At 48.8% G+C, this 57,671-nt stretch carries 52 protein-coding genes; 30 read left to right on the plus strand and 22 right to left on the minus strand.

Translation table 11 applies throughout. The annotated features are described in order from the left end of the window. Nucleotides 1–145 precede the first annotated feature (145 nt). Nucleotides 146–787, plus strand: a complete 642-nt coding sequence (locus CHI14_RS22590; protein WP_170948239.1) for a short chain dehydrogenase — start codon at nucleotides 146–148, stop codon at nucleotides 785–787. A gap of 206 nt (nucleotides 788–993) precedes the next feature. Here the strand turns inward: CHI14_RS22590 and CHI14_RS22595 are convergent, their stop codons facing one another. Together CHI14_RS22595 and CHI14_RS22600 are read right to left on the minus strand one after the other, a co-directional pair. After that, nucleotides 994–1,851 (minus strand): CYTH domain-containing protein, encoded by an 858-nt coding sequence (locus CHI14_RS22595; RefSeq protein WP_095291518.1) that lies wholly within the window; start codon nucleotides 1,849–1,851, stop codon nucleotides 994–996. A gap of 128 nt (nucleotides 1,852–1,979) precedes the next feature. Continuing rightward, nucleotides 1,980–2,897: a LysR family transcriptional regulator gene (locus tag CHI14_RS22600; protein WP_095291519.1), complete on the minus strand. Its 918-nt coding sequence runs from the start codon at nucleotides 2,895–2,897 to the stop codon at nucleotides 1,980–1,982. 398 nt (nucleotides 2,898–3,295) lie between these two features. Here CHI14_RS22600 and CHI14_RS22605 point away from each other — a divergent pair, with 398 nt between their 5' ends. The 4 genes from CHI14_RS22605 (at nucleotide 3,296) to CHI14_RS22620 (ending at nucleotide 8,714) form a co-directional block, all read left to right on the plus strand. Further along, nucleotides 3,296–4,309 carry an ABC transporter ATP-binding protein gene (locus CHI14_RS22605; RefSeq protein WP_095291670.1) on the plus strand — a complete coding sequence of 338 codons (1,014 nt, stop codon included), beginning with the start codon at nucleotides 3,296–3,298 and terminating at the stop codon, nucleotides 4,307–4,309. A 71-nt stretch (nucleotides 4,310–4,380) separates the two neighbouring features. Continuing rightward, nucleotides 4,381–5,448 (plus strand): ABC transporter substrate-binding protein, encoded by a 1,068-nt coding sequence (locus CHI14_RS22610; RefSeq protein WP_095291521.1) that lies wholly within the window; start codon nucleotides 4,381–4,383, stop codon nucleotides 5,446–5,448. A gap of 78 nt (nucleotides 5,449–5,526) precedes the next feature. Next, nucleotides 5,527–7,212, plus strand: coding sequence for an ABC transporter permease (locus CHI14_RS22615; protein ID WP_095291672.1), 1,686 nt, complete (start codon nucleotides 5,527–5,529; stop codon nucleotides 7,210–7,212). Continuing rightward, nucleotides 7,209–8,714, plus strand: coding sequence for an MBL fold metallo-hydrolase (locus CHI14_RS22620; RefSeq protein WP_095291523.1), 1,506 nt, complete (start codon nucleotides 7,209–7,211; stop codon nucleotides 8,712–8,714). The genes CHI14_RS22615 and CHI14_RS22620 overlap by 4 nt, the downstream gene beginning before the upstream one ends. A 95-nt stretch (nucleotides 8,715–8,809) precedes the next feature. Here the strand turns inward: CHI14_RS22620 and CHI14_RS22625 are convergent, their stop codons facing one another. Together CHI14_RS22625 and CHI14_RS22630 are read right to left on the minus strand one after the other, a co-directional pair. Then, the gene (locus CHI14_RS22625) at nucleotides 8,810–9,370 is read right to left on the minus strand and encodes a GerMN domain-containing protein (protein WP_095291525.1); all 561 of its coding nucleotides are present in this window, start codon (nucleotides 9,368–9,370) and stop codon (nucleotides 8,810–8,812) included. 32 nt (nucleotides 9,371–9,402) lie between these two features. Continuing rightward, nucleotides 9,403–10,818 carry an N-acetylmuramoyl-L-alanine amidase family protein gene (locus tag CHI14_RS22630; RefSeq protein WP_095291527.1) on the minus strand — a complete coding sequence of 472 codons (1,416 nt, stop codon included), beginning with the start codon at nucleotides 10,816–10,818 and terminating at the stop codon, nucleotides 9,403–9,405. Between the two features lie 324 nt (nucleotides 10,819–11,142). Here CHI14_RS22630 and CHI14_RS22635 point away from each other — a divergent pair, with 324 nt between their 5' ends. Then, nucleotides 11,143–12,369, plus strand: a complete 1,227-nt coding sequence (locus tag CHI14_RS22635) for an anhydro-N-acetylmuramic acid kinase (RefSeq protein ID WP_095291530.1) — start codon at nucleotides 11,143–11,145, stop codon at nucleotides 12,367–12,369. Nucleotides 12,370–12,492: 123 nt separating this feature from the next. Beyond that, entirely contained in the window at nucleotides 12,493–13,332 is an 840-nt protein-coding gene (locus tag CHI14_RS22640; RefSeq protein WP_095291673.1) for a MurR/RpiR family transcriptional regulator, read from the plus strand. A 155-nt stretch (nucleotides 13,333–13,487) separates the two neighbouring features. Here the strand turns inward: CHI14_RS22640 and murQ are convergent, their stop codons facing one another. Together murQ and CHI14_RS22650 are read right to left on the minus strand one after the other, a co-directional pair. Then, on the minus strand, nucleotides 13,488–14,393 hold the full coding sequence (gene murQ, locus CHI14_RS22645; protein WP_095291533.1) for an N-acetylmuramic acid 6-phosphate etherase: 906 nt from the start codon (nucleotides 14,391–14,393) through the stop codon (nucleotides 13,488–13,490). Nucleotides 14,394–14,415: 22 nt separating this feature from the next. Next, nucleotides 14,416–15,378: an N-acetylglucosamine kinase gene (locus tag CHI14_RS22650; RefSeq protein ID WP_095291535.1), complete on the minus strand. Its 963-nt coding sequence runs from the start codon at nucleotides 15,376–15,378 to the stop codon at nucleotides 14,416–14,418. Nucleotides 15,379–15,731: 353 nt separating this feature from the next. Here CHI14_RS22650 and CHI14_RS22655 point away from each other — a divergent pair, with 353 nt between their 5' ends. The 7 genes from CHI14_RS22655 to nagZ are packed head-to-tail and all read left to right on the plus strand — an operon-like array spanning nucleotide 15,732 to nucleotide 23,778. Then, nucleotides 15,732–17,084 (plus strand): ABC transporter substrate-binding protein, encoded by a 1,353-nt coding sequence (locus CHI14_RS22655; RefSeq protein ID WP_095291538.1) that lies wholly within the window; start codon nucleotides 15,732–15,734, stop codon nucleotides 17,082–17,084. A 55-nt stretch (nucleotides 17,085–17,139) separates the two neighbouring features. Beyond that, complete coding sequence (locus CHI14_RS22660) at nucleotides 17,140–18,063, plus strand: carbohydrate ABC transporter permease (RefSeq protein ID WP_095291540.1); 924 nt, start codon at nucleotides 17,140–17,142, stop codon at nucleotides 18,061–18,063. 44 nt (nucleotides 18,064–18,107) lie between these two features. Next, complete coding sequence (locus CHI14_RS22665) at nucleotides 18,108–18,941, plus strand: carbohydrate ABC transporter permease (RefSeq protein WP_095291542.1); 834 nt, start codon at nucleotides 18,108–18,110, stop codon at nucleotides 18,939–18,941. Nucleotides 18,942–18,987: 46 nt separating this feature from the next. Further along, a complete protein-coding gene (locus tag CHI14_RS22670) occupies nucleotides 18,988–20,097 on the plus strand; it encodes an ABC transporter ATP-binding protein (protein WP_095291544.1) in 1,110 nt (369 codons plus the stop codon). A gap of 47 nt (nucleotides 20,098–20,144) precedes the next feature. Then, complete coding sequence (locus CHI14_RS22675) at nucleotides 20,145–20,858, plus strand: hypothetical protein (RefSeq protein WP_095291546.1); 714 nt, start codon at nucleotides 20,145–20,147, stop codon at nucleotides 20,856–20,858. After that, nucleotides 20,855–22,036: an exo-beta-N-acetylmuramidase NamZ family protein gene (locus tag CHI14_RS22680; protein ID WP_095291548.1), complete on the plus strand. Its 1,182-nt coding sequence runs from the start codon at nucleotides 20,855–20,857 to the stop codon at nucleotides 22,034–22,036. The genes CHI14_RS22675 and CHI14_RS22680 overlap by 4 nt, the downstream gene beginning before the upstream one ends. A 56-nt stretch (nucleotides 22,037–22,092) precedes the next feature. Then, on the plus strand, nucleotides 22,093–23,778 hold the full coding sequence (gene nagZ / locus CHI14_RS22685; RefSeq protein WP_095291549.1) for a beta-N-acetylhexosaminidase: 1,686 nt from the start codon (nucleotides 22,093–22,095) through the stop codon (nucleotides 23,776–23,778). 142 nt (nucleotides 23,779–23,920) lie between these two features. Here the strand turns inward: nagZ and CHI14_RS22690 are convergent, their stop codons facing one another. Continuing rightward, nucleotides 23,921–25,354, minus strand: coding sequence for a serine hydrolase domain-containing protein (locus CHI14_RS22690; protein WP_095291551.1), 1,434 nt, complete (start codon nucleotides 25,352–25,354; stop codon nucleotides 23,921–23,923). A gap of 234 nt (nucleotides 25,355–25,588) precedes the next feature. On the opposite strand from CHI14_RS22690, the gene CHI14_RS22695 reads away from it, so the two are divergent. The 7 genes from CHI14_RS22695 (at nucleotide 25,589) to CHI14_RS22725 (ending at nucleotide 32,551) form a co-directional block, all read left to right on the plus strand. Then, nucleotides 25,589–27,562 (plus strand): methyl-accepting chemotaxis protein, encoded by a 1,974-nt coding sequence (locus tag CHI14_RS22695; protein WP_095291554.1) that lies wholly within the window; start codon nucleotides 25,589–25,591, stop codon nucleotides 27,560–27,562. 312 nt (nucleotides 27,563–27,874) lie between these two features. Beyond that, nucleotides 27,875–29,083 (plus strand): DUF2087 domain-containing protein, encoded by a 1,209-nt coding sequence (locus tag CHI14_RS22700; protein ID WP_095291556.1) that lies wholly within the window; start codon nucleotides 27,875–27,877, stop codon nucleotides 29,081–29,083. 221 nt (nucleotides 29,084–29,304) lie between these two features. After that, nucleotides 29,305–30,030 (plus strand): AzlC family ABC transporter permease, encoded by a 726-nt coding sequence (locus CHI14_RS22705; RefSeq protein WP_249281214.1) that lies wholly within the window; start codon nucleotides 29,305–29,307, stop codon nucleotides 30,028–30,030. After that, nucleotides 30,021–30,350: an AzlD domain-containing protein gene (locus CHI14_RS22710; RefSeq protein ID WP_095291558.1), complete on the plus strand. Its 330-nt coding sequence runs from the start codon at nucleotides 30,021–30,023 to the stop codon at nucleotides 30,348–30,350. Before CHI14_RS22705 ends, CHI14_RS22710 begins: the two co-directional genes overlap by 10 nt. Nucleotides 30,351–30,459: 109 nt before the next feature. Beyond that, nucleotides 30,460–31,266, plus strand: a complete 807-nt coding sequence (locus CHI14_RS22715) for an NAD-dependent epimerase/dehydratase family protein (protein WP_095291560.1) — start codon at nucleotides 30,460–30,462, stop codon at nucleotides 31,264–31,266. Between the two features lie 105 nt (nucleotides 31,267–31,371). Further along, the gene (locus tag CHI14_RS22720; RefSeq protein WP_095291562.1) at nucleotides 31,372–32,028 is read left to right on the plus strand and encodes an SGNH/GDSL hydrolase family protein; all 657 of its coding nucleotides are present in this window, start codon (nucleotides 31,372–31,374) and stop codon (nucleotides 32,026–32,028) included. Nucleotides 32,029–32,203: 175 nt separating this feature from the next. Then, on the plus strand, nucleotides 32,204–32,551 hold the full coding sequence (locus CHI14_RS22725; protein ID WP_095291564.1) for a KGG domain-containing protein: 348 nt from the start codon (nucleotides 32,204–32,206) through the stop codon (nucleotides 32,549–32,551). A gap of 122 nt (nucleotides 32,552–32,673) precedes the next feature. On the opposite strand, the gene CHI14_RS22730 is transcribed toward CHI14_RS22725, so the two are convergent. Then, nucleotides 32,674–33,060, minus strand: coding sequence for a hypothetical protein (locus CHI14_RS22730; protein WP_249281210.1), 387 nt, complete (start codon nucleotides 33,058–33,060; stop codon nucleotides 32,674–32,676). Nucleotides 33,061–33,324: 264 nt separating this feature from the next. On the opposite strand from CHI14_RS22730, the gene CHI14_RS22735 reads away from it, so the two are divergent. Continuing rightward, nucleotides 33,325–35,256, plus strand: coding sequence for a heparinase II/III family protein (locus CHI14_RS22735; RefSeq protein WP_095291567.1), 1,932 nt, complete (start codon nucleotides 33,325–33,327; stop codon nucleotides 35,254–35,256). 146 nt (nucleotides 35,257–35,402) lie between these two features. Next, nucleotides 35,403–36,539 carry a glycoside hydrolase family protein gene (locus tag CHI14_RS22740; RefSeq protein ID WP_095291568.1) on the plus strand — a complete coding sequence of 379 codons (1,137 nt, stop codon included), beginning with the start codon at nucleotides 35,403–35,405 and terminating at the stop codon, nucleotides 36,537–36,539. Between the two features lie 106 nt (nucleotides 36,540–36,645). Here the strand turns inward: CHI14_RS22740 and CHI14_RS22745 are convergent, their stop codons facing one another. Then, on the minus strand, nucleotides 36,646–37,260 hold the full coding sequence (locus CHI14_RS22745; protein ID WP_095291569.1) for a class I SAM-dependent methyltransferase: 615 nt from the start codon (nucleotides 37,258–37,260) through the stop codon (nucleotides 36,646–36,648). Between the two features lie 223 nt (nucleotides 37,261–37,483). Here CHI14_RS22745 and CHI14_RS22750 point away from each other — a divergent pair, with 223 nt between their 5' ends. Then, nucleotides 37,484–39,856: an Ig-like domain-containing protein gene (locus tag CHI14_RS22750; protein ID WP_095291570.1), complete on the plus strand. Its 2,373-nt coding sequence runs from the start codon at nucleotides 37,484–37,486 to the stop codon at nucleotides 39,854–39,856. A 107-nt stretch (nucleotides 39,857–39,963) separates the two neighbouring features. On the opposite strand, the gene chrA is transcribed toward CHI14_RS22750, so the two are convergent. The 6 genes from chrA to CHI14_RS22780 all read right to left on the minus strand — a co-directional run bounded on the left by chrA (nucleotide 39,964) and on the right by CHI14_RS22780 (nucleotide 44,174). Next, on the minus strand, nucleotides 39,964–40,509 hold the full coding sequence (gene chrA / locus CHI14_RS22755; protein ID WP_095291571.1) for a chromate efflux transporter ChrA: 546 nt from the start codon (nucleotides 40,507–40,509) through the stop codon (nucleotides 39,964–39,966). 3 nt (nucleotides 40,510–40,512) lie between these two features. Then, nucleotides 40,513–41,100 (minus strand): chromate efflux transporter ChrB, encoded by a 588-nt coding sequence (gene chrB / locus CHI14_RS22760; RefSeq protein WP_095291572.1) that lies wholly within the window; start codon nucleotides 41,098–41,100, stop codon nucleotides 40,513–40,515. Nucleotides 41,101–41,112: 12 nt separating this feature from the next. After that, nucleotides 41,113–41,607 (minus strand): chromate efflux transcriptional regulator ChrS, encoded by a 495-nt coding sequence (gene chrS / locus CHI14_RS22765; RefSeq protein WP_095291574.1) that lies wholly within the window; start codon nucleotides 41,605–41,607, stop codon nucleotides 41,113–41,115. Between the two features lie 272 nt (nucleotides 41,608–41,879). Beyond that, nucleotides 41,880–42,989: a PAS domain-containing sensor histidine kinase gene (locus CHI14_RS22770; protein WP_095291575.1), complete on the minus strand. Its 1,110-nt coding sequence runs from the start codon at nucleotides 42,987–42,989 to the stop codon at nucleotides 41,880–41,882. Next, nucleotides 42,982–43,632 (minus strand): response regulator, encoded by a 651-nt coding sequence (locus CHI14_RS22775; protein WP_095291576.1) that lies wholly within the window; start codon nucleotides 43,630–43,632, stop codon nucleotides 42,982–42,984. Before CHI14_RS22775 ends, CHI14_RS22770 begins: the two co-directional genes overlap by 8 nt. Nucleotides 43,633–43,697: 65 nt before the next feature. Beyond that, nucleotides 43,698–44,174: a GAF domain-containing protein gene (locus CHI14_RS22780; protein WP_095291577.1), complete on the minus strand. Its 477-nt coding sequence runs from the start codon at nucleotides 44,172–44,174 to the stop codon at nucleotides 43,698–43,700. Nucleotides 44,175–44,550: 376 nt separating this feature from the next. Here CHI14_RS22780 and CHI14_RS22785 point away from each other — a divergent pair, with 376 nt between their 5' ends. After that, nucleotides 44,551–45,324: a Crp/Fnr family transcriptional regulator gene (locus CHI14_RS22785; RefSeq protein ID WP_249281211.1), complete on the plus strand. Its 774-nt coding sequence runs from the start codon at nucleotides 44,551–44,553 to the stop codon at nucleotides 45,322–45,324. Between the two features lie 80 nt (nucleotides 45,325–45,404). On the opposite strand, the gene CHI14_RS22790 is transcribed toward CHI14_RS22785, so the two are convergent. From CHI14_RS22790 to CHI14_RS22795, 3 genes are all read right to left on the minus strand, one after another. Then, entirely contained in the window at nucleotides 45,405–45,953 is a 549-nt protein-coding gene (locus CHI14_RS22790) for a GNAT family N-acetyltransferase (protein WP_095291579.1), read from the minus strand. A gap of 123 nt (nucleotides 45,954–46,076) precedes the next feature. Further along, the gene (locus CHI14_RS30200) at nucleotides 46,077–46,232 is read right to left on the minus strand and encodes a hypothetical protein (protein WP_170948240.1); all 156 of its coding nucleotides are present in this window, start codon (nucleotides 46,230–46,232) and stop codon (nucleotides 46,077–46,079) included. Nucleotides 46,233–46,379: 147 nt separating this feature from the next. Continuing rightward, nucleotides 46,380–46,676 carry a hypothetical protein gene (locus CHI14_RS22795; protein WP_095291581.1) on the minus strand — a complete coding sequence of 99 codons (297 nt, stop codon included), beginning with the start codon at nucleotides 46,674–46,676 and terminating at the stop codon, nucleotides 46,380–46,382. Nucleotides 46,677–46,843: 167 nt separating this feature from the next. On the opposite strand from CHI14_RS22795, the gene CHI14_RS22800 reads away from it, so the two are divergent. The 3 genes from CHI14_RS22800 (at nucleotide 46,844) to CHI14_RS22810 (ending at nucleotide 50,481) form a co-directional block, all read left to right on the plus strand. Next, a complete protein-coding gene (locus tag CHI14_RS22800) occupies nucleotides 46,844–48,415 on the plus strand; it encodes a DUF6359 domain-containing protein (RefSeq protein ID WP_095291582.1) in 1,572 nt (523 codons plus the stop codon). Nucleotides 48,416–48,594: 179 nt separating this feature from the next. After that, nucleotides 48,595–49,221 (plus strand): sporulation-specific diadenylate cyclase CdaS, encoded by a 627-nt coding sequence (gene cdaS / locus CHI14_RS22805; protein ID WP_095291584.1) that lies wholly within the window; start codon nucleotides 48,595–48,597, stop codon nucleotides 49,219–49,221. Between the two features lie 153 nt (nucleotides 49,222–49,374). Next, a complete protein-coding gene (locus CHI14_RS22810) occupies nucleotides 49,375–50,481 on the plus strand; it encodes a Glu/Leu/Phe/Val family dehydrogenase (protein WP_095291585.1) in 1,107 nt (368 codons plus the stop codon). 124 nt (nucleotides 50,482–50,605) lie between these two features. Here the strand turns inward: CHI14_RS22810 and CHI14_RS22815 are convergent, their stop codons facing one another. Together CHI14_RS22815 and CHI14_RS22820 are read right to left on the minus strand one after the other, a co-directional pair. After that, nucleotides 50,606–52,027 carry an erythromycin esterase family protein gene (locus CHI14_RS22815; RefSeq protein ID WP_249281212.1) on the minus strand — a complete coding sequence of 474 codons (1,422 nt, stop codon included), beginning with the start codon at nucleotides 52,025–52,027 and terminating at the stop codon, nucleotides 50,606–50,608. Nucleotides 52,028–52,110: 83 nt separating this feature from the next. Next, nucleotides 52,111–52,974 (minus strand): LysR family transcriptional regulator, encoded by an 864-nt coding sequence (locus CHI14_RS22820; RefSeq protein WP_170948241.1) that lies wholly within the window; start codon nucleotides 52,972–52,974, stop codon nucleotides 52,111–52,113. A gap of 163 nt (nucleotides 52,975–53,137) precedes the next feature. On the opposite strand from CHI14_RS22820, the gene CHI14_RS22825 reads away from it, so the two are divergent. After that, a complete protein-coding gene (locus CHI14_RS22825; RefSeq protein WP_095291587.1) occupies nucleotides 53,138–54,190 on the plus strand; it encodes an oxidoreductase in 1,053 nt (350 codons plus the stop codon). Between the two features lie 62 nt (nucleotides 54,191–54,252). On the opposite strand, the gene CHI14_RS22830 is transcribed toward CHI14_RS22825, so the two are convergent. Further along, nucleotides 54,253–55,461 (minus strand): MFS transporter, encoded by a 1,209-nt coding sequence (locus CHI14_RS22830; RefSeq protein ID WP_481856444.1) that lies wholly within the window; start codon nucleotides 55,459–55,461, stop codon nucleotides 54,253–54,255. A gap of 275 nt (nucleotides 55,462–55,736) precedes the next feature. Between CHI14_RS22830 and CHI14_RS22835 the strand changes: the two genes are divergently transcribed. Continuing rightward, on the plus strand, nucleotides 55,737–56,315 hold the full coding sequence (locus CHI14_RS22835) for a TetR/AcrR family transcriptional regulator (RefSeq protein WP_095291589.1): 579 nt from the start codon (nucleotides 55,737–55,739) through the stop codon (nucleotides 56,313–56,315). 84 nt (nucleotides 56,316–56,399) lie between these two features. On the opposite strand, the gene CHI14_RS22840 is transcribed toward CHI14_RS22835, so the two are convergent. Continuing rightward, nucleotides 56,400–57,524: an LLM class flavin-dependent oxidoreductase gene (locus CHI14_RS22840; protein ID WP_095291590.1), complete on the minus strand. Its 1,125-nt coding sequence runs from the start codon at nucleotides 57,522–57,524 to the stop codon at nucleotides 56,400–56,402. Nucleotides 57,525–57,671 lie beyond the last annotated feature (147 nt).

The following is a 57,671-nucleotide window of genomic DNA, read 5'->3' on the forward strand; positions in this document are numbered from 1 at the left end:
CAGTAAACCTCTTGCCTTGTGCAAGAGGTTTTTTTATTTTAATAGAATTTCATATTTACTTTATCTTTTATGAATAGGTCAGACTTTAGTAATTTGCTCTCGCCGAATGAATTTGTTTAAATGGATAGATAAAGGAATATCCTGGATGGATAATGATTCAGATCTAAAGAGGAGGAATTGTGTGAAAAGAGCTCTTGTTATTGGAGGACATGGAACGTTAGGAAAGGCGATTGTTGCCAAGTTGAATGAGCTGTCTGTAGAAGTGGTTACAGCGGACAGAAGCTCAGGTGATTATCAGGTCGATATGACTTCAACGGACAGCATTAAGGCTCTTTTTGAAACTGTGCAAAGCATTGATTACGTCATTGTCGCTGCTGGGCAGACACATTATGCCAAACTGGAAGAGCTGACCCCTGAGAACAACATGATTAGTGTACAGAGCAAATTGTTGGGCCAGGTCAATATCGTGTTGATCGGTCAACATTATGTCAATGACAAGGGGAGTTTCACGCTGGTTAGTGGCATTATCAAGGATCATCCTATTGCACAAGGCGCTTCAAGTGCGATGGCCAACGGGGCTATCGATGCGTTTGCCAAAGCGGCAGCCTATGAATTGCCCAGAGGTATTCGTTTGAATTCAGTTAGCCCTAATTTGTTTGAAGAGTCGGCTGAGAAATATAGAGACTTTTTTATTGGTTTTAACCCGGTACCTGTGGATCGAGTGGCTAATACGTTTATTCAAAGTGCATTGGGCATCGAAACAGCACAAACCTTTAAAGTTTATTAAGTATTCAGAGTAGGCTGATCAATTCATCGTTGAAGCCTCAGAAAGTTTACTGCGGGCAGCATGTAGTTGATCTTCATATAGCGAAGCTTGTTTAAATAGGACGATATCACTTAGTGTAAGCCCAAAATAAGAATAATAAAGGACATTAACAGGATGAACCTGCTAATGTCCTTTTGATTATATTTATGCTTTGCAATTCCAGGCGATTAGTATCTTTCCAAAATCGTTTGAGTCTTCAAGCCATCGGCAGGTATAAGCCAGTTGTTGCTTTCCAACACTTGCAGCAGCTCGGTACGCAGACCGGATACGGCTGCAGCATCTTCGGTTTTGAAAGAAACCTCTACAAGATTCTCGAAACCTGTCCCATCTGCGTTACGAATAGGCCATACTTCAAGCGTCAGCTCCTGTCCATTCCATGTGCCTTCATAGCGTTGGAACGTTACAGGGCCATGAGCACGGGATTGCGAGAGCGTTTGTTTACCCCAGTTGGAAGAGGACCAGTTTTTCAGTTTGCCTGGCAGCTTGTCCAGCAGCATATCGAGTGCGTCCTTCTCGGAAGGAAGCTGCACGCCTGTAGCTTTGGTATCCACTTTTTTGGTATTGGAGAAGCTCAGCGTTTGTTTGCCATACCCCCAATCGATCTCAGCCTCATAGTTATCATCTGATGCATCAAATCCCTCTTGATTAGCCAAGGTCAATGCAGCGTTAATGTCACCGTTAATTACGGGATAGCGCTTTTTGTAGGTCAATTCATAGTTGTTTTTGTCATCCTTCTTCCGGAAACGGACATCCCATCCCGCTTGGTTCAGATTCAGAGCATTGGTGTCAAAGTACTCAGCGCTGATGTTTCTCGGTGTAGAATCCAGGGACAACGTCTGAATAACTTCACTGCGAGGCGTTCCATCCGGGTTCAATACCAGCTCCGGTTTAGCCAGAAACTTCACTTCGTAGGCAGGTACGGCATTGGCCGCCGCTGAAGCTTGTGGTGCCTGGAACGCTAGACTGCTCCCCAAGGTGACGATACTCAGCATCAATGAGGTTGTTACCTTTTTCCACTTTTTCAAAACCAATCACTCCCTAGGCTGGATTAATGTACAGACCCACTTTAGCGCCCAAGTATATGAAAGTGATTAACGTTGGACGAGCATTGCGTTAACCCTGCATAGATTTGATGAATGGCGAACGAGAGATTTTATGGGGCCAAGCCAAGAAATGAAGGGGAGCTTGTGACTCCTTCCTGAAGAACTTCCTTGAACCGATTCATCTGAACAGAAGGATGTCGATCCTTATTATGTACCGTGTATATATGCCTAGGGGCCTGTTCCCCGGGAATGGGCAGAACCTGAATCAAGCCATGCTGCTCCTCCCACTGTACGGCCATGCGTGACATGAATGAAATATGACCTCCGAGCAGAACCAGCTGCTTGATTGCCTCCAGTGAGTCCATCTCTACCGTACTTCGGAGCCGCACGGCATGCTGTTCCAGCCATTGGTTGGTCAAACGGCGAGTGCTTGATTCGTTCCCATGCAGGGCGAAAGGAATCTGAGAGATATGGTCAGGCTCCAGCACTTCTCTACCAGCCAGAGCATGCTGTGGAGCACAGATTAATACCAGATCATCTGCGCATAGCGGATCAGCTTGAAGGCTCGGACCAACAAACGGTTCGGAAGAGATGACTCCCAGATCAATCTGGTGCCGCATTAACATCTCGCGAATGACAGGCGATGGTTTGACCGATAACACAATACGAATACCGGGAAACTCCTGTGAGAATGTATTAAGCATCGGAGGCAGCAGATAGGTTGCAGGTACATAACTCGCCCCAATGTGAAGCGTACCCCGGTAGAGGCTGTCGTATTCTTTGACTACCCGGCGGGCCTCCTGGGTTAGGGCATTAATCTTCACGGAATAATGAAGCAGAGCCTGTCCAGCCTCCGTTAGGAACGTCTTCCCGCTGCGCGATTCGAATAATCGCACCCCCATTTCTTCCTCCAGTGACTTCATATGAAACGTAACCGTGGGCTGCTTAATGCCCAGAATCTCTGCGACGCTGGTCATGTGATGATGCTTGTCAATCAGCTCTACAATTTGCAGTTTAATGAGGTTCAACGAACTCACACTCCTCTCCCTTATACAGGGCCTCCATAATATAAGATGATTTAATGCTTGTTTTCATAAAGACGGAGAGTACAGGACCAATCTGTAGAAGCGAAGCTAAAAGCTTTCTGAAAGAAAGCTACTTCGGAAGCATACGCTTCTCCTTGATCCCCTGATGTCTCTTTTTGAAAAGGGAACCTAGGAAATTAGGGAATACAGCGATTGGAAGATGGTGCTGTAATCGAAGTGACCAAATGAAAAATGGATATGAATCACCATATATAGATTTAATCTATGAACATCAACAGAATTCATCTAATAAGTTAATTTCATTTTTACATTCCTAACATACAACTCGCGAGAGCGGGAGTTAGACTGAGTACAGTACAAGAAGACAGGCAGGGATGCTTATGAAAATGGAGATTTCAGGAGTTCAAAAATCATTCAATCGCACGCCTGCACTATTACCCACAGATCTAACGCTTCAGCATGGTCAGTTTACAACGCTGCTTGGTCCATCAGGCTGTGGCAAAACCACTTTGCTGCGGATGCTTGCCGGACTGGAACAGCCGGATGCGGGAGAGATTGTTGCGGGTGATCAGTGCATCTTCTCAGCTGCCAAGCGGATTGATGTACCCACCCATAAGCGTAATCTGGGCATGGTGTTTCAGGATTTTGCATTATGGCCGCATATGACGGTATATGAAAATGTGGCATTTGGCTTGAGGGCCGGAAAGCAGAAAGAAAATTTACGGCAGAAGGTAACCGAAGCACTTGGCATGGTTCGCCTGCAAGGCATGGAAGATCGTTATCCTCATCAGCTGTCCGGTGGACAGCAGCAGCGGGTTGCTTTTGCCAGAGCGGTAGCCGTAAGACCTGGTGTAATTCTGTTCGATGAACCGCTTAGTGCACTCGATGCTGTACTGCGGGAAGAAATGCGGATTGAGATGATGTCCCTTGTTCGGGATATGGGGCTTACCGCACTATATGTGACTCATGATCAGGTTGAGGCGATGTCGATGTCGGATGAGATTGTGGTCATGGAGAAGGGGCGGATATTGCAAAAAGGTAGTCCCGAGACGATCTACGGATCGCCAAGCGATCCATTCGTTGCTTCGTTTATCGGCAAATCCAACTGGCTGACACCCAATCAGTCCATGGTACGGCCGGAGCATGTGACCTGGAACAGGACAAGTCATGACGACCTGCGTTATCAGGCCACGGTACTGAGTGTCAGTTATGTAGGGGAGCGTTATGAAATCCGGGTTCAAATGGAAGGGCTAGGCATATGGACGGCTTACCTGGATCGAAGGGTTCGCGTAGGAGAGCAGGTTCAGCTGTATATCTCGCCGGAGCGTATCTGCCGTATGAACGGTCAGGATAGCATGGATGGGAAGCGGGAAGTTATAGCTGCAGCGAACTAGATGCTTGAATGAGGAAATGAGCAGAAGTTAAGTTTACTCGAAAAATATATAACCAAGGGAGATGGAATGTGATGTTGGGAATGAAAACACGGAAAAAAAGTGCATTACTGCTGTTAACAGCGGTGATGAGCATTAGTCTGTTCGGATGCAGTACGAATTCAACCGCTGGAAACGCAGGACAATCTGCGGGAGAAGGCAGTGCCGCAGCAGCACAACCAACCGAAACAGCAGGCGGCAAACTGGTGTTGTATAGTGCAGGGCCGCAAAAGCTGGCAGATAATATCGTGAGCGGGTTTACAGCCAAAACAGGGATTGAAGTAGAGATGTTCCAGGGAACAACCGGTAAGATTCTCGCCCGTATGGAGGCAGAAAAATCCAACCCTGTGGCCGATGTCGTCATACTTGCCTCTTTGCCTTCAGCACAGGCACTCAAGGCTGACGGTTTGACGCTCCCATACCCTGAAGCAGCCAATGCCGACAAGCTGAACAAGGACTGGTCAGATGCAGAAGGTAACTATTTCAGTTCAAGTGCTTCGGCACTCGGAATTGTGTACAACACCAAGCTGGTGTCTACGCCACCGACAAGCTGGGCTGAACTCGCTACACCAGCCTGGAAAGACGCTGTAAATATTCCGGATCCAACGCTGTCTGGTTCTGCACTGGACTTCATTACAGGGTACCTGAGTGTGAATGGTGATCAAGGATGGGATCTGCTAGACAGCTACAAAACGAACGGTGTGGCCATGGCGGGTGCGAACCAGGAAGCTCTTGATCCGGTAATCACGGGAGCCAAAAGCATCGTTGCAGCAGGTGTTGATTACATGGCATATTCCTCCAAGGATAAAGGCGAACCCCTGGATATCGTATATCCAGAAGAAGGGACTGTAATCAGCCCAAGACCGGCTGCCATCCTGAAATCGAGCCCGAATGTAGAAAACGCCAAGGCGTTTATCGACTATCTGTTGTCCGATGAAGCACAGAAGCTGGTAGCCGATGCGTACCTGATTCCGGGCCGTGAGGATATTGAAGCGACCAACCGGGCCAATCTGAAAGATATCCCGCAGCTGAAAGTGGACTGGAACTGGATGAGTGAACACGGTGATGAGACAGCTGCTCGTTTCTCCGAGATTTTCAAATAAGACTGCTGAAACAAACTGAAGAACATTCGGCAGCACGTGTGACGAGTGTTTTGGTGGAAGTCATGTGAGGTGAAATCAGTGAAACCTGTTGTACTGGACAACAACCGTATTTTTCGGAGAGTGGGCGTGATTCTGGCCCTCTTTCTGCTGACTATAAGTATTGGCGTACCCTTGCTGCTGATTTTCTGGCAGAGCGTGTATCCGGATGGACAATGGGACTGGATGGCTCCGATCCGGACGATAACTGGTCATCACTTGTCGGGTGTGCTGCTCAATTCTGTCTGGCTTGGCATCTGTGTTGTTGCCGTCACCACCTTGCTGGCTCTGCCATTGGCCTGGATGATGGCCAAGACCCGAATGGGACAGCACCGCTGGGTGGATGTGATCCTCATGATTCCGTTCATGACACCGCCGTATATCGGCTCCATGGGCTGGATATTGTTTATGCAAAAAGGAGGATACCTGCAGCAGTGGGTGCCATCAGCTGAGAAATGGAGCGAGCTTTTCTTCAGTTTCTGGGGCATGGTGCTAATTATGAGCTTGCATCTATTTCCGTTTCTATACTTGCTGCTGCGGGATGCACTGATTCGTATCGGCGGTAATCTGGAAGAGGCAGGATCGGTACACGGGGCACCAGCAGGATATCGGTTCAGACGCATTATATTACCCTTGCTGTTATCTTCCTACGGGATGGGGATCATGCTAGTTTTCGTTAAAACGATTGCGGAATTCGGAACTCCGGCCACCTTCGGCCGCCGTATCGGATACTATGTCATGACCTCGGAGATCCACAAATATATCTCCAGTTGGCCGATTGACTTCGGTAAGGCCACCTCACTGGCATCGGTCTTGTTATCCGTATGTCTCGTCATGTGGTACATGCAGTCTGCCATGAGTCGTAAATTCACGTACCGTCTAGTGGGCGGCAAAGGACAGCGTTCCAAACGGTATTCCCTTCGCGGAGGAGCTGGCTGGCTATGCGGTCTGTATCTCGCGGTACTTCTCATTCTCTCCGTGGGTATTCCATACTTCTCCATTATTGCGGCGTCGACGATGAAGCTGCGCGGGGCCGGATTGTCTCTGGACAATGTAACACTGGATCACTATCGGGACCTGCTCTCCTGGGGCTCGGTTAGCATGAAAGCCATCGGAAATAGCCTGGGATTATCCCTCGCCGCTTCCACCGTTGCGGTTGTGATTGGTACAGGATTTGCGCTGGCGATTGGCAAGTCATCCTCATTCATGCAGCGGGTCATTGATCTGTTCAGCCTGCTGCCTAACACCGTACCGGGCATTGTCATGGTTGTGGGTCTAATCCTGTTCTGGAATTCACCTTGGATGCCTGTCACCCTGTATAACACGTACGGGATGGTAGTTCTGACGTATGTCGTACTTTTTCTGCCATATACGGTGCAGTACGTGAAATCGAGCTTTACCCAGATCGATGGTACTTTGTTTCAGGCAGGTCAGGTGTTTGGCGGAAAGCCGCTGTATATCCTTCGGCGCATCCTTGTGCCGCTCATCATTCCCGGCATGCTGGCCGGTTGGATGATGACATTCACCATTGCTACACGCGAGCTCGTAGGCTCATTGTTGATTCTCCCGCCGTCCATGCAGACATCGGCAACGTATATCTTTGCCCAGTTTGAACAAGGTCAGGTCTCGCTCGGAATGGCCATGGCGGTTGTAACGGTTGGCATGACCGTACTGATGCTGCTCGGCATTGAACTACTGAATTCAAAGAGAAAGTGGAATGCATCATGATCAAACTGAACATATGGGGCGGGGCAGGCGAGCATGGCCGCTCTGCCTATCTCCTGAGCGGAGACAGAACTCACATTTTAATGGATTGTGGCGTGAAAAAAGAAGGAGCGGGAGCGTACCCGTTTATCCAGCCTGAACTTGTATCAATGCTGGATGCTGTTCTGCTGTCTCACGCGCATGAGGATCATTCCGTTGCTATTCCCTTATTGTATAAAATGGGCTATCAGGGTGAAGTATGGACGACGCGTCAGACAAGGGAGCAGCTGGATACCTATTTCCGGGCGTGGCGCAGCAATCTGGAGCGTGCAGGACATGATCTTCCCTATGAGGAAGCAGACGTGCAGTCCATACGTTACAGGTATCTGGAGGATCAGGCGAAGTCCGGGATCTGGTTCGAGATGATTCCTGGTCTGCATGTGTTATGGGGACGGAGTGGTCACCTTGCAGGATCGGTATGGTTTGCCCTTGAGATGGAGGGTAAACGGATCTTCTATTCCGGAGATTATACGTCCGAGTCCATGCTTTTGCAGGAAGATTGTGCGGCAGAGGCGCTAAGATTGGCAAGTCTGTTCCGGGGCAGGGAGCACAAAAGCAGCCGTATAAATAATTCGCGATTGACTCAAGGCTTGGCTGTTAGTGATGGCATACAACTTGCTGGAGAACGTCGGGTGGAACTAGCGATAGCAACTGAGAATTCGGGAATTTCCGAAATATCCTTATCTCCTTCGTTAACAAAGAGCAGCTTGAATCTGCCGATGGATCTGGCCATTGTGGATGCTGCATATGGAACGGACCGGGATACACAGGCAGACAAGCTGGAACAATTGGAGCGTGCCATACGCCAGACCATTGCTCGGGGTGGTAAGGTCCTGCTCCCAATGCCTTCGGTAGGCCGTGGTCAAGAGATCATACTGTGGGCACATCAGCAGTTCCCTGGCGTTCCGATGATCGCCGAGCAGGGGCTACTAGATGGCATGAAGCAGCTGCTGCGTGCCCCATACTGGCTGAGAGAACAGGGAACACATTTTGAGGGTCCGTTAACGGGTGCCATTGAACGATTTTTAAAGGGACAATCCTGGCATCTGCCCAAAAGTCAGGAGGATCGGGAGCGACTGCTGAATCAATATGGTGCTTCCCTATGGTTTATTCCCGACGGCATGATGCAATCTTCGCTGGCCCGTTGGTACTATAGCCAGCTGGCAGCGAGTGGTGAGAACCTGATCCTGCTCACCGGGCATGCGGCTGTGGGCACTTTTGCAGAGCAGCTAGCACAGAATCCGGCGGAGCATGGAGTCTGTGAGGTGAAGAAAATCCGGTATAAAGTGCATCAAGGCTGGCTGGATGTCGAGAGAATGCTGCAGCGTGTGCCTGCACGGCATAGCGTGCTTGTGCATGCAGATAAGGCCGGGACGGACAGATTGAGAGAGGGCTTGCTCAAAAATAGCCCATCACCGGAAGCAGAGGTACATTCATTGTCTCCCGGGGATGAGCTCTATGTCTAAACATGAAATTAGAATGAGATCACTGCATCATAATGCCATAAAGCATCAGTTGAGAGCGTCCTTGGGGACGTTCTTTCCATTTTATTATTTGAGGACTAGGGTTCACGTTGAATGGGGTGCTCAAGCTCTGAATGACCCATCAGGCTATCCAGTGCTTCTCCATCTACAAGCACTTCCAATTGATTTATTTCATCAAACTGAAACATCGTTGTGGTTAAAGCTTCCAAGGCCAGTAATTCTCCACTGGTGCCAAGCTTGGCTTCATCGGGGATATGCACATCCAAAGTCAATGTATCCTCGGCAGATTGGACAGAGAGCAGTTCAACCTTTTCCCATAGAGAGACCAGTTCAGTATCGTCACTTTTTTGTAAGGCTTCAAATGTTTTTTTGTATTTTTCGTCGTTCTCTACAAACTCCAGCTCAACTTCTCTTTTTTCCAGTTCCAGCACCTGTGTATCGGCAAAGTATACTTCAACAGTCTGCTTCTCTTCCTTATTCGGCTCAACCTGAGTCCCACCATTGTTGGAAGGCTGTACGCTTCCGGAATGGTTGGGTTCATTCGTTCCGGATTCACTCACTGGCTTCTGTGCACACCCTGCAGCAATGATAAGAATGAACAAGAATAGTAGTCCGTATCCCATCTTTCGTTTCAACAAATCACATCCTCCGTTTGGTATAACGTTTTATTTTATATCCCTAGATATTCCTTGATTCCATCAACTATTGCTTGTGCAGCTTTCGCCTGAACTTCTTCGGACGACATGGCCTTCTCTTCAGCAGCATTGCTCAGGAAACCAATTTCCAGGAGCACAGCAGGCATGGTGGTTTCCCGTATCACCTGCAAGCTGCCATTCTTGACACCCCTATCCTTGAATCCAAGAGCCTTCACCAAGCGTTCATGAATGATATTGGCCAGGTCTTTGCTGCTGCTGCGCTGATAATAAAAGGTTTCTGTACCTGATGCCTGAGGTGAGGATGTTGCACTGTTACCGTGTATAGAGACAAAGACATCCGCATTTAACTCATTCGCCAGTTGAACGCGCTCGGAACGTGTGGGATAGATATCGCTGTCACGTGTCATGACCAGATCAATGTCCGGCTCATTGAGCAGAAGAGCTTGTACTTTTAGACCCAATGCCAGAACGTATTCCTTCTCCGGTTTATTGGTGATACTTATGGTCCCTGGGTCACTGCCTCCGTGACCTGGATCAATCACAACGACCTTGCGTCCTGTATCGATGACGGGAGTCACTGGCCCGGGCGTTACGCTGTCCCCCGAAACGTTGAGATTGATCAGCAGCTTGTCGGCAATCACGTTTTGATCGAACTGCACGTCCTTCACATTGTTTAATTCAACCACAATCCGAACTTGCCCGGGATCTCGTTTAAATAGGGAATATCTCACTTCCGATACATGGGGATATCCGGTTACATCCAGCTTTCCGTTAACCCCCTGATCAAGCGGCTGTGCCAAGTCACCAAAGACCGTTCCAGGCAGATCCACAACCAGTCGATCCGGGTTCTTCAAGGTGGATATGACAGGCTGCACTTGTTCCCCATCCATGGACACGACAAGCTGATTATCGGCAAAAACAATATCTGTTACATGGGTTAACGACGTGGTGTCGCTACTTCCTGAATCATCTCCAGATGCTTCGTTGGATTCATTATTGCTGCCAGTTAAGTATACGATCTTCTCCTGGTTGTTCCACTTTACGCTAAGCCCCATCTGTTCACTGACAAAACGAATGGGTACCACCAATGTTTTGTTTAAAATTTGTGGAGCCGTATTCAGGGTAACCTGTTTGTCAGCAACCATGGCTTGCTTCTGATCAACGGTGAGAGATATTACCTTTTCATTTTGTTTTATCTTCACCTGACGGGCTTGTTGATTCCAGTCGACATCAAACTTCAAATTTTCTGCAACGACTCGGATCGGGATCATGACATTTTTATTGACGATGGTCACCTGAACGTCATTCGGAAGAGACAATTGCTCTCCATTCAAGAAGATTTTAGACGTGTTTGCAGCGGCATTTCCCTGAATGGGAAACAGAAAAAGGAAGAACAGGCTCAGAAACATAAGTACAATTATTTTCTTCATGAATACACCTCAACATTTTTAGAGCTTGTAACTCACCGACATGGAAATTCAGAGTTTCCATCGGTAAAAAACAATTCATCTCCCATAATTTTACTACAATATATAAACAACAAAATTGTAAAAATGTTTCTTTTATTGATTTATTTAATTTATGTATGGAGAAATTGTACTGATTTACACTGGTTTTAAAAGGAATTACACATGTTAAATGGATGAGTGTAATTAAATTTCATAATACAATTGACTTGTAAAATTTTATATCATATACTGGGTGAAATTATGGCAGGATTCGTGGACATTGAGTTTGGAAGGAGGTAGGAGAACATGGATACAGGCAGCTATCCAATGTGGAAACAGTATCGCTTGAAGCAAGATCATTATGTCATAGGGCTGATGTCCGGAACATCCCTTGATGGGACAGATGCAGCTCTGGTACACATTCAGACGGATGCCAGCGGGGCATTAGCCAATATCAGCCTGATGGATTTCATCTGTGTTCCATATTCAAATGAGCTGAGGAACGTATTGATTCGATTGTGTTCTCCAGAAACAGCGAGGGTGGATGACCTGACGACAGCACACTTCGGCGTATCAGAGTGGTACGCACATAGTGTCATGAAGCTGATTCGTTCGGCAGGCCTCTCGCCTGGACAAGTGGATGCGATCAGTATGCACGGACAAACGGTGTGGCACTCCCCAGTCCCGTCAGCGTTTCCCGGACCGGAGGGGAGTCTTCAGGTGGCATCCACATTGCAGATCGGTGAAGGGGCCGTCGTGCGGGAACGGACCGGACTGCCGGTGATCAGTAACCTGCGTGCAAGAGATGTAGCTGCTGGCGGGGAGGGAGCACCGCTTACACCGTATGCGGATGCTCTTATGTTTCGCAGCACGACAGAGGGGCGACTGGTACAGAATATCGGCGGTATTGGCAATGTGACCGTGCTTCCAGCCGCTTCATCTCAAGTAGGCATCTCTGCGTTTGATACAGGACCGGGAAACATGGTGATGGATGCCATTGTGCGACAGAAAACAAACGGCAGACAGCATTACGACCCAAATGGAAGCATTGCCGCCAAGGGGACACCTGATCAGGATCTGGTGGAGCTGTGTCTGGACGACGATTATTTCAGAAGACTGCCTCCCAAAAGCACTGGGCGGGAGGTTTACGGAGCTGCTTATGCAGAGCGTTTGATGGACCTGTCAGCTGCGCGTTCCTTATCCCTGGAAGATACTTTGGCTACGGCCACTTGCTTGACAGCAGAGACCATTGTGCGGGCTGTAGAGGACTTTGTGCTGCCGAATGTACCGATCTCAGCCATGCTGGCTTGCGGCGGGGGAACTTCGAATGACACATTAATGAAAATGATTCAAGGGAGACTTCCGAAAGGTATCCGAATGGAGCGGACCACAGATTATGGCATACCAGACGATGCCCGCGAAGCTATTGGTTTTGCACTCCTGGGTCATGAAGCATTAATGGGTAGAACAAATACGCTCCCGGAGGTTACTGGGGCCAGGCATGCTGTCATCTCGGGTACACTTACATTGTAGATACGTGGTTACGGTCTGGCAGCAGAATGGCTGAAGAGAGTTTACGGATTAGACTCGAGTGAAATTATAGGATAAAATGCTTGTACATGAACACAGTACGGAAAGGTGGAACGAATGGAAGGCATGAAAGGTGGACTCGTACGTTTACGCGCATTAATGGATGACCTGACCCCGTCGGAACGGAAGATCGGGGCCTATATTCTCGATCATCCCCAAGAGACGGTCCAGTCTTCCGTGGCACAGCTGTCCGAACGGAGCGGTGGCAGCCCGGCTGCCATTATCCGTTTGTGCAAATCATTGGGAGTATCCGGATTTCAGGAGCTGAAGCTGAAGATTGCTGGCGATTTGCAAACGGGTGAGCAATATCACTATACGGAGATTCGTCCTCAGGACTCGATGGAGAGCATCATTCAGCATGTATCCGCAAACAATATCCAATCGGTGAAGGACACGGTCCATATATTGGACCCACGACTGGTTGAGCAGGCTGTTGATGCACTGCACCGGGCAAAGCGGATTTTTTTCTATGGCGTAGGGGCCTCAAACCTGATTGCGCTGGATGCACACTACAAGTTCATGCGAATCAATCGCACAAGCTTTTCGTTTGCGGATCCGCACATGCAAATTTCCTCTTCCACTACACTTCGTGAAGATGATGCCGTTGTATGTATCTCCTACTCGGGGGAAACCTCAAATGTCATTTCGTGTCTGAAGCATGCTCTCGACGGCGGAGCAGCAACAATCAGCATTACCAAATGGGGCAGTAATACGCTCAGTAGTCTGGCGAATGTACCCTTAAAGATTACGTCCACTGAAAGCGATATCCGAAGTGGAGCAACATCTTCGCGAATTGCGCAGCTGAATGTAATTGATATTCTCTACCTGGCCATTGCCAGCCGGGATTATAACCAGTCTGTTGAGTATCTGGAGAAGAGCCGTCAGGCTATATTGGAACATAAATGATGAAACGAAAAAATCCCTTACTGTATATAACAGAAGGGATTTTTTCATGGGACCCATGCTGATGCTGATCGAGCGTGAAAAATAAGTGAAAAGGAGCCAAGATCAATATCAGGCTCCCATAAAAATATGAGCTAATGCATACTCTTTAAATTCGATCAGGACGGCCCTGCAATGGCTGTGCGAACGAAGCCGTCAGCCAGATCCAGCCTGCGCCGCGCTTCGAGCACATTCACGTCTGCCATCAGCATGACGATTGCTGTTTTTACATGTCCTCCTGCGGCAGTGAAGGTCTTTTCGATATCGGATTCACTCGCACCGGTGGCAAGCTGTATCATTCGCTTGGCCCGATGGACAAGCTTCTCGTTGGAGGGGTTCAGGTCGACCATGAAGTTCCGGTAAACCTTGCCCAGTCTGATCATTGCTGTAGTCGTCAGCATATTCAGTATCATTTTCTGTGCACTGCCTGCCTTCATCCGAGTCGACCCCATCACAACCTCGGGGCCCATGACCGCTTCAATGCTCACATCAGCCAGGAGGGTCATTGGTGTACCGGCATTATTGCTCAGGCTGATGACACCAGCTCCTTTTTCCCTTGCATACCTCATTGCTCCGATGACATAGGGGGTTCGTCCGCTGGCAGCAATGCCAACCACAACATCATTCTTATTCAGACCATGCTCGCTCAGATCAGAGGCGCCTTGGGATTCACTGTCCTCAGCTCCTTCCACAGGATCCTTCACGGCCTGAAAGCCCCCTGCAATGATGCCCTGTACCATGGAAGGTGGTGTTCCGTAAGTCGGTGGACATTCCGAAGCGTCAAGTATCCCCAATCTGCCACTGGTTCCTGCACCGACATAGAACAGTCTTCCTCCCGACTGAAAGGCTTCCACAATTCGATCTGCCGCCCGTGCAATCACGGGGATGAGCGGTTGGATCAATTCGGCAATGCGTTGATCTTCCCTATTTATCAATTCCATAATCTCTGCCGAGGGCAGCTCATCTATATGATCCGTCTGCGGATTAGGCTGTTCCGTTAGCAATGAGTTAAGCATATGGTTCATCAGTATGGCCTCCTTATCTCTTTCATAGTGATCCATGAAGGGAACATCGCATTTTGGCCAGCTGTGCCGCACCAACCGCCGGAGGCGGGGCATTATCCTGCTGGACAAAGCGGAGCTCACCGTAGGTTGCCGATAGTTTGTGTATAAATTCGCTTCGGAATAAGGCAGAGTGACGGAACAGAGACCCTGACAGGACGACCTGAGCAGATTTAAATGTGATATGACGGGCAATCAGAGCCTTGGCTGTATTCGCCAACTGCCCTGCTTCTTCGGTAATGAATGCCCTGGCAACTTCATCGCCATGTTCCCCAGCTGCAACGGCAAGACGGGCTAGGGATGCCGTATCGGACTTACCCCAATCGGATTGATATACCTTCTTCTTCAGTTCAATGGGAGAATGCAGGCTCAGCTCTTGCAAAATGAGTGGGGTTAGTTTGGTTGGGGGGAGAATGCCATCATGGCTTTGCATAACAGCCTGAAGCGCCCGCTGCCCGATGCGATAGCCGCTGCCTTCATCCCCAAGCAGGTGGCCCCAACCCCCAGCACGGTATCGTTCACCTTCCGGTGTAAATCCGTAAACAATAGATCCTGTACCTGATATACATAAGACTCCCTGAGTATGCCCAAGTACGGCCATAAGGGCGATTTCCCCCTCAGATACAATCCAAACGGGACAAGCGTTCACACTCTGATGAAGACTGTTCTTGGTATAGTCTGTTACGGCTTCAGCAATCATCTGTCTCTCCTGCATGCTGTCTACACCTGACATCCCAAGACATATACCTTCACAATTTGTCGACAAATCAGTTCTTAGGTTAAACAGCCCATCCAATACCCGCCGCAGTTCTGAAATGGCTTGATCGGGCGGTACGCTGTGAGGATTGGTAGGTCCGCCGCTGAACCGGGCAAGAAGTTCACCAGATTCAGAAATGATTGCTGCATCAGTATTGGTACCGCCTCCATCAATGCCTGCATATACTCGCAACTTGGCTCACCTCGCTTGCGTAGGTTTTCTTTTTACATAGTATAAGAGCATAAAACGAAAAAGTAAAATTAAATTTTATGTTGAAAAATAATATTGAATTTTTATTTCATAGCTCATATAATGAACTCAATCTACAATTTTGGAAGGAATTAATACTGTTAATGTCATGTAAGTTGACGTTAATATTGCATTTAGTTGAACTCTGCATAATCGCAGGTCAATGGACGGGGAGGTGCTGTTCCTTACTGCCACACTTACGGGGTGGTTCATCATTTTTATGTTCAAAGATTTCAAAGGGGCATCGAGTATGGCAAAGAAATGATTGGGAAACGACTCGCGAAGGAGATGAAGGGATGAAGAAAAAGGGTCTGGTTTTGGCAATGGTACTAATGATGGTCTGGATTACAGCCTGCGGAAATAGCGGTGGGGCTGCTTCGGAAGACCCCAATGCGGATGACACCGTGACGGTATGGACCTACCCGGTGCATGGTACTTATGAAGACGAATTGAAAGAACTGCTTGCCGACTTCAATAAAGAACACCCGAACATTACCGTGAAGACGGAGATGCTCTCCTGGGCGGAAGGACCCAAAAAGTTCGATGTGGCGCTAAATGCGGGGAATCCGCCGGATCTGTACTTTCACAGTGTGGATGGAACGTATGTAAATACGGGACTTGCGCTTGAACTGGATAGTTATCTGACTCCCGAGATCAAGGACGACTACCTGCCTGGTACGCTGGAGTTAGGGCAGATTCAAGGTAAACAGTACGGCCTGCCGCTATATCAATTTCAATGGGCTTGGGGCGGGAACAAACGTATTCTGGAGGAGGCCGGCATCGACTGGAAGTCCATTCAGCAAAATGGCTGGACCTGGTCGGAATTCAATGAAGCAGCCTCCAAGCTCACCAAAACGCTGGATAGCGGAGCTAAGCAGTATGCGCTCGTTACTGACGGCACTTCCCTTGATTTCATTGAAATGCTCTCCCGGAATAACGGCATGATCGACGTTCTGGACCAAGAGGGTGCGTTCCAATGGAATGATGGGCGGATTCTAGACACGCTCTCTTTCATCAAAAATCTGATGGACCAAGGTTACATGCCGAAGGAGACAGCAGCCATTGCCCCGGCGAAACGGACGGATATGTTCTATGCAGGAGAGACAGCCATGATCTCCAAGGCCATTCCTTATTACGATGTGATGATCCAGAACCGCAACAAGGACATTGATGATGGCAAAGTGCAGGGAGAGAAAATCGACTTTGTCCTGCTGCCTGTTCCGCATAATGACAATCAGCAGGCGGCAACCACAATGGGCGGTGAAGGGTACGTAGCCTTCAAGCAGAAGAAGGACAAAGGTGAACAGCATGCCAAGAATACGTTCCTGGTTATGGAGGCGTTAAGCGGTGCAAAAGCGGGGAACTCTGCCAACGAACTCGCACTCCCTTTTGTGAGACAATCTCAAGTTGATCTGTTCGCAGGCAAAGAATTGGGCAAACCGGATAATCTGGAGGCTGCCCAAGTAATGGCTGAGAATATTGCAATGCCTGTTGTGCTGGAGCTGGACATTGATAAGGCTTCACAGCAAAAGCAATTCAAGGAGCAGGTTGTAAAACCGAATATTCAGGCCCTGTTCTCGGGAGAGAAAACGCCGGAGCAGATTGCAGAAGACTTCAAGAGCAAAGGCCAGCAGATGTTTGGACAATAAAAGAAAAACATAGCGCATATGTAAGACCACAACGATTAGGAGAGGAGGATTTGCCATGCAGACCGCCCTTGCGCCAAAGTCGTCCGCACCCCGGACTTCCCGGGTTGCCCGGCTTTGGCGAGACTATGGGTGGGCGTATTTATTTATCCTGGCGCCTGTCCTGCTGTTTCTCATCTTCACCCTCTATCCGGTTCTGACTGCTCTTGTGATGAGCTTCCAGAAATATAACATTATGAATTCAACCTGGGTTGGAATGGATAATTACGAGCGTCTGATCAAGGATGAAACGTTCTGGAAGTCGATTAAAAATACAATCATCTTCACTGTGGGTACGGTTCCAGTCAATATTCTCATTACATTTGTCCTGTCTTATTTCATCTTCCAGATGAAAAGCAAGTGGCAGACCTTCTTCAAAGCTACCTTGTATCTGCCTGCGGTGGCATCCGGAGTAACCATCTCCATTGTGTGGCTGGCGATCTTTGATCCGACCGACTCGGGACTCTTGAATCGCTTCCTTGGCCTGTTCGGACTTGATCCGGTGATCTGGCTGGGGCAGTCGGGAACGGCACTGTTTTCGCTCATCCTGATGAACTGGCTCGGATCGCATGGTGCAGGCATTATTTTGTATCTCGCAGCCATGGGAGGCATTCCGAAATCGCTGTATGAAGCAGCGGACATTGACCATGCCAGTGGATGGACCCAGTTTAGCAAAATAACCTGGCCGCTCCTTAAGCCAACCACGTTGTATCTGCTGGTTACGGGTGTAATTACATCGTTTCAGGTATTTATCTCCGTATACTTGATGACACAGGGCGGACCCAACTTCGCAACAACAACAATCGCCTATCTGATCTACGAAACGGCGTTTAAGTTCTATGAGTTCGGATTGGCATCAGCGCAGTCCTTCGTGCTTGCAATCATTATCATTGTCATCTCCGTTATCCAGTTCAAGTATTTCTCAAGCGATATTGAATATTAGGCATTTTGATATTTTGGATCTAGCATCCGGGGGTGAACAAATTCATGAAATCAACTCAGAAAAGGACGCTGCTTGTCGTAGCCTCCATTCTGCTGGCCGTTTGGGCACTGGTGACCATTATTCCGATGTACTGGATGCTCGTCGGTTCGGTACAGGACACTACGATGTCTGCCTCTTTCAAACCGCAGATGATTCCGGAGCAGCTGTCGCTGTCACCGTATGAACGTTTTTTTGCCAAAACCGATGCGTGGCGCTGGCTCTATAACTCATTATTGATCTCGATCATTCTGACCGTGACGAATGTGTTTTTTGCATCCCTCGCGGGATATGCATTTGCCAAGCTGAAATTTCCCGGCAGCCAGGCCGTATTCTGGGTTTTGCTTGGCACGATGATGATTCCGGCTCAGGTGACGCTGATTCCTCTGTACATCCTGATGGTCAACGTGTTTGACCTGGGGGACACGTATACAGCGATCATTCTGCCAGCGGCGGTCAGTGTGGGCAACATTTTCTTGATGAAACAGTTCATGTCGACACTGCCGACATCGCTGATTCATGCGGCACGCATTGATGCATGCAGTGAGTTCGGCATCTTCTGGAAAGTGATTCTGCCTATGGCGAAGCCAGGAATTGCCGTGCTTGCCATCTTCACCTTTGTGGCTTCATGGAATGAATTTTTCTGGCCCTTCTTAATTACCAATTCCAATGAAATGAGAACCATTCAGGTGGGGCTGGCTTCGTTCGTATTTGCCGAATCAACCGACTTCGGTGCCATGATGGCCGGGGCAACCATTGGTGCTCTGCCCATGATTATTTTGTTCTTCTCATTGCAGCGTTACTTCCTTCAGGGAATTACCATTGGTGCAGTTAAAGGTTAGGCTAACTAGCCTTCAGACAAGCGACAACGTAAAGGGGGATCTACCTATGGCACGCGTGGAGTTTCGCCAAGTGCGCAAAGAATTCAAAGACGATCATAAAGGAACGTTCACGGCTGTGGCCGGCTCGGACTTTGTTATAGAAGATAAGGAATTCGTCGTGTTTGTTGGTCCTTCGGGTTGTGGAAAAACAACATCACTGCGAATGATCGCCGGTCTGGAGAAGCAAACGAGCGGGGATATTGTCATCGGCGATCGGGTCGTTAACGACCTGCATCCGAAGGACCGGGATATTGCAATGGTATTTCAGGATTATGCACTCTACCCTCACATGACCATTCGGGAGAATTTGTCCTTTGGCCTGAAAAATCTCAAAAAGCCAAAATCCTATATTGATGAGCAGGTGCAGAATGCTGCCTCCATTCTTGGGCTTGAGGCAATGCTGGAGCGCAAGCCGCGTGAATTGTCTGGTGGTCAACGTCAGCGGGTAGCGGTGGGCCGGGCGATTGTTCGTGATCCCCAGGTATTCCTGTTCGATGAACCTCTGTCCAATCTGGATGCCAAGCTGCGTGTGCAAATGCGTGTAGAACTGGGTGAGCTGCACAAGCGGCTTGGTGCTACCATTGTGTATGTCACGCATGATCAGGTGGAAGCCATGACACTCGGAGAACGAATCGTGGTCATGAATCATGGCGACATTCAGCAGGTGGCCTCGCCGAAAGAGCTGTATGCGAGTCCTCGCAACATGTTCGTTGCCGGATTCATTGGATCCCCTGCCATGAACTTCATTGATGCACGGATTGAAGGAGATCAGGTTGCTGTGGAAGGCGCATCCTTCACCTTGCCGGAGGATGTGCTCGTCCGTCTGAAGAGCCATCAGGGCAGACGAGTGATTCTTGGTTTGCGTCCAGAGCATATCTTTGGAGATGATGTCGCACCTAATATTCCAACAGACCATATGCTGCAGGCTCGTGTTCAGGTTGTGGAGCATCTGGGCTCGGAAAATCTGGTGTACTTTCACCTTGGTGCCCGTACGGTAACGGCCAAAGTACATCCGGAGACGCATGCGTACGTCGGCATGGATAAAAACTTCGTGCTGGACTTGCGAAAAGCACATTTTTTCGATCCGGAGACCGAGCTGGCCATCGGCCGGGAGTAGCCAAGTAAGCACCATTAGAAGGAACGGTAAGAAAGGGGAGATGCGGGATGCGCAAATTAAGTGAGGTGCTGGTCAGATCCGGGGTGGAGATCTACCGCGACATTATTCTTGTAGCCTTGTTCAGTGCAGCCAGCTCGTTGGTTCTGGTTCCCATTCTGATGCTGGCTCCGCTGCCGATCGCGATCATGCTGCTCGCTGTAATCTATATGCCCATTGTGTTCGGTGTTTGCTACACCATACATCACAGGCTGGAACGGAAGGAACGCCGTAATGGACCCCGGGATCTGTGGGCAGGCACCTTGAAGGGAATTGTACCTGGTGGTGCAGTAGGTATCCTCATTGCTGTGCTGGGCTTCATCCTGTGGTCAACCTGGTGGTATTACGGCGAACAGGGCGGCATGCTGGGGACAGCTGTGAGTGTATTCCAAACGTTCTTCGTACTCATGGCCCTGATGTCACAGTTCTATACCTGGCAGCTTGTATTGCAAAAGAATATGGGAATCATCCAGGCGATGGGGGAGAGTGTGAAGCTGTTCTTTCGCCATCCAGGGTATACGATGGGAGCTTGTTTTCAAGCTTTATGTCTGACGGCATTACTCGGTCTAACTGTGGTTGGTTTCGGAGCGTTATTCGCAGGCATGTTCGCCATCTATCAGCATAAGGTTGCGCAAAATGTACTTGAGCCTCAAGAGCAATCCAACATATCTGCTGGCAATGATCATCAACATGCGGGGTGGATGAGTCAGGAGAATGCGGGATGAGCAGAGGGCCTATTGTAAGAACTGGACTTGACCGATTGTTCGAGGGGGAGTCCCACCCGTGGTTGCTGGGGGGTTCCCGCATTGGTCTGATAACGAATCCAACCGGCATTACGTCTGATTTTGTCTCTTCTGTGGAGGTGTGCGCCGGATTGTCAGATGTGGAGCTGACGGCATTATATGCCTGTGAACATGGATTGGACGGTGAGCTCCAGGCCGGAGTCCGATTCGGGGATACGGTGCATCCGCGCCAGGGGATCCCTGTGCTCAGTCTCTATGGAGAACACAAGAAACCGACCCCATCCATGCTCGCCGGAGTGGATACCGTGCTGTTCGACATTCAGGATATAGGCGTTCGCTACTACACATACGCCTCAACCTTATTTCAAATGATGGAAGCCTGTGCTGAAGCAGGCAAACGCTTGTTGGTGCTGGATCGCCCCAATCCGCTTGGCGGGGAGGCAGTGGAAGGCGGGGTGCTGAGTGAGGGATACGAATCACTTGTCGGTGCCTGGCGTATTCCGATCCGCACTGGATTAACGGTCGGAGAGCTGGCCCTAATGGTGAACAGCCAGGCCGATGTCCCATGTGAACTTGACGTCGTCACGATGGACGGGTGGAAGAGAAACTTTCTTTTTACGGATACGGGACTGCCCTGGATGCTCCCATCGCCAAACGTACCTACCTTACATACGGTACAGGTATATCCGGGTACTTGCCTGTTTGAAGGTACCAATGTGTCGGAGGGGAGGGGAACGACAATCCCGTTTGAGTGGATTGGAGCACCGTGGATCGATGGGCATCAGCTGGCTGCACGATTTCGGAGTTACGGGTTGAAGGGGGTGCATGTGCATCCTGTGTACATGGCTCCGACGTTCTCCAAGCATGCAGGTGAGTTATGCGGAGGCATTCGGATCTTTATTACGGATAGCAGCGAGTTCCGGGCTGTGGAAACAGGACTCGTTCTACTGCATGAACTGGCTTCGCTCCATTCCGAAGAATTCCACTGGTTGGAGCCGCCGCGGTCTGGTTCGAGGTATTTTATTGATTTGTTGACAGGAGGCAAGGAAGTCAGGGAAGGGATACATATCCAAGAGAAATTATTCGATATGGTTGAAACATGGAATGCGCAGGCGAAGGAATGGGGAGAGCGGCGCAAGCCGTTTTTGTTGTATCCATGAGAGTGCATTGATGCGATGCCTAATGAGGGATGATATTCGTCGTGAGGAGGCGCGGAATGACGGGGCTACTGGAGCAGTACCAACATAAGCTGGCAAGAATGACTTTGCGTGAAAAAATTGGACAGATGCTGCTGTGCGGTTTCCATGGTACCGAAGCAGCTGGAGATGTTGAACGCCTGCTTCGTACGTATCCGATTGGAGGCGTAATTTATTTTGCACGTAATATCGAGTCGCCAGAGCAGGTAGAGCGGTTATCAGCTGGGTTACAGGAGATTGCAGCTAAAAGCGGTCAACTCCCGCTCTGGATATCCATCGATCAAGAGGGGGGCATGGTAGCGCGGATCACGAACGGGATTACTCTGATGCCGGGACAGATGGCCATAGCCGCCGCGGGTTCCAACGAAAAGGCGTATGAAGCAGCATATATTAGCGGGCTGGAGTTGAAATCGATGGGGATCAACATGAATTTTGCTCCGGTCCTCGATATTAACAATAATGCGGCGAATCCGGTTATAGGAGTCCGGTCGTTTGGTGAATCACCTGAATCCGTCGCAGACTACGGTGTGAAGACCATCGCGGGGCTTCAGGGGGCAGGTATTGCTGCGACGGCGAAACATTTCCCCGGTCATGGAGATACAGATACGGACTCTCATCTGGATCTTCCCGTAATCATGCACGACAGAGAGCGGGTGGAACGGGTGGAGCTCGTCCCCTTCCGTGCTGCCATAGCAGAAGGAGTGGATGCCATAATGTCCGCCCATATTTATTTTCCGGCACTGGAACCAGAGCGGCTTCCAGTGACGCTGTCGCATACTGTACTAAGTGGGCTACTGCGGCAGGAGCTTGGATATGAGGGAATCATTATAACAGATTGCATGGAGATGAATGCCATCGCTGTTCATTATGGTACGGTTGAAGCTGCGGTGATGGCTGTTGAAGCAGGAGCCGATCTTGTACTTATCAGCCACACAGCCAAGCTTCAGGTGGAAGCCTTCGAAGCATTGGAAGCAGGTGTGAAGAATGGACGGATCAGCGAAAAACGCATTGATGAATCGGTTGCCCGCCTGCTGATGTACAAGGAGAAGCATGGACTGTTGGAGATAAACATGCACACAGATGATGAAGTGGTTAGTGACCGGTCTGAACGTTCATTATCCAAGGTACGGAATGATCAGACATCATCAAATGAGCAGCTGGAGCGCAACAGTCTGCAGCATCAAGAGGTGGCGAGGCATATTAGCGAGAGGAGCATCACGCTGGTGCGAGACCAGCTGGATATGCTTCCGCTGAAGCCGGAACGAACACTGGTGATTACTATTGCTGCATCGGTGACAACCATCGCCGACGAGCAGCTTAGCCAAGCAGTTACGCTTGGTTCTGCATTGGCGAGACATGGACTTGATGTGATCGACTTAACCGTAACCCCGGAGGACGTTGCGCTTTCATCTGCCCGCCTGCTTCAGGCTGCGGAAGAGGAGAGCATCAGCCAGATCGTGGTGGGTACCTATAATGCGAGCAGTCCTTCAGGTGACCCGCAATGCCGGCTAATCGGCTGGCTTCAGCAGCTGGGTAAACCGCTGGCTGTTGTAGCGCTGCGGAGTCCCTATGATCTGCTGGCTCTTCCGGACGTGAAAGTCTATGTAGCGGCTTACGAGAGCCGTCCGCTTGCCATGGATAGTACCGCCAGAGCAATGATGGGGCATATCCCTTTTACCGGAAAGCTTCCCGTGTGTCTGATATAACATCTATATCAGCTGTTCATCAAATGCACTTCATATGCACTTCATATAATAGAGGAGTTAATCTCCCAACGGTAACATGGCATTACCTAAACGAAAGAGACGACCCTAAGGAGGGTCGTCTCTTTCGTTGCGTATAAACCAATTATTGCAATTTTAATGCTTTGGCTGTGCGCGCTTCTACTTCATCCATCAGAGAGGTCATATCCATACCCGCATGATTACCAAGCAGAATAATCGTTACGTCGTCTGATAGATTACGAGAGAAGGCTGTCGCAAAACCGCCTCCGCTGCCATTATGGAAGACTGTACGATTATCGCCGTTCTCCTTGAGAATCCAGGCGTAGCCGTAATTTTTGTCCGAATAGGGCTTGTACATCTGTTCAATTGTCTCCTGACTCAGGATCTGATCGGTGTACAGTGCGCGGTCCCATTTGAGCATATCATCAACCGTCGAATAGATCGTCCCTGATCCCGATTGTGACACGTAATAAGGAGCAGGCACCCACTTGTTATTTTCTGCGACGAAACCACTAATAGTTTTGACCTTGCGTGATGCCTCACCCGAGTTTTTCATGCCGAGCGGCTTCAAAATCGTTTGTTGAACATAGTCGGCATAACTCATGCCGGATACCTGTTCAATGACATAGGCGAGCAGAACATACCCGCTATTGCTGTAGAGATAGGCAGTGCCCGGTTCGAACTTCAGCGTTTTGTGCCGGATCTCCTCTACCGTTTCTTCCAGTGAGGTGCCTTCACCCCGGCCAAATGCAGACGGAAGCCCGGAAGTTTGAGATAACAGCATATGCAGAGTTATCTCGTCACCCTTCGGAATACCAGAGATGTATTTGGAGATGGGATCTTCTACATTCAGCTTGCCATCTTCCGCGAGGCTGAGAATGGAAGCTGCCGTGAAGGATTTGCTCAGTGAAGCAATTCTTGTCTTCTGGTCCGGGCGGTTCAGCGTTTTCTCATCGGCCAGTCCGTATCCTTGACGAAGCAATACTTCACCATTGCGGGCAATTAGGGCCATGCCAGGGAATTGGATTTCACGCAAATAATCATCCACGCTGGTCACTTCCTTGTCCAGCAAACTGACTTTGTCCGTTTGGATGCTCACGCTCATCTGACCCGATGAGGTGCGGCCGACTTTGATATCGGCCTTCAGGGCATTCGCCGTAGGACGGACAGGTACCATAAGCGTACCGTTAACCGTACGGGATTTCACGCCTGCATCCAGGCGGACATGGTTGACCTTGATCGAGTCGCTGCCGGCCTGGTGAACCAAAGTATCTCTTCCAACAGTGATGGTAGCCGTTTTGGTTCGGTTATCCCATTTCAAGGAACCCTTCACCGACTGGACGACATCCCTGAGGGGTACGTACGTTGATCCTCTATAGATCTGTGGTGTATTCTTCCAGGATTGTGGTTTGCCATTCACTTCAATAAGAACTGCCTGTGTGTTCTGGGCAGCCGATATGGACGTGCTGAATTGTCCCAGCACCGGCCCTGCAACCAGAATGAACGCGAGCAGAATACGAAATAGGGATAAGTAGGGCTTAGAAACTGATTGATGCACGTGAGGTGATCTACGTGTGATTTGAATCCTCTCCTTCCAGACTTTTCATGGATATCCAGCTTAAAATATTGTAAACGATCTCGCGGAGAGGGTCAAAATGGATGGAGAACAAGAGAATAGAAGAGCCTAACAAAAATAATAGAATTTCGATGATATTTAGTATTCATACATAATGTTTTCAGGATGTTCGTCCGATAAAAAGAAAGGTGAAGATGATAATGGGGGATAGTTCATATGAAGAAAAGGTTTCAACAATGGTTTGCGCCAACCGTAAAAAAACGTCTGGTCGCGGCGCTGCTTCTATTTTTGATGGTGCCAAGCATCACCGTTGGTTGGTTATCTTACGATAAAGCCGCAGAACGGGTCAGGGAGGAGCTCCTGCATTCTGCACAGGCCAAAACAGAGATGCTCAGTTTACAGATTGATCAGATGCTCAACATGGAGAAGGATAACGCTGCACAGCTCGCTGCGGGTTTTACTTCTGAGGATGTTATTAATAAATCGCCTGCACTACAAAAACAAATGGACTACATGTCTGAAAATCATAAAGAACTGGGCGTTCTGACGATCGGTGCAGAGGATGGAAGCTGGATGAAGTCTCCTGATCCTGGACAACAGATCTATGATCCGCGGGAACGCAGCTGGTATACGATGGGCATGGCAGCAAGTGAACCTATTATTTCGGATACATTCCAGTCCGCAACAACAGGAGAGTGGGTCGTGACAGCTGCTGCCAAGCTGGCTGATGGCAAAGGTGTATTTGGAGCCAATGTAAGTCTTAACCACTTGAAAGAAAACGTGGACCAGATTCATATCGGTGAAAAAGGAAAGCTGTACATGTTGGACAATGGCGGAAAGTTCCTGTTCCATTACAACATCGAATCGGGTGTGCAGTCCGATCAAGACTACATTAATGAAATGTACACGAGCGACAAAGGAACCGTAACGTATACGTATGAAGGACAAGAAGTGGAAGCTGTATACTTTACGAACCCGGCAACCGGGTGGAAAATCGTTGGTGAGATGCTGCCTTCCGAAGCGGATGAAGCAGTTAGACCGATTATGATTCGAACCTTTACGCTTGTGGGAAGTTCGCTCGTCATCGGTATCATCCTGCTCATCTTCATCATCCGAGGCATAGTTCGCCCATTGCAGCAGCTCACCCAGGCCGCGTCCAAGGTCAGCGCCGGGGATCTTACGGTTCGTGTTGGGCTGAAGCGGCGGGATGAATTTGGACAGCTTGGAGACAGTTTCGATTCCATGACTTCTTCGCTGCGCAATGTTCTTGGAGAGGTGCACGATACGTCGAGCCAGCTCGCGGCATCCTCCGAGGAATTGATGGCCAGTTCGGAACAGACGTCCAAAGCCACAGAACAGGTCGCCGAGCTGATGCAGAATGCAGCAGAAGGAACGACCAAACAAAATGACAGTCTTGCGGCAACGGGTCAGCTTGTCGGAGAGATGTCCATTGGGGTCAAAGAAATCTCTTCCAGCGCTGAAGAGACAGCCCGCATTGCAGGGGAAGCTTCGAACAAGTCCGAAGCCGGAATGGTAACCGTGGAAGAGGCGGTCGCTCATATTCAGCAGGTCAACGAAGAGAGTGAAGCCATGGCAGCGGTCATTGAGGATCTCCGGGCAAAAAATGAAGAGATTATTCAGATCGTTACCGAAATTACCTCCATTGCAAAACAGACCAATATTCTCGCGTTGAATGCGAGCATTGAGGCTGCCAGAGCTGGAGAGCAAGGACGCGGATTTGCTGTTGTAGCCAATGAGGTTAAAGCTTTGGCTCACAATTCTGGAAGTTCAGCTGAGCGAATTAATGAGTTAATGCGTGAAATGCAGGAGAAAACGTACGCAGTGCAGTCCACCTTTGCACGTACAGGTGAAGGTATGGTGAAAGGTTCGGAGCTGATTACCGAAGCGGGCGATGCGTTCCGTACCATTCGAGATGCGGTGCAGCTCGTTGCTGCTCAAGCTGGAGAAGTGTCTGCCGCATCCCGTCAGATTGATGGAGGAATGAATCACGTAACCAAAGCTGTCAATGATACCATTGTCTTGTCTGATCAGATCGCATCCGGTACGGAGGATGGCTCTGCTGCAGCGCAGGAGCAGCTGGCCACGATGGAAGAAGTAGCTGCCTCCTCTGCCGCATTGTCTCGAATGGCTGAAGATCTGCAGAGCATGATTGAACGTTTCAAGCTATAAACGATTGAATCGAATTAAGCGGTGCCTCTGTGTTAGAAAGGGGATATACCGTAGAGTGTCAGCGTCAGCATGACGATGACAACCAGACTGCAGGGGCAATTCCCTGTAGTCTTTTTTTATTGGAAAAAGTATGCCCTGGTAACTTCACTGGAGAGCTTAACGCATGAGAAGAGAGCATACAGAAGATGATGATTGACTTTAACCAAACAAAATTATATTATATCTATAAATAAACAAACTTAAAGCAAATTGTTGACTGATATCGAATGTGATTGGGATATCTGAATAAAAGCATAAAGAGGAGTTTGTCCAATGAAATCATCGGAACCATTATTGCAGACGGCTACGCTCGAAGAGATCAAGTTGGGATATCTCGCGGAAGGGCCAACCTTTACATGTATCTGCTGTGGCTATAAAACGGAAGCGGGGATTATCTATCCCGATGAAGGTGTTCTCTATGAGGCAGAGAGATATATGCGTGTTCATATCGAGAAGGCCCATGGATCTGTTTTTGAATATTTGCTGGAGCTGGATAAAAGTGTAACAGGCCTGTCCGACGTGCAGCGGGGGTTACTTGGCCAGTTTTATGAAGGGAAGAAGGATACCGAAGTGCAGAAGGCACTTGGGATCGGTAGTGCGTCCACCATTCGGAATCACCGGTTTGTGCTGAAGGAGAAAGAACGGCAGGCCAAAATCTTTTTGGCATTGATGGAACTGCTAAAAAGCAAAGATGACTATGCTCCTGCCGAGCTCGTATTGCCTGTCACAAGACATGTGCATACGATCAACTATAAACAGTTTGATATCTCGGAACAGGACCGTGAAAAAGTGCTGGCTAAGTATTTTCCAGAAGGAACGGATGGTCCGCTGCCCAGTTTTCACATGCAGCAGAAGCATAAATATATCGTTCTCACTGAAATTGCCAAACGGTTCGAGCCAAAACGCCACTATACCGAGAAACAGGTTAACGAGGTGTTAAAACAAATCTATGAGGACTACGTGGAACTGAGAAGATATCTGATCGACTACGGTTTCCTGAATCGTGAAGAGGACGGAAGTCAGTACTGGTTAAATCTCTCGGCAGAGCAAGAAGAGAAGAAGAATAATAAACAAACGGAAACGGGAAGCGGGAAAGGAGAGAATGAAGAAATGAATCGGCGCAAAGAGCTTCAGGAGCAGGCCAATGAAATCAAGACGGAGGCCGGAATATACCAGATTCGGAATGAACGCAACGGTAAAGTCTATCTGGATAGCACATTGAATCTGAAAACGATCAACGGGCAGAAATTCATGCTGCAAATGGGCAGCCATCTGAACAAGCAGCTGCAGGCGGAATGGAATGAATACGGTGATGATGCATTTACCATTGAAGTGTTGGAAGTATTGAAAAAAGAGGATAACCCCTATTTCGACACGAAGGATGCACTCGCCAAATGTTTGAATCGTTGGATGGATCAGCTTGAGCCATATGGCGAACAAGGATATCACGGGGACAAAAAAGGCACTGGTGAGTATGAGTAATTCAGCAGCACATTCGTTTTCGCCCTTACCAAGCCCATTACCTTAACAGGTAGTGGGCTTTTTACATGAGAGTTTTATTGCATCTGTTCTATATAAAAGAAATCTGTCTCTCCCTCATTAACTCAACTTGTGGTATATTTCTAGATTATTATAAAGGAAACGTATTTACATCTCTGAGGGGATGAGAAGGAGTTGCAGCAGAATTGGATAAATCAATGCCCATGGTCACAACACCAGAAGACATCTTAGAGACTCGGGATAATGCCACGTTTATGCAGGGGGTAAAGGATTGCATTCCAACTCTGCTTGGCTATCTGAGTATTGGGTTTGCAGCAGGCGTCATTGAAATGACAGCAGGACTCAGTATGGCGGAAATCGCCCTGCTGAGTCTGATCTTATATGCAGGTTCGGCGCAGTTTATTGCCGCAGGCATGCTTGCATCGAACGGATCAGCAGCAGCGATCATATTCACGATTTTCTTTGTCAATCTGCGACATCTATTACTCAGTGCAGCCGTATCGCCGTATTTCAGGCACCTGACCCCACTCAAAAACATGTGGATTGGCTCCCTGCTCACGGATGAATCATTCGGCGTGGCAATGACTCGCGCGATTGGCCGCAAAACATTAAGTGAACGGTGGATGCATGGATTGAATATTACAGCTTATCTGAATTGGTTCGCAGCCAACATGGCAGGAGCCTATTTCGGGCGCTGGATTACGAATCCGGAGCAGTTTGGACTGGATTTTGCCCTGCCGGCGATGTTTATCGGCCTAATCGTGCTCCAGTTAATCCATCGGAAAAACAGAAAGCTGCACATCAATGTAGCCATTATCGCCGTGGTGTGTGTGGTACTCGCGAGCATGGCCTCTTTGGGCAGCATGAGCATTATAGTGGCTGCAGTCATTGCAGCAACGATGGGAGTTGTCATGGAACGATGGAAGTAAGATGGGATGTATTTTGGATTATTATCGGGTCCGCCTTGTTGACCTTTATTCCCCGGGTGCTGCCCCTAATGCTGTTTAGCAAAATACAGATTCCGGTATGGCTGCTTCGCTGGCTGGAATATGTGCCTGTAGCCGTGATGGCAGCACTGATTGGCCAGGAACTCTTGATGTCTGGCAACCAGCTGGTACCGCTCACCCAAAATGCTGCACTGTGGGCGGCCCTGCCTACCTTCGTGGTAGCGATTTGGACTCGAAGCCTTCTCGGTACGGTTCTTGTGGGCATTGTAGCCATGATGATTTTGCGTTATGTGCTCGGGTAGAGGACTCAAGAGGTACAGGTAATTCCTTCAGACTAACGGTTAATAATGTTCTATAGATCCTATGTAGTAGAACTGAAGTATCCGTAAAGAATGAAGGGAGCGAAGGTGAATGGGTAATACGAGGAAAAAGGTACTGATCACAGGAGCTGCTGGCGTAATCGGTCGCAGTCTGCTGGACGGTCTGAGGGAAATGGACAAGTATGATATTGTTGCGGCTGACCTTCAGGCTGATCCTGGAGCAGGCATTGTCCCAATGGATGTTACGGACGCAGAAAGACTGCAAGAACTGATGCAAGGAGTGCATACCGTGCTCCATATTGCCTGGGCCAAGGATGAAGAGGACTTCTTGGGCAAAGTTCTGCCGATCAACGTAACAGGAGCTTACCATGTATATGAAGCAGCACGAATGAATGGTGTTCAGCGTGTCATTTTTGCAAGCTCTAACCATGCAACCGGCTTTTACCGTACAGGTGAAGAGATTGACGTGGACGACCCCTATCGCCCTGACAGCTTCTATGGCCTCAGCAAATGTTATATTGAACTGCTTGGCCGATATTATGTCGACAAGTATGACCTGTCTTCATTCAATATTCGGATCGGCAACTTCTCCGGGGATGATTATCCGCATTCCGAGCGCTCTGCCCATATCTGGATATCCCCGAGGGATATGGTGCAGCTGGCTGTGTGCTGTATTGAAGCCGATTCCGGGATGAAGTATCTTAATCTATACGGAACCTCCGCGAATAGCGACAATTATTATGATATCGGTTATTTGGCTGAAAAAATTGGATACCGCCCTGAAGACGATGCTGCCGAGCTGTGGGAAGAAGCGAAGCGCAGAGGTGCGCCGGATAAGCAGGATGAGACTAAATATCAGGGCGGAGGATATGTGGCAAAAGACCAGAGGGGCGTTTAGTTGAACTTTTGAAAACGCTATTTTCTATTAAACCGGAAAGGGATAAAATGGAGACTGTAGGATCAAGGTTTCCATTTTGCATAAGAGGAAGGAACGGTTCAAATCATGAGTACAAGTCCATCCGTAATATTGTTTCAGGGAGACTCCATTACAGACGGTGGAAGATCGCGGAACGATGATCCGAATCACTTTCTGGGACATGGCTACGCTTATCTGATCTCAAGCAGATTGGGTGCGGAGCTGGCAGAGAAGCAGCCCACCTTCTACAACAGGGGGGTCAGTGGGGATCGCGCATCCGATCTGTATGCACGCTGGAATGAAGATACCTTTAGTTTGAAGCCGGATCTGATCAGCATTCTGATCGGTGTGAATGACGCCTGGCGAATAATGAATAATGAACCGAGCGGGGTGACGGATCGTCTTGGACGGGCATATCGTCATCTGCTTGAAGAAACGCGGGAAGTGCTCCCGAATACGGGCCTCGTGTTGATGGAACCCTTCATTCTGAAAACCGGGGCTACGGTGGACAAATGGGATGCATGGCAGGAGAAAATAGGCCAATATCAACACCTTGTCCGGGAACTCGCGGATGAGTTCGATGCTGTGTTCGTTCCATTGCAGGATGTGCTCAATCAAGCGACTGAAAAGGCAGAGGCATCCTATTGGTTATGGGATGGTGTGCATCCAACGGCGGCAGGTCATGAACTGATTGCACGTCAATGGTTATCTGTCGTACAGGACAGCAAACTTAAAATCCAATAGGAAAAAAGAGCAGAGGGTCCTGTGCAAACTCTGCTCTTTTTTTACATAGACGAACATCCAAAATAAAATATATAAAAGTGACACATTTAGAAATCAATTGTTTTATTTCCAGATGAGAGGGTAATTAAGAAGCGTAGCACACTATACTCAATACCCGATAAGGAGTGAATTCAAAATGGCACAGAATAACCAAAACGGAAAAATGAGCCGTGAAGAAGCAGGACGTAAGGGTGGAGAAGCAACCTCCAAGAATCATGATCATGAGTTTTATCAAGAAATCGGCAGCAAGGGCGGAGAGGCAACCTCGAAGAACCATGACAAGGATTTCTATCAGGAGATCGGCAGCAAAGGCGGGGAAGCAACATCAAAATCCCACGACCGTGAGTTCTATCAAGAGATTGGACGTGAGGGCGGAAGCGCCCGGGGCAACAGTGACGGAAATGATGATCAGGATGGCAAAATGAGCCGCGAAGAAGCAGGGCGCAAGGGTGGACAAGCCCGGTCACGGAATCGGAAAAATTAATCATTGATATAGAAGCAAGTGAATTAAACGTAATTCTAGCAAACAAAGGCCAGATCTCACCTGTGGAAAAGGGTGGGTCTGGCCTTGTTTATTCATTTAACGTTGTTCGGATAATCTAGGCTCTAGGCAATATGTGGTTCGGTGGCTTGGCGATAGCTGAGCAGGGATTCATCAATGATGGTATGCAAGAAAACAGGATCCATGCCCGGCAGCAGTGATTCTGCATAACGCCAGGCGTTTTCTTCAATACGCAACCGGATCTCTGCCTGCTCAGGAGCCGAAAGGGGACCATCAAGAAGGTTGGACAGATATTCTAATTCCATATCCTCGGCATGACCCAGTTCATGAGCCAGAATGACATAAATATAGGCTTGCAAAGGAGCTAGCGTACCGAAGAGCATCCGGCATTGCTCCATGATCTCTTTTTTGTACAGATATACGGTGTGACTCCCCATGTGATATTTACCTCCGACGAGGCGATTGTCCGGAAAATGGGATTCAACCTGCACAAGCACTCGGCTATCCGAGCGTTGCAGCAGCTCCGTTACAGCCTGATCAAATAATTCAGTATTCAGTATGGTTCACCTGTCCTCATAATGGAATAAAATGCATATGCAATGAGTACCGACATCTCTTTTACGAGAAAACAGTCTGAAAAGTTTCAGTTATTTTCATATTATTTGTTTTTTTACATAAGATTAGCCGAATTCCCTTCATTTTTACTACTTGATAGGCTAAAATGAAATCGGTTACAAAAATAGGGAGGAATTCTTATGACAGTTCACCCTGGATTACGTTGGACGGCAGATACAATCGCTGCGGCTATGAAACATGGAATGTCCGATGGTTTGGAGCTTATCCATCACTGGAAAGACAGGCTCACGGACACGTGGAATGACCCTGTTTACGCCGGATTTTGGTCAGATTTAGAAGTATATGAACAGAAGGCACTCACGGAGAACCTGCCTGAACTATCTTTTTCCCTATTTCGTCAATTCAGGGATACGGGTGAGCGTCAAGCGTATGAGCAGGCCTATTTTGAAAAGCGCGGAAGGCTTGTTTCGCTGGGGCTGCTGATGGCTGTATCGCCGTCTTCCTCTCGTTTGCATCTGCTGGAGGATCTGATCTGGAGTGTATGTACCGAACGAACCTGGTGTCTGTCCGCCCATATACCGGAAGGGGAAGAAGCTGGCGCAAGAACACATATTGATCTATTCGCTGCAGAGACCGCACAGATGCTGGCAGAGCTAGTTGTGATACTGGATGGCATGCTGGATGAACGTGTGATCCGGATGGTCAAGGCGGAGATAGAAGACAGGATATTTACTCCATTGTACAGGGAGCAGCGGACTTACGGTTGGGAAGAGGCAAATCACAACTGGTCAGCCGTTTGCAGTGGAGGATGCGGAATTGCTGCTCTCCTTTTATTAGAGGATGAGCGTCTTAGAACCTTGGCTGTGCAGCACACCATTCGATCCATGAATGCCTTTTTGAGTGGTTACGGGCCGGATGGAGGATGTGCTGAAGGTGTGGGCTACTGGGTGTACGGGTTCGGATTCTATACCTATTACGCAGAGATGCTGAGATTGTTCAGTGCAGGTGAACTGGATATGTTGTCTGAACCCAAGACGGGAGCGATTGCTGCTTTCCCGGGAAATATTCATTTATCGGGCGGGGTGTATATCAACTATTCGGACAGTCGTGAGCGAGAGGCGATTCCGTCTGGCCTGCTTTCCCTTTTGTCCGAACGGAAGCAGATTCAAATCAACTCAGGGCTTCACATCCCGCTTCTCTCTCAGGATCCCTGCCACAGGTGGGCTCATACTCTCCGTAATGTACTCTGGACTAATCCGGCTAAGTTTGAGAGTGAGACAGAATCAGGCGAACCCGGGGCTCCGATTTACTTGGAGGACTTATCGTGGGTGATAGCACGAGGGAAGCTGACAACAGATGAATATAAAGAAGTGAAGGTTGCCTTTTCGGTAAAAGGGGGCCATAACGCAGAGCCTCATAATCATAATGATCTGGGACACTTCATCCTTCATGGTGGCGGTGAAAACATTCTCTGTGACCCAGGCTCAGGAGAGTATACTCAAGCCTACTTCGCACATGGCAGGGAGCGTATTCTGCAAATTGGCTCTCAGGGGCACAGCGTTCCTGTCATTGAAGGGACCCATCAGCAATCCGGAAGACAAGCCGAAGCCAAAATGCTACATATTAAGCACTTGCCTTCACAGGGGATAGAGGCTGAATTAGATCTGACGTCAGCTTATTCGGAGGCTCCTACACTGGCAAGATATATCCGGCGGTTACGATGGCACGGTTCAGCTGGAACTTCCGAAGCAGAACTTTACCTTGAAGACCACTACCAATGGAGTCCGCCTTCTTCCGGTATTCAGATAGGGGAGCGCCTGATTGGAGAACCGCGAGTCGCCCAGCATTTTATCAGTCGAATTGAACCTGTCTTGGCAGAAGCAGGAGTACGCTGGGAAGGAAGCAGGGCTGTGGTGTTCATGGCGTACGATGCCGGATACTGGAATGCACAGATCGAAGTGATCGAGACCGTGGATCATGATCACCTGCCACAGAAGTTTTACCGGACGGCATTAATCTTAAGGCAAACCGCAGATGAAAGCGGAGATTCTCGAGACCATTCCGTACAGGAGATAAGGTGCAGATTCAAATTCACCATGTATCCGAGGTAATTTAATTCGAAGAATCAGAATTGGAGACAATCCGGACTGGACCGATGCAATGATAACCCGTGAAGGCAGCGTGCAGAAATAGTCCATTAAAGTTGCGTATATGTATGAGCCAATAAATAAGGATACGAAAAGAGGAGGCAAAGCTCGTGAGTACATCGACATCGGTAACATGGATTGAAGAAGCTTGGCGGCAGGGCGCGGACAAAACAATTCGAAACGCACAGCGAATCAAGGATACCTTTCCACACATCTCTCCGCAGGGAACGTATGACCAGAATGATCCGGAATGGTGGACAGCCGGCTTCTGGCCAGGATTGTTATGGCTTGTGTACGGTGAGTCCCCGGAAAATGTAGATGCTGCTCTATTGTCCCGTATTGCAGATAGCTGTGAACGGCAGCTGGAGGGATGCCTCCGCAATCCGGATTCGGTGGATCACGATCTGGGTTTCATCTGGCTGCTCAGCGGCGTAGCATCCTACCGCCAGACTGGCAGCATGGACAGCCGGCGACGGGGGATGCTTGCTGCCAATCTATTTGCTGCTCGCTTCAATGTACGTGGTCAATTCATTCGTGCCTGGAACTTCAACTCGTCCACAATGGATACCCGCGGTGTAGCCATCATCGACAGCATGATGAACCTGCCGCTGCTCTACTGGGCATCGGAGCAGAACGGCGATCCCCGCTTCCGCTTGCTGGCGGAAGCACACGCGGACACGGTTGCGCGCGAGTTCGTCCGCGCAGACGGGTCCATCTGCCACGTGGTGGAGTTCGATCCACACACGGGGCAGAAGCTGCGAGAGCATGGCGGACAGGGCCATGCTCCGGGTTCCGCCTGGGCGCGGGGCACGGCCTGGGCGCTGCATGGTTTTGCGCTGTCTTACCGGTATACGGGCGAAGCCCGCTATCTGGAGACAGCGGAACGCGCGGCCGATTTCTTCCTCGCCATGCTTGGCGAAGATATCGTGCCGTTCTGGGATTTTCGCGCACCGGCGGAGCATCAGGTGGCGTGGGACTCGTCCGCCGCTGCGATTGCGGCGAGCGGTCTGCTTGAGCTGGCGAAGCTGTCGCCACGCGGAGAGGAGTATGCCGCAGCGGGCGAGCGCATTGTTCGCGGCCTGCATGAGCGCTACAGCTCAGGCGAGTCAGCTGCGGAAGAGGGGCTGATCATGCAGGGAACCGTGCATTACCCGGAAGGAAGGGGATTGAATGTGCCGATCATCTACGGCGATTATTTCTATATGGAAGCGCTGGCGAAGCTGCGCGGACGTCCGGGTCTATTTTAACCTCAACATGTCGGAGAATTAATTAATTAAAATAAAAAACCACCTGAAGCAGCCTATCTTCCACTGGACTGTTTTGGGTGGTTTTTCCTGATATGAGTTAGATATTTTAAATATTTTTCTTCGATGGTACGCGCCTGAGGATCACAAAGTCCGCTGAAGATTGATCGGGATATCGCTGCGGGATGATCTCTTGAACCTTGAAGTCGGGATAGTCAAATAAATAATGGAACAGATTGCGATCCTGAATCGTGTCCACGCCTGGGTTGCCATTTTCCTTCAACCGGGTGTAAAGTACAACCCATTCCTTCGATGAATGCAAAATATCATATAAGGTATTGCGGAAATCGGTCTCATCCGTGATGTGATACAGCACATCCAGGCACACCGTAAGGTCTGCCATCAGAAAACCCCGGTTGATCCACAGGCCAGGTGTGTACAGCATGAAGCTTTTGGAGGAGTCCGTGGCAAATTTCGAAGCGCACAGGTGCACCGAAGAGGCAGCGACATCGACACCGAGGTATTCCTTATAATTCATATATTGCAGCTGGTTTCCATCCCCACATCCAAACTCGATTACGCTGGTAATACCCTCCTGCTGGATCAATCCGTTCACAATCTCTGCTTTGAACTCAGCCAGAACCCCGTATGATCCACGTCCAGAAGTTTCTCCGGAACGGTATGTCTGCTCCCAATATCCAATGTAATCAAAGGGCTGCCGCATGTTTCTCCTCCTATCATGTACAATTCAGTTGCTTGGCGCTTGTAACATAGCAATATAGATAGGTTATGCGGAATGCTGGCGGGTATGATTCCCCGGAGAAGGATGAGACTTCGGAATTGTTTTCCAATCATTTTTCTGAAAAATCGCTGAAAGCCTAAACATCTGGAAAGAACTTGCCGACATTAAAAATAAGGAAAAAAATGATGATAATCGGGGGGAAATGATGTTAAAGCCAAGATTGACCAAGTACATGGTGATGATGCTGGTATTCGTGCTGAGTATTTCCAACGTAGGCTTGGCCGCTGCGGCAGATAAAGAACTGTCCAAAATAGTGGTTTCCAAAAATGAGATGTCTCTCGAAGTAGGGGATTCCAGTTCTGTTACGGTAACAGGTGTATATTCGGATAATACGTCAACTAACGTAACCATTAATACATCCTGGAGCAGTAGTGATACTTCGATAGCAACTGTATATAATGGCGCAATTACAGCCAAAAAGGACGGTACAGCCACGATTACGGCAGAGTACCAGAATCAGAGCCAGACTATTCAAGTAAAGGTTACCAAAAAGGTGAAAGCCCTCTCCAAAAACGTGCAGACACTGGATTTGCGCACAGGGGATACCAAAGATATTATCCTTACAGCTACGTACAGTGACAATGAAACCAACGAGAATGCATCTCAAATGGCGGAGTGGTCTACAAGTGATGAGAAAGTGGCAACCGTAGTGAATGGTAAAGTAACCGGACAAAGTGCGGGTACAGCTGTTATCACAGCAAAAGTAGGAAGCCAAAGTGTAACAGTAGATGTTAACGTTGAGGTTGTTAAACGTGTAGATGTGGACAAAAAGCAGGTTAATCTGCTGTTGAATAAAAGTGAAGATGTTAAATTAACGGCGACTTATCCAGATGGTACGACCAAAGATGTCACTGACCTGGCTGAGTGGACATCGAGTAATGAGAAAGTCGCAGATGTGTTAAAAGGTGAGATTACGGGGTATTCCGCAGGTTCCGTCACAATCACTGCTAAATATGGAACCAAATCCGTATCTGTAGATGTGGACGTAGATCTGACAAGTAAACTGAGTGTGGAGAAACAAAGTATTTTCTTCCGCTTGAGCGAGTCCAATAAAACAGCCAACGTGGTTTTAACGGCTTCCTATCCAAACAGCAGTGATGTGAATGTGACGGATCAGGCTACTTGGACTTCCAGCAATGAGAAAGTGGCAACTGTGTTTAAAGGACAGATTACAGCCGTAAGCGCAGGGTCAACAACAATCAAGGCTTCCTATAGCGGTAAAACGGTAGAGATTGCCGTTGATGTTGATACGGCTAGATACCTTGATATCAAGGATGTTGATGACAAGCTCGCAATGAGCGTTACGGGTGATAATAAGACCAAGCAATTGAAAGCAAGTGCAGAATACATTGATGCAAGCACAGAAGACGTAACTTCCAAAGCTACTTGGACATCCAGTAATGCGGACGTGGTATATGTATCGAATGGCGAGTTGATTGCTTATAAAACAGGTACTGCAACCGTTACTGTTGCTTACGGTGGCAAAACTGTTAAGTTTACAGTGAATGTAGACGTTCCGGACAAGTATGAAATGGATAAGAAAAAAGCCTCTGTAGCTGTCGGCGGTACATTCTCTGCCAAAGTACTGGCTGTTTATGGCGACACATCCAAAGATGTTTCGGAAGATGCAGAGTGGAGCAGCAGCAGTGAAAAGATTGCTGAAGTAGACAGTAATGGTCTAGTGACAGGTATTGCAACAGGTAAGGCTACCATTACAGCAAAAATTGAAGGCAAAACACTGACTCTGCCTGTTGAGGTGGGCATGGCTAGTGGTCTAGAAGCAGATGTAAACTTCGTAGTACTGTCTGCCAAGGAAACACAACAGATCGTCTTGACAGCGACCGATGAAGATGGATTGACTGAGGATGTTTCATCCGAAGCGACTTGGAAATCCAGCAATTCGCGCGTGGCGGATGTGAAGAAGGGTGTTATTACGGGAAATAGCAGTGGTAAAGCAAACATCACGGCTGAGTATGGTTCCAAAAAAGTGACGATTCAGGTTGAAGTGGACGTCATCTCCCGCATCGAAGCTTCTGAACCAGCTCTTTCCCTGAAATCAGGTGATACAGCACAGCTGACGGTTACTGCATATTTGAGCGACGGTAGCGAACGTGATGTAACCGACAAAGCCGAATGGAAAACCAACAGCTACAAAGTAGCTCAGGTAACCAAAGGTAAAGTAAAAGCAGTTGGTTCAGGTAAAGCGAAAGTTACAGCCAAATACGGCAGCAAATCCGTAACTGTGGCTATCGATGTGGATACATTGAAATATCTGCAAACCGATAAAGTTACCCTGACCATGAAACCAGGGGATAAGGTGACCGTGGTAGCAACAGCAACGTATGCAGATGGCAGTGAAGCAAATGTGTCCAAACCGGCACTCTGGAAATCCTCCCGTATTGCAACAGCGTCGGTGAAGGATGGGATCATCCAGGCTAACGGCAAAGGTAAAGCGACAATCACGGTGAGTTATGCTGGCGTGAAAACAAAAGTGACAGTCGTGGTTGAAGCGAAATAAAACTTGCCTTGAAGGTGAGATGTAAACGGGAAAACGGTGATGCCAGCTTGGATGCTGACATCACCGTTTTTTTGGGTATAAACAACTATATTTTCTACATCAACGGATTACATCGTATGAGACAGAACCAAGGCACCATAAGCAAAAGCGATAACAATTAAAATAGCTGGATGCAGCTTGGTCTTGGTCATGACCCATAAGGAGATCCCTGCAATGATCAGTGTCTGCCAGATCCCGATGGAATCGGTGGATACTTGGCCAAATTCCCACGTGAGCAGAATCATAAGCACCGCAATGACTGGCTGCACAAGCAGCGTCATTCCTTTGACTTTGGGCGATGTCCGATGCTTGTTAAGCAAACGAAGCAGCAGAATCAGCGCGGCTGCAGAAGGTACAATCGTGGCAAAACTGGCGATAAACGCTCCGAACCAGCCGGCCACCTGATAACCGACAAATGCGGCAATCTTGGTAGCGATTGGACCAGGGAGCGCATTCCCGATGGCGAGCACATCGCCGAATTGCTCTGTGGTCATCCACTGATAATGGTTCACCACTTCTTCCTGCATGAGCGGGATGGAAGCAGGACCGCCCCCGTATCCCAAAATATTGGCTACGAAAAATCCCCAAAACAATTCCCACCATGTTTGAAGCATCGTTTAGGACACCTCCTTGTCGGTGCTGCGCTTGGACTTGTAGCGCTGAACCAGATCCAGGTGGAATACGCCATAACCCAGGAAGACGGCAATAACAATGCCTGGATGAATATTCAGCAGCTGCAATAACACAAACGCAATAACACCAAACAGGGCGGCAAAGGTTTTTCCGAGTCCGGACCATGCTTTTTTGGCGAATTCATAAGCCATCATGCCCAGCATCACAAAGATCACGGGGCGCACAGCAGCTACCATGCCTGCTACGATCTTCGACTCACGCAGTGCATACATGGAGCCAAGCAGGGCGATGATGGCGATGCTCGTGGGCAAAATGTGTGCCAGCACGGACACGATGGCGCCGAGCACGCCTTTGGTTTTGTAACCGAGGTAAGCAGCCATCTTGGTTGCAATCGGACCAGGCAGGGCATTGGCTATGGCCAAAATTTCGCCGAATTCCTCATCACTAACCCATTGATAACGGGTGACTGCTTCATAACGAATCAACGGAATAACCGAAGGACCACCGCCATAACCCAATATCCCGGTTCGTACCATACCCGTAACGAGACCGGTGTAATCTTTCCAACTCATGCTGTTGTCCTCCTACAGTCTCATGCCCATTCGGCTTTTATATCGTTTCAATAACAACTGTGATTCGACCTTCACAATGCCAGGCATCTTATAGAGCTTCTCCAGCAGGAACTGCTCCATCTCTTCCATGTCCGCAAAAATGCCGTGCATGTGCAGTGTGCTTGGGCCCGTCATATGATAGAGACTGGTGACCGCCGGTTCCTCGTCCAGTCTCTCGGCCACTTCATCAAGGAAGGGCGGCTCCACATCTACATTAAAAAAGGCAGAGACCTGAAGCCCAACCTTACCCGGGTTAATAACAACCGTGAAACGTTCAATAATGCCTTTTTCGGATAAAGCATTGATGCGAGCCTGAACCGCTACACGTGACAGTCCAATCTGTGCGCCCAGATCCGTATAGGATATACGGCTGTTCTGATGCAGGGCGGCTATGATTTTCCGATCGATCGCGTCCAGGTTGTACATTTGCGGGATTTCTCCTCCTTTAGAGGAGCGTTTATCTGACATGATTGATCATCCTTTTCGTTCTCTATATGGAGTATAAAATGTAAACCTACAAGAATGCATATTGCATGCAGCAATCATATTCTAATGACGAATCGTAATTGGAGTCAACCTATTTATCCATTATATTAAATTTATCCGATTCCAGGCTTTCATTTTGTCATTGGCACCAAAATTTGAACGCAAAGAGGCCGCTCTTGGAATAAAACCGCGAGCAGCTCTCTTTCTTTAAATTGTAGATTATGCGTGTAGGACTAGCACACATTCGTTCCATTCTATATACCTCTGGGAAGGTGAAACGTAATGCTTGTACCCTCACCAGGCTCAGACGATAACGTTAACGTTCCTCCTGCTCCACGAGCACGTTCTTCCATGCTGAACAGTCCGACGCCCTGACCTGCTGTTTGTACATTGAATCCGGCACCTTGGTCCGAAATCGTTACGATGGTGCCCTCCTGGGAATCTTCCACCGTCACCTGTGCTTCGGCTACATCGGCATACTTGGCGACATTGGTAAGTGCCTCCTGGATAATCCGGTACATGGCGATCTCCCGATTCATCTCCAGCCGTCTGCGCAGGTTGCATTCCAGATCGACTTCAATACCGTAGTGGCGGGTGTAGTTCTCAATGTAAGTCCGGATGGCCGGAACGACGCCCAGATCATCCAGCACGGAAGGTCTGAGTTCCCAGGCCATGCCACGGACTTCTTCCATAATCCCCGTGACTTGCTTACGCAGCGCTTCCACGCCGGAATGAGGCTTGTCAGCCAGCAGCTGATCGATCTGAATCACGAGCGAGAAGAGACTCTGTCCGATTCCGTCATGCAGCTCACGGGATATCCGGCGGCGCTCCTCTTCCTGAATGTTCATGACCTGGGTCATCATCGTCTGCAATTCAGCTTCGACCCGTTTCAGCTTCGTCACTTCGCTGCGTACTGCCAGGTATTGATATGGTTCTCCGTCATTGTCGAGAAAAGGCACAATCGTTGTATTCACCCAGTAGTGGCTGCCATCCTTCGCACGGTTACGAATCTCTCCGTTCCATACTCGCCCTGAAGAGATGGTTTCCCACAGGGTTTTCATGAACGTTTTACCGTGGTATCCCGAATTGATAATCCGGTGGTCCTGGCCGATCAATTCTTCCCGGTCATATTGTGAAATTTCGCAGAATTTATCGTTCACATACTGTATCTTCCCTTTACGATCCGTGAGGGCAACGATGGAGGATTCATCCAATGCAAACTTCAGATCGCTTAGCTGATGCAGCGAACCTTTCAGCCTGCTGCGGAATTCATCATCGGTGATATGATTGTCCAGTTCATCCAGCAGCTGCAGTACAGGCTGCTCGGCCAGTCCGGTAAGTCTGTTCTCTCGTGCGCTACTCAAAGTTCAGCAACCCCTTTTTCATGGCAAACTTGACGAGTTCTGGTCTGGTCCGCAGGCCCAGCTTATCCATTAGATTGCTTTTGTGGGATTCGACCGTTTTGACGCTGATGACCAGGTGCTCGGCAATTTCCTTGTTGGCATAACCCTTGGCGATCCAGGACAAGATCTCTTTCTCCCGTTCGGAAAGTGTGTCATACGGCCCGGCGTTTTCCTGTTTGGATTTGTCCAGGTATTCACTCATCAGCCGTTTGGTGGCGCTGGGATACAGATACGCACTGCCCTCTGCTACAGAGCGAATGGCTGCCAGCAGTTCCTCATGCGGCGCGCTTTTGAGAATATATCCTGAAGCTCCGGCATGGATTGCACGGAACAGATACTCTTCATCATCATGCATGGTCAGAATTAAAATGGACACGTCAGGCATTAACTTTTTCAATTCTGCGGTAGCAGTCAACCCGTCCTTGCCTGGCGGCATGCTGAAATCCATCAATACCACATCCGGTTTCAATTCCTGTGCCTTGGCAATGGCCTCGTCACCATCTGCTGCATCCCCCACGATCCGAATATCATTCTTGCCGTCGAGCAGGGCGATCAGCCCGGAACGCACAACAACATGATCATCCACAACCAATAGTTGAATCACTATATATTCCCCCTGTCCGCTTCTTGGTTCTGTCTTCATGATACCAAAAAAAGCCACCCAGAGGTTTAATCTCTGAATAGCTTTTCTTCATGGCTTACGCCTGGCCTGCTTATCTGTGAATGGCTCGCTGCAGCTGCTCTGGCCGCTAGCTCTGCTTTCCTGACCGTGCCCGGTGAGAACGTACATGGCTGCCTGCTGCCAACAAGCAGCACGGCACCAGGGACGCTGCTCTCCAGAAACACAGGCACAGCGATGGCACATAGCAGCCGCTCTGCGATCATCAACGGACAACGGCCAGGTGTACTGGCTTTTGTAGTACCTTCATCCGACAGGGACGTGCGGCCTGTCCGTAGAGCAGTGCCCACAAGATCTTGTCCGGGACGCATCGCCATCCGTGTAACGCGATCATTGGTTGCACCGGAAGTGTACTTCCAGCGCAGCATGGACCCCGAGAGATAGGCCAGTCCGCAAAAATCGGTGGATGTGTTCAGGCGCAGTTTATTAATCATCTCCTGAATGCCGGAAGGGAGTTCATCGTGCATGAGAGACACTTCCTTTGTGGAATTACACCATTAGATTAGACTCGGTGACATGGATATGTTTAACCTTCGACCAAGGTGTCCTGAAATATAAGTTTATACGGTAGTTCTATTGTAGTCCCATTCGTCTGAGTTGTAATTCAGGGAATTCCCCGATTTCGGTTCTGCAAATTACTGATCTTGGTTAACGTACGGTCCACAATCCTTACACAGTAAGAACTTTACCATATGACAACATGCGTATGCCTTCATAGGATGTGACTTTTCTCACAGCAAATTCAGGGGATTTCTCAGCCAGGTTCAGGTAATCCCCCGATAACGTTCATGCCGGTTTCGCGATAAGATAGATTCATAAGGAAACACGAGGGGGACGATAGGGATGGGTACGATATTTACAGAAAGAACAACCCAAGCGACAGAACGTAAAACGGAGGGAAGCAAAATGACACGAGAGACAGGTGGAATACTTTCGTTCGTAACAGCTGAACAGTGGGCCTGGATTGAGGACAAAATGCAGCCCAAACGGGTGAAGTCGGGGTATAGTCTCTTTCTGGAAGGCGATGAAGCCGGATATCTGTACTACATTCGTTCGGGACGCGTGAAAATGACCAAATCGACGGAAGATGGCAAGGAAATCATTTTGTCGATTCAGCAAAAAGGGGACCTGATCGGGGAATTTGGTGGCATTGGCGGCCAGAATCACAGCTACAGTGCAGAGATGACGGAGAAAGGCGAACTCGCGATCATCTCGCTCAGTGATCTGGAAAGCGTGCTTAGCAAACATGGGGACCTTGCCTTGAAATTCCTGCAATGGATGGCACTTTCACAGCGGATTACCCAATCGCGTTTCCGGGATCTGCTGCTCTATGGCAAGGCTGGGGCTTTGGCTTCGACACTGATCCGTGCCAGCAACTCGTATGGCAAAATCACTCCTGAGGGGATCGTACTTGAGATGAAGCTGAACCATACGGAGCTTGCGGAGATGATTGGAGCTACTCGGGAGAGTGTTACACGGATGCTGGGGGCCTGGAAAGAACAGGGTACACTGGACACACTGGATGGCAAACTGATGATTCGCGATCTAGCCGCATTGCGCTGCATGTGTGGGTGTCCTACGTTCCCGAGCTGTCCAGCAGAGTTATGCCGCCTTTAGTCTCACCATAGTCATGGATCACAGATCAATCTTCACTGGCGATTGGGGTCGTTACGGAGATGAAAAAGCTGATATCGGTATTAACCGATATCAGCTTTTTGGAGTTGAGCATATTCCCTGGCGAGGATCGAATAGACCAACGAATCGTGGTATGCTCCCTTGTAGAACCAATGCTCCCGCATCAGGCCTTCGTACTCCATGCCGATCTTCTGCATGACTCGCTCGGATGCCTTGTTATTAGGCCGGCATTTGGCGTAGATCCGATGTACACCAAGGGTGTTGAAGCCCAAACCCAGCAGCGCATGACTTGCCTCGGCCGCATAGCCTCTACCCTGATACTGTGGATTCATCACATAACCCATCTCCGCATTGGTTCCCTCCGTGTATATGCCAACGCTGCCAACTAGTGTTCCATCTGTTTTCAGGCAGACAGCAAGGTCGAATTGGGACCTGGGCTGTTCCTGTTGCGATTGCAGAACCTGTTCGATGTAAGCCGTTGTATCTTGTTCTGTGTTGGGTCCCCAAGCTGTGTACTTGGTTACTTCAGGTGAAATGGTATACGTATGTATGCTTTCCCAGTCATCCAAGTCAATCTCTCGTAAAATCAGTCGTTCTGTCTCTGCTAACATGCCATTCACTCCCCTGGGCGATAATTAAGTTCATTTTACCTGTATCGATTGGATTATTAAAACAAAAAAATAACTCATGAAGCCGATTCAGATCTGAATCCCTCATGAGTTATTGAAAAGGTGTTATTGTGGTTGTTTGCATGGAACTGCAGGATAAGTATAAGCCAATTTGCGGACGATTTCCTTCTGCCACTTCGTATCACCCAAGGTGATGGCCAGGTTCAGAAGATCCAGATAATCGTCAAGCTGCAGTGAAGTCTTTTGCAGTGTTGTATTCATTTGATGTTCGTTCCCCTTTAGCTATATGATCGATAATTCATGTAAATTTCAATTGTGAATAAGAGACAACCTCAAGAATGATAATCATTATCACGTATACATGTATTATGCTACGAACACAGCGAAAAAGCAATGTTGAGAAACCAATTAACCATTATTTTTTTTCGAAAAAAGACTTATCCATAACAGAAACGGAATGTACACGCCCAAATAAGCCGACGGATAGAGGAACCAGCCATTCAGCAGAAAATGATGAATTTCGGTTGTAAATGTAGTCATATGTGCATTGGTGGCATATACATCTCCGGCAATGACCGTGGCAGCACTATAGAAACATATAAGAGCCAGAGCATGAAATAACTTAATGACCGTTCGGGAACGAAGAGCTAGAAAGACCATCACTATCGGGACAATGATTAGAAGCAGCAAAAATAGGAATCTCATGGTACATGTCTCCTTTATCATGCTTTTGGTAAACAGTATGGGCAGTTGGGCAACGGAGCAAACTTTTTTCAAAAATTTTACATAAACAAAGAGGAATTCATCATGTGAAGGATTAAATTAAAGTGGACAACCCATTAAAAGGTAAATCCGAGGAGGAGAAGGAGAACATGAAGAAGGCGTTATGGCAGCACTGGATCGGGGCATTCCTAATTTTCATTCTGACGGCAACAGCACTGCTGGGGCCAGGTTCACAGGGTCCGGTACAGGCTGCGGCAGCACCGCTTACTGTATCGCAGGCTATAGCTGCTCAGAGTGGTGGAGGAACGGCGACGGTAGAGGGTTATATTGTTGGACATGCTACCGGCTCTCTTACAGCCAAGTTTACATCTCCTTACGCCAATGATTATAACTTCCTGATTGCGGATTCTCCGTCAGAGAAGGCCAACGCCAAATTGTTGGACGTACAAGTTTCCTCTTCATTCCGCTCACAGTATGGACTTGCTTCCAATCCGAGCCTTGTCGGCAAAAAGGTCATCGTAACCGGAACACTTGGTGCATACAACAGCTATGCAGGACTCAAGAACCCAACCTCCATTACACTCTCTACCGGAACAACCAATCCTGACCCGGAACCGGGCCCAGGGACGACACTGCCTGATGGTACAGGCAAGAAGGTGTTGTTCGATAATACCCATGCCCAAACAGCTGGGGCAGCGGACTGGATCATTGATGGGGCATTTTCAGACTTCGCGAACGGGCTTCGAAACGCAGGCTTTGCCGTGGATCAGCTTGAGCGCAGCATCCCGTATACTTTTGGTGAGCAGGCCATCACGTACAATACGTTAAAAGATTATGATGTCTTCGTCATCGGCGAAGCCAACGTGCCGTTTAAAGCAACGGAGCAGGCTGCCCTGCTGCAATACGTACAGAACGGGGGCAGCGTCTTTTTCATCTCCGATCACTATAATGCAGACCGAAACAAAAACCGCTGGGATTCCTCCGAGGTGTTTAACGGATACCGCCGTGGAGCATTCCTGAACCCGGCCAAAGGCATGTCCTCGGCAGAAGCCGAATCTCCAGCGATGCAGGGAGTTACAAGCTCTGACTGGCTGGCAAGCAACTTCGGCATCCGTTTCCGCTACAATGCACTGGGTGACGTCAATGCCACTGATATTGTGGCTCCATCACAGTCATTTGGAATTACAAGCGGTGTCAATGCGGTGGCGATGCATGCCGGATCTACCTTGGCCATCATTGATCCTAACAAAGCCAAGGGATTGGTTTATGTGCCAAGCGGCGTATCCAAATGGAGCAGCGCCGTGGATCAGGGCGTGTACAATGGCGGTGGGCGTGCTGAAGGCGCATATGCGGCCATTGCCAAGGTAGGCGCAGGCAAAGCCGCATTTATCGGCGATTCCTCACCGGTGGAAGATGCGACTCCGAAATATTTGCGAGAAGAAACAGGAGCCTCCAAGAAAACCTATGACGGATTCAAGGAAGTGGACGATGGTACGTTCCTGGTCAACACTGTAAAATGGCTTGCGGTAAAAGAAAGCTATACGAGTCTGTCGCAGGTATCTGGCCTGACATTGGACACACCGACGAGCCTGCTTGCCATAGAGACTCCGGCAAACTCCACAGAACCACAGCTTGAGCCATGGTCTGCTCCGGCTGCAGGATATAAATGGTACGATCCAACGACGTTTAAGAAAGGTTCTTATGGCGCCGTTACACCTTAAGGTAGAATCTTAAGGAGCTGCTTGGCTGTCTGAAGCCTGTTTGTGACGCTAACGTTGCAAACAGGCTTTTCCTATTTGCTGAAACATGACAAGGCTCTGATCGGTATAAATGAATCGTACCGCGGGAAACGTATAGGTTAACTATGTTGGCATCAATCCAGAAGGAGAGGCGGTAAATAATGACCCGGCAAGCAGACTGTGACAGTTCGACCATGAGACAGAGGCTGAAGGAAGATTTGCATCGTGTAGCGGATCGCATGAATCGGACACTGACCCGTTTTGACAATGACAGTGTCTGTCTGCTCGCGCAATTCGCTGAGATTCGTACCGAGATCAAGCAGATTGAGGTGCTCGCCTCTTCCTTTTATCTGGATTGTTACCTGTCTCCCTTTACTGAAAAATTCGCTGAGCTGACGGCAAGTGTACAGCATCTGTCTGATCGCAGATATGGTGCTCTTATCGTTATAGAACGTGAAATCCCTCTTGAACCTATAATTCATTCGGGTGTTGCTGTGGATGCGCGAGTGACCCATGCGCTGCTTGAATCCCTTTTTATCCCCGGTGCACCGCTGCATGATGGGGCAGTTCTGGTCCGCGGCAACCAGATTGTCTCCGCAGGCAATGTCCTCCCATTGTCCCAGGCTGCAGCAGGGGAACGTAAAATGGGTACACGCCACCGTGCCGCTCTGGGGCTAAGTGAATTGACAGATGCCGTTGTACTGGTTGTTTCCGAGGAAACGGGACAAGCTTCTTTTGCCGTGGACGGGGATTTGCATCCCATAAATGTCGTTGAGACCATTCATTAACGATAGGCGGTAGGAGGCTTCCTAGCTTCGTATTCGTCTTACATCGTGATGTGATTTTGCACATTCTGAGATTATCTAGGTACAATAGAGGATGGCAAAAATACAGAAGCCTTGTGGATTACTTGCAAAAATGGTTGGAGGAGACGGTTAAACATGAGTTGGTTTGAAGTAATGGAGCAGCATGATTATGAGGAACTGGTCCTGTGTCAGGACAAAGCTTCCGGGTTAAAGGCGATCATCGCCATTCACGATACAACACTCGGCCCTGCACTCGGCGGTACTCGGATGTGGACATATGCTTCTGAAGAGGCTGCTATAGAAGACGCACTGCGCCTTTCGCGGGGGATGACATATAAAAATGCCGTATCCGGCTTGAATCTTGGCGGCGGTAAAGCTGTGATTATCGGCGACCCGCGCCGCGACAAGAATGAAGCGATGTTCCGTGCATTCGGCAGATACATTCAAGGTCTGAATGGGCGATATGTAACTGCAGAAGACGTGGGGACCTCGGAGGAAGACATGAACCTGATTTATCAGGAAACGGATTATGTAACAGGCATATCGCCAAGCTACGGGTCGTCCGGGAACCCATCTCCTGCTACGGCCTGGGGAGTGTACCGGGGGATGAAGGCAGCGGCCAAAGAGGCCTTTGGCACGGATCTGCTGGAAGGCAAAATCGTTGCCGTTCAAGGTGTCGGCAATGTAGCCATGAGTCTGTGCAAGTATTTATACGAGGAAGGTGCCCGCTTGATTGTGACGGATATTCATAAGGATTCCGTGAAGCAAGCAGTGGACCGGTTCGGGGCAACGGCTGTTGATCCGGGAGAGATTACCGGCGTTGAATGTGACATCTATGCACCATGTGCTCTAGGCGGAACAATTAATGACGATACACTCAAAACGCTCAAAGCCAAAGTGGTTGCAGGCTGCGCCAACAACCAGCTGCTGGAACCACGTCATGGCGATATTTTACATGAGAGAGGTATCGTTTATGCTCCGGATTACGTGATTAATGCAGGCGGAGTCATCAACATCGCGGACGAATTGAATGGTTATAACTCGGAGCGTGCGTGGAGCAAAATCGGAGAAATTTACACCAGTTTGGAGAAAATTTTCGAAACCTCCCGTACCGAAGGCATTGCAACGTATATTGCCGCAGATCGTTTGGCTGAACGCCGAATTGAGCTGATGAAGAATACACGCAGCACCTTCCTGCAGCAAGGTCATCACGCACTGAGTGCTCGCCGACTGCGTGGGTAAGTTCAGAAGGAATCCATGAGATTCATACAGGCAGAATGCATTTAAGATAGCCAAGGAGGCAGGTATTCCCGAAAGGAATGTCTGCCTCCTTTTTGATAGGTTAACCTTTTAACAGCGTTTTGGGTTACTTTTGCTGCTGCATTTGATCCTTGAAGCCGCCTTTGTAGGTGGTCGTTGGTGCTTTGACTTTATCGATTAACAGAATGCCATCATATTGTTCAGTGGGAATGAAGTTCATTGACATCGGATGAATGACTTCATCCACCATGCCATCCTCTGCTGCAAAGACCGGGCGGGACAACCAGGCTGCAGCACCTGCAGCGTCTTTGGCTTCGGAGAGATCAATGTATGTATTACGGTAGCCGGATTTCATTAAGGTATATTCCAGACTACCGCGAGGCATCGGAGAGATATCAAACGTTTGGCCTGTGGAAATCTCGCTCGCTTGTCCTTCATTCATATAAAGCCCGATTACATACATGTCATCCTGCAGCTTCTCATGCATCATTTCGCCCATGCTTTTGAAGCTGGATTGCCACAACCCGGAGTTCCCGTTAATTTCTCCGATTGGAGGATTGAGAATGGTCGATGTGCTCTTGGCGAGATGGTCATTGTGAGCCCAAAGAATGAATTTTTTACCTGGGTACATGACGTCCATTAGCCACTCCAGATTATCGGCCATGGCACGGTCGCGGAATTCGTAACTCTCCCGAGTGTCGTAAGCAGCCATCTCGATAAATTTGCTCCGGTCCTTCAGCACACGGATCATCATGTCAGCCAGTTTCGGGTTGTCCGGTAAGGACTTTACGAGTTCCTGCTTATGCTCGGTGACCCATTGAACTAATTCCTCGTACTGCGGGGCATAAGCATCCTTCACTTGATGGATGGCCGCCTTGAATTCGGGATTGTTGTCGCTGTCGATACCATATTTGTTAAGGACGGTATACAAATCCGTGATGCCCTGCATCTCAAACGCATAGAACTGCTTGCCTCTGGCAGGATCCAGACTGCTAATCCAGTCACTGATAAATTGGGTTAAGTACCCGGTCGTAAACTGCATATCATATCCTGCCAGAATCAGTGGATGATCCGTCTTGCTCTGCTCCTGAATGTATTCGTAGAGGCCGAGTGTCTCCTGCGAGTGCCAGATCGGGAAAATGGACAGCTCCATCATCTGGGCAGGCGTCAGGTTTGCTCCTTGTTCATAGGCAACGGCTGCATCCCCCATGCCGGATTCGAAGGCAATGACATCATAGCCGAGTTCTTCATGCAAAAATTTGATCATGCGCGTTTTGATGGCACTGTATTCGGCAACCCGGTGAAAGTTCTCTCCCAGGCTAACTACTTTCTTGTCCTGCAGCAATGGCTTCAGAAAGGCAAGGTCACTGTAGTTGTCCGAGGTCAGGGATGTGATCTCATGGGCATGCTCCTGCACCCATTGCTCCTTAGCTATAGGTGAGGCTGCTGCCGAAGCGGAGCCAGCAATCATGGCAATAGCCATGCCGAGTACGGCTGTTTTTTGAATAAAACGATGTTTCAGGTTCATGATATATATCCTCCGTATGAATGTTGTGTTGAATCCATAACGCAAGGATACGGGCTAATTCTAAAGAAAGTATAACGCGGATCTTAGAACGTAATGCATTTCTGATTCAGCAGCTTTATAAATTCATCCAATGCGGTACTGACATACCGCCCCTCCCCACGTACAAAGGTTGTTGTGGTATGGGTAAACTGCTCAGCCAGATCATGTACAGTGTACGCATCCGGGTTCTTATGGATCACACTGCAAGGCATAATCGTATATGCAATGCCTGATTCTACACAGCTGAGCAAGTTCTCCATCGTACTCACTTCAATCATATTTCGCGCAGATAGCCCTTCTTTCTCTAAAAACATTTCCGTAATTTCACGGTAGGGGCAGCCCTGAGGGAACACTACCCATGAGACCTGGCACAGGCTCTCAATGGGTGTCTCCGTTCGTTTAGAAATAATATGCACAGTGTCTTGCATTTCATATTCCACTCTTAACCCTTCTTTAACACAGGCCCCGCTGATAAACGCGCCATCAATTTCATTCGTCTGTATTTTGTGGCGAAGCACTTTTGGAGCGGTGGCGTTCACTAGCGAGATGGATACCTTTGGATGTGTAATTTGGTATTCGTTCAGAATTTCCATGAAGCGGCTTGAAGCAGCCGTCTCCACGATTCCGATTTTTAATGTACCGGATGGCTCCCCAACATCCTTCATATCCTCTTCCAGGTCATGCAGCAGATTGTGAATACGTTCGGCATATTTAATAAACTGTTCTCCTTTGGCTGTGGGTACCACGCCCTTGTGGAATCGGTTGAACAGTTGTACTTCATACTCCTGTTCCAGCTTTTTGATGCGTGTAGTGACATTAGACTGGGCATAGTTCAGTTCTCTGGCGGCTTGCGAGATTTTACCTGACCGTCCGACGGCTAGAATGATATCGATATCGGATAACTCCATGGGGTTGCCTCCTGATTGTTGGAATCTCTTCAAATACTCTTCAAATAATAAATAAATGGACATGAGATATCTCTCATAGTGATACTTCTATATATTTTAATCATTTTACGATATGTCTGAGCTAGCCTACAATATCCTTAATTACGATGAGAGAAGGGATCGCATGAATAATCTTTTTAATTTACTCAATCCGGTTAAGATCAATCAGTGGCAGCTAAGAAATCGTATTGTGATGGCGCCGTTAACAAGAGGATTTGCGAATGATGCGGATGGTACGGTGACAGAGGAGATGGTGGCCTATTATGAGCAGCGTGCACGAGATGGTGCAGGTCTGATTATTACGGAGGGGATTAACCCCTGTCTGGCTGGCAAAGGAACGTATGGCATACCTGGCTTGTATACGGAAGAGCAAGCGATCTCATGGCAAAAGGTAACGGAGGCCGTTCACAGACAGGGCGGGACGATCATTGCCCAACTCTGGCATGTCGGTAGATTGTCCCACTCTGATCTCATTGGAAGAACACCGCAGGCGCCTTCAAGTATTCAGGCTGAGGGGAAGGTGCATAAGTTGCACAAGCCATATCAGATTCCCGAAACGATGGGCACACATGATATTCAGAGTACAATTCATCATTTTCAGATCGCTGCCCGTCATGCCGTGCTGGCCGGATTCGATGGAATTGAGCTGCATGCAGCTCATGGATATTTAATTGATCAGTTCATCAGTGAGAAAACGAATCACAGAACCGACGAATATGGAGGCGGGATTCAGGGGAGATTACGTTTTTTGAGAGAAATCATCCTGGCAGTAGAAAAAGAAATCAACGTGGACCGCATATCCATCCGATTTTCCGAGAAGAAGGATGATGACCCTTCCTACGTGTGGACAGATAAGGCGAGCATGATTAATGCTTATCTTAACCTGTTCCGTGAGACCGGTATTACGATTCTTCATCCTTCCACAGATCAGTATACAAGAGTCTGGGCGGGGGAGAAGACCTTTCATGAGATGATCAGGGAACAGTGGGAGCACACCATTATTGGAGTGGGGGATCTTGATATTCACACGGCAGAAGAAGGTCTGAATGATGGAGTCATTAATCTTGCCGCCTTCGGTCGGCCGTATATTGCTAATCCCGATCTTGTGCACAGATTGCGCACAGGTGAGCCGTTAGTTGAGTACGATGTGACTAAGCATTTGCCTATATTGGTCTGAAAAAAAGGGGGCAGCTCTAATCCGGAGATTAGGCTGCCCCTTCCTGTTGTTACGGGATACAGTTATGAGCTGCTGACAATGCCGGGTTTCTTTTCAGTGAAATAGTAACCGAGGGCCAGCAGCGGCATGATCATGCCGATCAGTGTCGTCAGACTCCAGCCACCTGATGCGTAAGACCAGCTTCCAATAGAGGAACCAAGGGCACCACCAATAAAGAAGATCGACATGAAGATTCCGTTCACCCGTCCTCTGGCTTCGCCAGCAAGGGAGTAGATGACGCGCTGCCCCAGAACGAGATTGCCCGAGACGGCCATGTCGAGCGTAATGGCGACTATGACCAGCAGAACCAGCTCAGCAGTCGAATGTCCCTGGAACACGTACGCAAGGCCGAAGGATAGAACAGCTATCACTATGGCGAGCCCGGTCAATATCCGGGTCAGGCCTTTGTCTGCCCATCTGCCCGCGATGGGAGCCGCAATGGCCCCGCCCACCCCGGCTAGGGCAAACCACGCAATGCCCTGCTGAGTCATGCCAAAATCATTCGCCAGCCGCAAGGGTACGGTGGTCCAGAAGAGACTAAAGGCACCAAACAAGCTGGCCTGATACAGCGCCCGGCGGCGCAGCATGGGCAGCGTTTTAAACAGGGTACCCAGTGAAACAATGAGCTGACCATATTTCATTGCAGGCTGAGGCTTGCGTGTAGGAAGAGCACGTGTTAATAGCAGAGTGAGCAGTGCAATAACGATAGCGGAGAAGATAAAGACAGCCTGCCAACCAAAAGCATCCGTAATGAAGCTTGCCAACGGGCGAGCCAGCATGATGCCAAGAAGAAGGCCGCTCATGACATTGCCTACAACCTGCCCGCGCTGTTCTTCCGAAGTAAGGTAAGTCGCGTAGGGTACGAGAATCTGGGCAACGACGGAACCTACACCGATAACCAGAGAGGCCGTTAGAAATAATACAGCATGAGTGGAGAACGCTGCTGCAGCCAAGGCAACAACCAGTAATACCAGAAAGGAAGTTACGAGCCGCCGATTCTCCATAATGTCACTGAGCGGTACGATAAACAGCAGTCCGATGACATAACCAATTTGCGTTAACGTTACAATTAATCCTGCCGCAGCAGACGACAATCCTGTCGTATCACTGATCGGTCCGATTACGGTCTGTGCGTAGTACAGATTAGCCACAATGAGTCCGCATGCCGCAGCCAAAAGGAAAACCAGCCAACGGGGAACCTGTTTTGCTTGCACATCGTTTTTCATGTTCATGATTATCATCCTCCACATGGTATTAAATTACTACTCAGTATGAGTCAATACAGCTGGAATCATTATTTTCTAAACAGTTCGTTCACTAATCACAAACATATAATAAACTAAACGTTTAGTATTGTAAATAGGCGTGATAAAAAATGTTTTGAGATCAGCAGCATCGTCGGAGGGTCAAATTGTTTATGTGGAGGGCAATTTAGTATAATGAACGTATCGTTTTTAAGAAAACAGAAAAGCAATGTACGGTTAGAAACAAGAAGGGATTGGTTTAAATGACAGCCAAAAGAGGGCGTCCCCGTAACATGGAAACCCAGAATGCCATTCTGGCAGCTGCGTATGAGTTATTGCTGGAACATGGCTTTGCCGCGATTACGGTAGAAAAGATAGCTGAGCGAGCGCAAGTAAGCAAAGCAACCATATATAAATGGTGGCCCAATAAGGGGGCTGTCATTATGGATGGATACATGTCGGCCATGACAGCAAGATTGCCTGTCCCGGATACAGGATCGGTATTTGAGGATGTACGTATTCATGCGAGTAATATGATTCATTTTTTGACCAGCCAGGACGGAAAGGCCATTACAGAGATTATCGGAGAAGGGCAGTCAGATCCAGGTCTTGCGGTAGAATACCGGACCAGATATATTCAGCCTCGCAGGCGTGAAGCGTGGGGAATTATTGAAAAGGGCGTAACGCGGGGCGAATTGAAGAGTGACCTGGATATCGGTTTGTGTATCGACATGATCTACGGGCCAGTGTTTTATCGCATGTTAGTGACGGGGGAACCGATGGATCCAGAGTTTGTACATAGACTATTGGATTCACTATTTGCAGGGATTAAGTCTGATTAGTGGAGCGAAAGAACGAAAGCCGAAGGGGGAGCAGGGCGATTCTCATGAATCACCCTGTATGGAGGCGTATCTGGCGAGGCTGCGTCATACCTGAAACAGGGGAGAGATGGCTGGGGGCCAAGAAGCAGAAGGGTCGGAGGCAGAGGGAGGAGATTGCTGGCTTAACATGGGGGGATCATTCCATACTACACTCGGCAATTCTCGTCGCAATACAGGTGCTACGTCTTGGGCAAAGCGCTCCACTTGCTCCAGCTGCTCACTATGGCTGAGTCCATCCACACTAATGCTCAGCACCTGATGTCCAAACGCGGCGTGGTAGTCCATGATTTTCTCAATGACCTGTTCCGGACTACCAATAAGCACGGGGCCACGTGCAATGTTATCTTCCAGATCTGTGAAGGGTGACTGATTATGCTGTGCGGCTGCGGTAGCATGAAAAGCATTATAGTAAGGTGTGTAGCGACGAATCGCCTCCTCACGAGTATCTGCGAGATACAGGCTGCCTGCTCCCGATCCGATCACCGCGCGGCTTGCATCATGACCATAATGATCGAGGCGTTCAAGGTAATGGTCAATCAATGCTTTGTATTTTGCCTGGGGATGAAAAGAATTCGAAGTGAAGAGCGGCTCACCATATTTCGCTGCCAGTTCAGTAGAGAGGGTACTCGACGCGCTGCCATGCCAGATTGGAATGGACTGCTGGAGTGGTCTCGGCCAAGTGGTAACCTCATGAAGGGGAGGTCGATACGTGCCCTGCCAGGTTACGTTCTCCTCCGTCCACAGGCGCTTCAGCAGTTCATAACGTTCAGCAAGGGAAACCCACTGTTCCTCTTCACGAATGCCAAACAGCGGATAGTGCCGGGGGTCATTGCCTTTCCCGATGATCATCTCCAGCCGTCCACCAGATAACTGATCCAGCGTTGCATAATCCTCTGCAACCCGCACCGGATCGAGTATGCTTAGAACAGTGACTGTGGTAAGCAACCGGATACGAGAGGTAGCTGCAGCTATAGCAGTCAATACAACTGGAGGTGAAGAGGACAGAAAAGGTGCCCCGTGCCGCTCACCAATCCCGTATGCATCGAAACCCAAACGTTCGGCCAGTCTGGCTTGCTCCAGAATGTTGTGGAATTTCTGCTGTGTTGTGAGAGCTTCGCCAGTGACCGCATTAGGCAGGTTCATCATGAGGCTAAACAAGGCAAATTTCATCTGAACTTCTCCTTGAACTGGATTGGCCAGTCTGTGTTGTTTAATCCTATGGAAATAGTAGGATATTATGAGTTAAACTTACTGTAACATGTCCGTTTCGATTCTTCTAATGGATTTTTTCTATAAGACGAAATATATTCAATATAA

The organism is Paenibacillus sp. 7516, from assembly GCF_002272715.1.
GTDB classification, from domain to species: Bacteria; Bacillota; Bacilli; order Paenibacillales; family Paenibacillaceae; genus Paenibacillus; species Paenibacillus illinoisensis_A.

Bases quoted from the DNA above. Each gene is read 5' to 3' on its own strand.
- CHI14_RS22670 (WP_095291544.1), top strand. From the start codon at position 18,988: ATGGCACGCGTGGAGTTTCGCCAAGTGCGCAAAGAATTCAAAGACGAT.
- CHI14_RS22735 (WP_095291567.1), top strand. From the start codon at position 33,325: ATGACAGTTCACCCTGGATTACGTTGGACGGCAGATACAATCGCTGCG.
- CHI14_RS22790 (WP_095291579.1), bottom strand. From the start codon at position 45,953: ATGTTAGCAGAGACAGAACGACTGATTTTACGAGAGATTGACTTGGAT.
- CHI14_RS22810 (WP_095291585.1), top strand. From the start codon at position 49,375: ATGAGTTGGTTTGAAGTAATGGAGCAGCATGATTATGAGGAACTGGTC.
- CHI14_RS22710 (WP_095291558.1), top strand. From the start codon at position 30,021: ATGGAAGTAAGATGGGATGTATTTTGGATTATTATCGGGTCCGCCTTG.
- CHI14_RS22665 (WP_095291542.1), top strand. From the start codon at position 18,108: ATGAAATCAACTCAGAAAAGGACGCTGCTTGTCGTAGCCTCCATTCTG.
- CHI14_RS22635 (WP_095291530.1), top strand. From the start codon at position 11,143: ATGGATACAGGCAGCTATCCAATGTGGAAACAGTATCGCTTGAAGCAA.
- CHI14_RS22830 (WP_481856444.1), bottom strand. From the start codon at position 55,461: ATGAACATGAAAAACGATGTGCAAGCAAAACAGGTTCCCCGTTGGCTG.
- CHI14_RS22700 (WP_095291556.1), top strand. From the start codon at position 27,875: ATGAAATCATCGGAACCATTATTGCAGACGGCTACGCTCGAAGAGATC.
- chrS (WP_095291574.1), bottom strand. From the start codon at position 41,607: ATGTCAGATAAACGCTCCTCTAAAGGAGGAGAAATCCCGCAAATGTAC.
- CHI14_RS22715 (WP_095291560.1), top strand. From the start codon at position 30,460: ATGGGTAATACGAGGAAAAAGGTACTGATCACAGGAGCTGCTGGCGTA.
- CHI14_RS22660 (WP_095291540.1), top strand. From the start codon at position 17,140: ATGCAGACCGCCCTTGCGCCAAAGTCGTCCGCACCCCGGACTTCCCGG.
- CHI14_RS22750 (WP_095291570.1), top strand. From the start codon at position 37,484: ATGTTAAAGCCAAGATTGACCAAGTACATGGTGATGATGCTGGTATTC.
- nagZ (WP_095291549.1), top strand. From the start codon at position 22,093: ATGACGGGGCTACTGGAGCAGTACCAACATAAGCTGGCAAGAATGACT.
- CHI14_RS22675 (WP_095291546.1), top strand. From the start codon at position 20,145: ATGCGCAAATTAAGTGAGGTGCTGGTCAGATCCGGGGTGGAGATCTAC.
- CHI14_RS22655 (WP_095291538.1), top strand. From the start codon at position 15,732: ATGAAGAAAAAGGGTCTGGTTTTGGCAATGGTACTAATGATGGTCTGG.
- cdaS (WP_095291584.1), top strand. From the start codon at position 48,595: ATGACCCGGCAAGCAGACTGTGACAGTTCGACCATGAGACAGAGGCTG.
- CHI14_RS22725 (WP_095291564.1), top strand. From the start codon at position 32,204: ATGGCACAGAATAACCAAAACGGAAAAATGAGCCGTGAAGAAGCAGGA.
- CHI14_RS22610 (WP_095291521.1), top strand. From the start codon at position 4,381: ATGTTGGGAATGAAAACACGGAAAAAAAGTGCATTACTGCTGTTAACA.
- CHI14_RS22630 (WP_095291527.1), bottom strand. From the start codon at position 10,818: ATGAAGAAAATAATTGTACTTATGTTTCTGAGCCTGTTCTTCCTTTTT.
- CHI14_RS22785 (WP_249281211.1), top strand. From the start codon at position 44,551: ATGGGTACGATATTTACAGAAAGAACAACCCAAGCGACAGAACGTAAA.
- CHI14_RS30200 (WP_170948240.1), bottom strand. From the start codon at position 46,232: ATGAATACAACACTGCAAAAGACTTCACTGCAGCTTGACGATTATCTG.
- CHI14_RS22605 (WP_095291670.1), top strand. From the start codon at position 3,296: ATGAAAATGGAGATTTCAGGAGTTCAAAAATCATTCAATCGCACGCCT.
- CHI14_RS22825 (WP_095291587.1), top strand. From the start codon at position 53,138: ATGAATAATCTTTTTAATTTACTCAATCCGGTTAAGATCAATCAGTGG.
- CHI14_RS22590 (WP_170948239.1), top strand. From the start codon at position 146: ATGGATAATGATTCAGATCTAAAGAGGAGGAATTGTGTGAAAAGAGCT.
- CHI14_RS22745 (WP_095291569.1), bottom strand. From the start codon at position 37,260: ATGCGGCAGCCCTTTGATTACATTGGATATTGGGAGCAGACATACCGT.
- CHI14_RS22640 (WP_095291673.1), top strand. From the start codon at position 12,493: ATGAAAGGTGGACTCGTACGTTTACGCGCATTAATGGATGACCTGACC.
- CHI14_RS22680 (WP_095291548.1), top strand. From the start codon at position 20,855: ATGAGCAGAGGGCCTATTGTAAGAACTGGACTTGACCGATTGTTCGAG.
- CHI14_RS22840 (WP_095291590.1), bottom strand. From the start codon at position 57,524: ATGAAATTTGCCTTGTTTAGCCTCATGATGAACCTGCCTAATGCGGTC.
- CHI14_RS22780 (WP_095291577.1), bottom strand. From the start codon at position 44,174: ATGCACGATGAACTCCCTTCCGGCATTCAGGAGATGATTAATAAACTG.
- CHI14_RS22820 (WP_170948241.1), bottom strand. From the start codon at position 52,974: ATGGAGTTATCCGATATCGATATCATTCTAGCCGTCGGACGGTCAGGT.
- CHI14_RS22620 (WP_095291523.1), top strand. From the start codon at position 7,209: ATGATCAAACTGAACATATGGGGCGGGGCAGGCGAGCATGGCCGCTCT.
- CHI14_RS22835 (WP_095291589.1), top strand. From the start codon at position 55,737: ATGACAGCCAAAAGAGGGCGTCCCCGTAACATGGAAACCCAGAATGCC.
- CHI14_RS22795 (WP_095291581.1), bottom strand. From the start codon at position 46,676: ATGAGATTCCTATTTTTGCTGCTTCTAATCATTGTCCCGATAGTGATG.
- CHI14_RS22695 (WP_095291554.1), top strand. From the start codon at position 25,589: ATGAAGAAAAGGTTTCAACAATGGTTTGCGCCAACCGTAAAAAAACGT.
- CHI14_RS22720 (WP_095291562.1), top strand. From the start codon at position 31,372: ATGAGTACAAGTCCATCCGTAATATTGTTTCAGGGAGACTCCATTACA.
- CHI14_RS22815 (WP_249281212.1), bottom strand. From the start codon at position 52,027: ATGAACCTGAAACATCGTTTTATTCAAAAAACAGCCGTACTCGGCATG.
- murQ (WP_095291533.1), bottom strand. From the start codon at position 14,393: ATGAACCATATGCTTAACTCATTGCTAACGGAACAGCCTAATCCGCAG.
- CHI14_RS22705 (WP_249281214.1), top strand. From the start codon at position 29,305: ATGGTCACAACACCAGAAGACATCTTAGAGACTCGGGATAATGCCACG.
- chrB (WP_095291572.1), bottom strand. From the start codon at position 41,100: ATGAGTTGGAAAGATTACACCGGTCTCGTTACGGGTATGGTACGAACC.
- chrA (WP_095291571.1), bottom strand. From the start codon at position 40,509: ATGCTTCAAACATGGTGGGAATTGTTTTGGGGATTTTTCGTAGCCAAT.
- CHI14_RS22800 (WP_095291582.1), top strand. From the start codon at position 46,844: ATGAAGAAGGCGTTATGGCAGCACTGGATCGGGGCATTCCTAATTTTC.